The sequence below is a fragment of the Paenibacillus sp. FSL R5-0912 genome, from assembly GCF_000758605.1.
Lineage (GTDB): Bacteria > Bacillota > Bacilli > Paenibacillales > Paenibacillaceae > Paenibacillus_AQ.
Map to the genome: position 1 here is coordinate 115,344 of NZ_CP009282.1, position 57,671 is coordinate 173,014.

Below are 57,671 nucleotides of genomic sequence, written 5' to 3' on the forward strand. Positions count from 1 at the left end.
GTAGCCCGTCTTGCCCTGCTGGGCGCGGCGCGGACGACGATTGCCAACGTCCTGCGTCTGGTTGGTGTTACCGCACCGGACCGGATGTAACCACAGCATGATGCAAAGCGCCGCCCCCGGTAACAGGGGCGGCGCTTTTTAGCATAGGCTTGCTGGCTGAGGCGGCAGCACCGCCGCATGTTAAGCCTTCGCCGCTGCTGCGGCTTTGGCGGTGCTGCTGCCGCTGCTGCGCCGCGCACGGGCGCCTGCGCGCAGCAGGCGCAGCGCATCGGCCGCGCCGCCGCCCAGGGAGGCGCGGCGCTGGCCCTTGCGCAGCCGCACCGGCGAGGCTGTGCGGCGCAGGAGCAGCTTCAGCTCGCGGGGCGACAGCCCCGGCCGCAGCGCGAGCAGAAGGGCCGCGGCACCGGTGACATGCGATGTCGCCATAGAGGTGCCGCTCATTTCTTTATACCCCTCCCGCAGCCAGCAGGAGGGGATGCCCTCGCCCGGACCGTATACGTCGATATACGGTCCGCGGTTGCTGAAGGCGGCGACGCGCTGCCTTCTGTCAAGGGCGCCTACGGCAATAGTCTCCGGATAGCGCGCGGGGTAATCCCCGCCGCGCTTGCCGTCGTTGCCGCTGGAGGCGATGATGGCAATCCCGGCCCGGTAGGCCTTGATCACCACATCATGCAGGGCTTTGCTTCTGTTTTTCATCCCGAAGCTCATATTAATGATATCGATCTTGTTCTGCACGCACCAATCGATGCCCAGGACAATATCAGACACATAGGCGGAGCCGCTGTGGTCAAAAGCCTTGACCGGATAGATCAGCGCCCTGGGGGCTACGCCCATCATGCCGCGCGTTCCTCCGGCTGCAGCCAGGGTGCCGGCAATATGTGTGCCATGGCCATTGTCATCCAGCGGCATCATGCCGCGGTTCAGCAGATTGACCCCGGAAGCGAGGGAATGCTTCAGATCGGGATGGCGGAAGTCCACGCCCGTATCGATGACGCCGATTTTCACATGGACGCCCGTAGATTTAGACCAGGCCTGCGGGGCATGAATCGACTTGACCCCCCAGGGCATCATGGCAGAACCGCTTTTATCCGGTGACAAGGAGTGAACCTGAATCCGGTGATCTTCTTCTATACATAAGGAATCAGCATAACGGTCCATCAGCTTCCCTGCTCCGGCGGCGGGCACGAAGAAAGCCCGGATCAGCGTAGATACCTGAACCTGCCGCAGCCCCGGCGTTTTGGTCTTAAGTGATTTCCACTGGGATAGCGCTGCGGCATACATGCGGGGATCATTGAAGGTCACAATACGCCGCTGGGCATTTGTGGGGGCAGCCTTAATCTCTTCAAGCAGCATCTGCCAAAATCCGTAATAATCCATAAGTTACGCCGTCCCCTCCTCGGTGCCGTGCTGCCATATAGTATGAAAAGAGGCAGACGTCCGAATGGGAACTTGCCCTTTTTTGGTGAAATGGGCTGCCCATCGTGTCAAAAGGCGGAGGAGTACATAAAATGAACAGAAGGGAACCGCAAGACCCCTTTGCAACATCCCGTAAGGAGCCGATCCTTGGCGCGGATACAGTCATGTGCGGAGGGTTTCCCTCCGCCTTTTTAAATTTAGGGGAATCTTTTGGGTTACATAGAAGTTGCGGATAATCAACCCTACTGCGATTTCCCGCAGAAGCAGGTGTATTAGACTTGCAATTTGCCCGCAAATAGGTTTTACTTAGGTTTGTTAATGGATATCATGAATTAAGCATGATTTGTAATGTGAACAATGCGTGAGAGGAAGTGTCCTTTAGTGAGTACGCCACTCAATTTAAAGCTGGACCCTGAGAAAGTTAAAGAAATACCGATGGTCGACCTGGCTTTCCTGGTGCTCAAGGCAGCCAATACGCCTTACTACTACCGTGATCTGATGGTCGAGGTAGCCAAGCTGCGCGGGATGACCGATCAAGAGAGCCAAGATACTATTGCCCAGTTATATACCGAGATTAACATTGACGGGCGTTTTGCCTGTGTCGGAACCAACCTTTGGGGCCTGAAACGCTGGTACCCGCTGGAACGCTCCGATGATCCTGTCGGCAACACCAAACGCGTACGTATCATCAACGATGAGGACGACGATTTGGAAGATGACGACTTTGCTGAAGAAGAAGAGAATTACGCTGCGGAGGAAGAGGATTTCGATGCGATTGATGAAGATCGTGACGACCTCTATTCTGACGACGACAGCGAAGAGGAAGTTGACGAAGATGTTGTCATTGATGAAGATGACATTGACGAAGACGAAGCGGATGAGGAAGATTCCGAAGACGGCGATGAAGACGAAGCCGATGATGAGGAAGAGGACGATAAATTTTAGAATAGTCTTTCCGGCGGTGTAATTCGTCCCTTGACAGGGGCAGGACCGTCAGAGTAAACTATTGCATGGGCTTATAATGAAAGTTAATATGTTTTCTAAAATAAAAAGTGCCCCGGGTCTACGGGTGTCACTTTTTTGTTTTTTTAAAAGATAAGAATTAATCGGCTTCACGCAATAAACGCTCCTTATCTTTCTCGCTGAAACGGTACCGTCCTTTAAAAGGGACGGCAAATCCGTTTCTACTTGAATGCCAAAAAACTGCACTTTTGCTGGCTTTAGGTTTTGGCGGGTGGAAGCAACTTATGGGTTCCCCGGTTTGATGATGGAAAAAAGGGTTACGATAAACAACAAGCGTCCCCTGAATTTCTGGACTTTATTTAGGAGGGTTTTACAGTGACAAAGTATATTTTTGTAACGGGTGGCGTTGTGTCTTCCCTTGGCAAAGGCATCACCGCCGCTTCGCTGGGCAGGCTGCTCAAGAACAGAGGTCTGAAAGTAACGATCCAGAAATTCGATCCTTACATTAACGTAGACCCTGGAACTATGAGTCCTTATCAGCACGGGGAAGTGTTTGTAACCGATGATGGTGCGGAGACTGACCTGGACCTTGGGCATTATGAACGGTTTATTGATATCAATTTGTCGAAGAACAGCAACGTAACCACAGGTAAAATTTATTCCTCGGTTATCAGCAAAGAGCGCCGCGGGGAGTATTTGGGCGGCACCGTTCAGGTTATCCCGCACATTACGAATGAAATCAAGGAACGGGTATTCCGCGCGGGCCGTGAGACCGGTTCGGATGTGGTCATTACGGAGATTGGCGGTACTGTAGGGGACATCGAGAGCTTGCCGTTCATGGAAGCGATCCGCCAGATCAAGAGTGACATCGGCCGTGAGAATGTAATGTACATTCATGTTACCCTGATTCCTTACATCAAGGCTGCAGGCGAAGTGAAGACGAAGCCGACACAGCATAGTGTAAAAGAGCTGCGCAGCATCGGAATTCAGCCGAATGTGATCGTGTGCCGTACGGAGTATCCTTTGACTGATGATATGAAGGCCAAGCTTGCTTTGTTCTGTGACATTGATGCGAATGCCGTGGTGGAATGCCGCGACGCATCAACCCTGTATGAAGTTCCGCTTAATTTGCGCGATGAAGGCTTGGATGAGATTGTAGTCAACCACCTGAAGCTGACTACTCCTGCACCGGATATGCGTGAATGGGAGAGTATGCTGGAGCGGATCCAGAAGCTGGAACGCACCGTTGAAATTGCCATTGTCGGTAAGTACGTAGCGCTTCATGATGCTTATTTAAGTGTTGTAGAGTCACTCTCACATGCCGGATTTGCCTCCAATGCCGAAGTGAAACTCCGGTGGGTGGATGCAGAGCTGGTTACGGATGAGAATGTGGACGAGCTGCTGGGCGGCATCGGCGGCATTCTGGTTCCGGGGGGCTTCGGTGACCGCGGGATCGAAGGCAAGATTTCGGCTATCCGCTATGCGCGTGAGCAGTCTATTCCGTTCTTCGGGATCTGCCTGGGTATGCAGGTGTCTGTGATTGAGTACGGCCGTTCTGTGCTCGGAATGACAGGTGCGAACAGCTCCGAGATCGATCCGGCTACCGCGTACCCGCTGATCGACCTCTTGCCTGAACAGAAGGATATTGAGGATATGGGCGGCACCATGCGCCTTGGACTGTATCCTTGTAAGCTTTCCCCTGGTTCACTGGCAATGTCCTGCTATGATGATGAACTGGTCTATGAACGTCACCGTCACCGGTATGAGTTCAATAACGCTTACCGCGATGAGATGGAGAAGGCAGGTCTGGTCTTTTCCGGAACCTCCCCTGACGGACGTCTGGTTGAGATCGTTGAGCTGCCGGGTCACCCATGGTTCCTGTCCGTGCAATTCCATCCGGAATTCACTTCACGTCCGAACCGTCCGCAGCCGCTGTTCCGTGAATTTGTCAAAGCTTCGCTTACCCATTCCGAACAGCTGTAATAAATATCTTCAAGGCCTTCCGGGCCTGCTGGAGCCTCCTAACGGGGGCTTTCTTTATTGAAGACAAAGGAAATATACATTTTACACTTCACTTTATTCTTATATTTCTCTTGGTATTAGTTCTCATTTATGATATCTCCCAAATTACAAGGGGACTGTACTACCGATTTTTAACTGGGAATACACCTTTATATGGCATAGATTTACGCATTTTAACCAATTAGCAGGATTTTGGCTACAAAGCACGAATAATAGGTTTCGTATAGACTAAGTTGAAGCGGGGCCGTTAGCTGTGAGAGGGCGCGGTATAGACAATCTGCCTTAAATTCTGGGAGGGTATCGTATGGAAAAAAAGAAAGTACTAATTGTCGATGATCAGAATGGAATCCGGATTCTCCTCATGGAAGTGTTTAATAGTGAAGGTTATGCCACCTTTCAGGCAGCTAACGGAAAATTGGCACTGGAGATCGTCAAGAACGAATCGCCGGATATGGTTCTGCTCGATATGAAAATCCCGGGGATGGACGGACTGGAGATCCTCAAGCATTTGAAGGAGCTGAACCCGGCGATTAAAGTCATTATGATGACGGCTTACGGAGAACTGGACATGATCAAGGAAGCGACCAAGCTGGGAGCCCTGATGCATTTCACCAAGCCGTTTGATATCGATGAGATGCGGGTTGCCGTTAATATGCATCTGTACAATAAGTCGGTTGATCAATGCAGCTAGCTTAGAAATGTACAGTTTGGGTAAGTCCTGTTACGGATACGCTAATGAGGGAAAGTCGCACAGGAATATGGGCTGGCTGAATATCGTCCCACCGGGACATTTTTTTGTGTATCCTATTTAGTATTTGACACAGGATGTGCTATAATAGGCCTGTATGTGATGTCGGCTTATATAAGCAACTCAAACATTTTAGGAGGATTGAAACCATGCCATTAGTATCTATGACAGACATGTTAACCAAAGCACTTGAAGGAAAATATGCAGTTGGCCAGTTCAACATCAATAACCTGGAGTGGACTCAAGCGATTCTTGGTGCAGCAGAAGAAGAGAAATCACCAGTAATCCTTGGCGTATCCGAAGGTGCAGCTCGTCACATGGGCGGCTTCTACACTGTAGTTAAGATGGTTGAAGGTCTTATTCATGACATGAAGATCACTGTTCCAGTTGCTATCCACCTGGACCACGGTTCAAGCTTTGACAAATGTAAGGATGCAATCGATGCCGGATTTACTTCCGTAATGATCGACGGCTCCCACCACCCAATCGATGAGAACATTGAAATGACCAAGAAGGTCGTTGAATATGCTCATGCTAAAGGTGTTTCTGTAGAAGCTGAAGTTGGTACTGTAGGCGGACAGGAAGATGACGTTATCGGCGGCATCCAATACGCTGACCTTAACGAATGCGTACGCATTGTTAAAGAAACCGGCATCGACACTTTGGCTCCGGCACTGGGTTCCGTACATGGTCCTTACCTGGGCGAACCGAACCTTGGATTCAAGGAAATGGAAGAAATTCGTGATGCGGTTAACCTTCCGCTCGTACTTCATGGCGGTACTGGTATTCCTGTACATGACATTCAGAAGTCCATCTCCCTGGGTACTTCCAAGATCAACGTAAACACTGAGAACCAAATCGCGTTTGCCAAAGTAGTCCGCGAAGTTCTGGCTGCTAAACCGGATGCTTACGATCCGCGTACATTCATCGCACCAGGTCGCGAAGCCATCAAACAAACCGTTATTGGCAAAATCCGTGAATTCGGATCCAGCAACAAAGCGTAATTTAACTCTGCCGCGTAACGGGACAGGTTATTTTCTGCTGTTCCGCATGCATATCTTTATCAGAAGAGTGCACCGCATAGCCGGTGTCTTTCCGGTAAAGCCATTTCAGATTTCCTCAGAAACGGGTGCCGTCCTTAAGTTAGGGCGGCGCAGCCGTTTCTTCTTCTAATCACCATGCCACCACAAGCCACAGCTGGTATTGCCAGAACAAGCCGCAATACACGTAGGGGGAACCAGATAAATTTATGGAAAAATTAATGATTGGCGGCGGACGTCCGCTAGAGGGCGTTGTAACCATCAGTGGAGCAAAGAATAGCGCAATTGCGCTTATTCCAGCGGCGATTTTGGCGGAATCTGAAGTTGTGCTGGATAACCTGCCTGCTCTTAGTGATGTGGCCGTTTACTCCGAAATTCTGGAGGAGCTGGGCGCGAGTGTATCGTGGACCGGCAGCCAGATGAGAATTAATCCCTCCCGTATCGTATCCATTCCCATGCCTAACGGACCGGTCAAGAAACTCCGGGCTTCTTATTATATGATGGGTGCGCTTCTCGGCAGATTTAAAGAGGCGACGATTGGTCTTCCCGGCGGCTGTAATTTTGAGCCGCGTCCGATTGACCAGCATATCAAAGGCTTTGAGGCGCTTGGTGCGACTGTAACCAACGATCATGGCTCTATTCACTTGTATGCCAAAGAACTGCGTGGTGCCAAGATTTATCTGGATGTATCCAGCGTTGGAGCCACAATAAATATTATGCTGGCGGCCTCACGTGCCAAAGGCTCTACAATTATTGAAAATGCGGCTAAAGAGCCTGAGATTATAGATGTAGCTACCCTATTAAACTCTATGGGCGCAGTTATTAAAGGCGCCGGTACAGAAACGATCCGGATTGAAGGCGTAACTGAAATGCATGGTTGCCGCCATTCCATCATTCCAGACCGAATTCAAGCGGGAACATATATGATTGCCGCTGCGGCAACGCGTGGCAATGTGCTGATAGATAACGTGATTCCCAAGCATCTGGAGGCGCTGACTGCCAAGCTGCTGGAGATGGGAGTAGATATAGAAGAGCTGGATGAGAGTATCCGGGTCATCGGCAGATCCAAATATCAGCATGCTGATGTCAAAGCGTTGATATACCCCGGCTTCGCCACCGATTTGCAATCTCCGATGACAAGTATGCTAACTCAAGCGGAAGGCGTTAGTGTCTTGAGCGATTTCGTATACAGCAACCGGTTCAAGCATGTCCCTGAATTAGTCCGTATGGGCGCCAAGATTCGCGTTGAAGGGCGTTCTGCAATTATTGAGGGCGGCAAGCTCAATGCCGCGAAGGTGAAGGCTGCCGATTTACGGGCAGGGGCGGCTCTGGTCATTGCCGGACTGACCGTTGAGGAAGGGATCACCGAAGTGACAGGCGTGGAGTATATAGACCGCGGTTATGATAACCTCGTAAGCAACCTGCGCAATCTAGGTGCCGAAGTCTGGCGCGAGAACGAATAAGTATGTGCCCGGAACGAGAGGAAGGAGCGAAATTTGCCTACAAACTGCATATCTCCTTCCAATTCGGGTAATCCTATCCTAATAAGCGTTTTCATAGACTCATATTTTGCCCGGCAGAGAACGCCGGAAGAACTCATTATAAAAATTGAATAGGTGGTTATTACACATGGATCTTCAAATTTCCGATCTGGAAGAAATGAAGCTGACCGATCTGTATAAGCTGGCTAAGAAATACCAGATTCCTTATTACGGAACGCTCAAGAAGCGGGAGCTGATCTTCGCGATTCTCCGGGCGCAGGCTGAGCAGAGCGGTCTTATGTTTATGGAAGGCGTGCTAGAGATCCTGCCGGAAGGCTACGGTTTCCTTAGACCGATTAACTACTTGCCGAGTGCGGAGGATATTTATATCTCTGCTTCGCAGATCCGTAAGTTTGATCTTAGAAGCGGCGACCTTGTATCCGGGAAATGCCGGACACCCAAAGAGAATGAACGTTATTTCGGATTGCTTCAAGTCAATGCCGTCAATGGTGAGAATCCTGCAACTGCAGCTGAACGATTACATTTTCCGGCGCTTACACCTCTATATCCGCAAGTCAAGCTGCCGCTTGAAACCTCCTCTGCCCATTTATCTACCCGTATAATGGATTTGCTTGCTCCTGTAGGTTTAGGACAGCGCGGTTTGATTGTAGCACCTCCCAAAGCAGGAAAGACGCTCCTCCTGAAAGAAATTGCCAACAGTATCTCCATTAATAATCCCGAGATTGCACTGTTCGTCCTGCTGATTGATGAACGCCCTGAGGAAGTAACGGATATGCAGCGTTCTGTTAAAGGGGAGGTAGTCGCCTCAACATTTGATGAACTGCCGGAGAACCATATCAAAGTGGCTGAGCTTGTGTTACAGCGGGCGCTTCGTCTGGTCGAGCACAAGAAAGATGTCGTTATTCTGCTGGACAGCATTACCCGGCTGGCCCGTGCCTACAATCTCGTGGTTCCGCCATCCGGCCGGACACTGAGCGGAGGGATTGATCCCGCAGCCTTCCATCGCCCTAAGCGCTTCTTCGGTTCCGCGCGGAACGTAGAAGAAGGAGGAAGCCTGACCATACTGGCAACAGCGCTGATTGATACCGGATCACGCATGGACGATATTATTTACGAAGAATTCAAAGGCACAGGGAACATGGAGCTTCACCTGGACCGCAAGCTGGCCGAACGCCGTATCTTCCCGGCCATCGATATCCGCCGTTCGGGTACACGCCGCGAGGAAGTATTGCTTAGCAAGGAAGAACTGGATACCATCTGGTCAATCCGTAAAAATATGAATGAATCCTACGACTTTGTAGAAGGATTCCTGAAGAAACTGCGTGACACCAAGACGAATGCTGAGTTCCTGGCCTCTTTTGATGTAGCCGGCAACAAGGATTCCTCGTCAGCAAACAGTACCGCCAGCAAAGGCGGAACATCGAACAGCGGTTCGTCAGCCCGACGTACCACGCGGCCTAAGACACCTTCTGTGCCTACAACCTGAGAATTGATAACAAGAGGAGACTAACATGTATTTGGTATATGCCGACGGGCAAGGAAACGTATATGATCATCCCGAGCTGTACGGACTGGCCCGCAGCGGGGATATGATTGTTGAGATACTGGAGGAAGAATTGATCCCGCTGCCTGAAGGCGCTACTCTGGTAGGGCTGCCTAATACGCGGGCAATCGGGATGGATCCCGGGACAGGTGAAATGCTGCCGTTGCCTTTAGGCTCACAGGCTGTTGGAGCGCTATTGCCGCAGGGCTTTACCCGTCTGTGCCTTCCCGGCTATGTCAAGACAGATAAGACGTATAAGCTTCCACTCTTCGGTTATTCCGCTGTAGTATGGAAGGATGGCGGATTCTACGTAGCGGCGGATCCTACAGATGATACGGATCAGTGGAATCCTTTGAATTGTGACCGCGGGGATGTAGAGATTGGCGTCAGTGATTTGACCGCAAAGTACCCGGAGAACCGTCTCTATAATCATCTGTCCAACTGCGCACTGGAATACGAGTGCCTGACCTCGTCCAATACCTTCTTGGGCCGCTGGGAGGGTGCCGTTCCAGTGTCCTACTCGTGCAATGCCGGCTGCTTTGGTTGTATCTCCGAACAGCCGGATGACAGCGGATTTGTATCGCCGCAGACGCGGATGAACTTCCGGCCTACAGTGAGTGAAGTTTCACAAGTCATGCTGGAGCACCTTAAGACGCCGGAGTCGATTGTAAGCTTTGGGCAGGGCTGTGAAGGCGAACCTTCTACCCAGGCGAAGATAATCATTGAGTCCATCCGTGAAGTACGCTCTATTACAGATATGGGTTATATCAATATCAATACGAACGCAGGATTAAGCGATCATATCCGCGGCATTGTGGATGCTGGTCTTGACCTTATGCGGGTCAGCACAATCAGTGCGCTGGATGATCACTATAATGCATACTACAAGCCGCGCGGCTATACGCTGGCTAATGTAGAGAAGTCCCTGAAATATGCAGCTTCACAGGGTGTATATACTTCCATTAACTATCTGATTTTTCCGGGTGTCACGGACCGCGAGGAAGAGATTGAGGCGATGGTTGAGTTCGTCAGACGTACAGACATTAAGCTAATTCAGATGCGGAATCTTAATATTGACCCGGAGAGCTATCTGGAGCTGATTCCTCCGGCTCAAGGTGAGATTCTCGGAATGAAGACGATGCTGGAGATCTTCCGCGAGGAGCTTCCGGATGTTGTGATCGGCTCCTTCACCCATGTTCCGCCTGCCGAACTGGCCCGTGCGAAGCAGCGCAGAGTGCACCAATAACCGCAGGATTGAGTCTTCCCAAACCTCTTGCAGCGCCCTGGGCTTCCATGCTAGAATGTAGCTTGCGTAATCATATAACTCTAAGTCCGCATGAGGCTTAGGGCGTGAGAGGTGAATATTCAAATGCAAACAGCAATTCAACCCAAGTACAATGTAACTAAGGTAACCTGTGCCTGCGGCAACTCCTTTGAAGCTGGCTCTGCCAAGGAAGAGCTGCGCGTCGAAATTTGCTCCAGCTGCCATCCTTTCTTCACCGGCAAGCAGAAGTTCCTGGATGCCGGCGGCCGCGTGGATAAGTTTAAGAAGAAATACGGCATCTAATTGGTTTTCCATTTTAATGTTAGTTGATTTTTGCCCGGCTGTAAGCTATACTTATCTTCGCCGTGCTAGACGGGGAGGTAGCGGTGCCCTGTAACTCGCAATCCGCTGTAGCGAGGTTGAATTCCTGTTAGAGGTGCTGTCGATGTGAGGCCTTGGTTCCTATGGGCTGTGTTGACGGTTGGGTCCTCCGCAATGAGTGCTTATGAACCTGGTCAGGTCCGGAAGGAAGCAGCCATAAGTGAGTTTACTCTTGTGCCGGAGGGTGGCCTAGCCCGAGCAGTTTTGTAGGGTTGCCGCTTGGATCGCAGTCATCAATAACGGGTGCACGGTTTAAATACTATTATGTAGCGTCTTTGCCACAAGCGAAGATGCTTTTTGTTTTTTGAAAGATAAGAAATATATGCTTTATCATACTTTATATCCTAATACTTCCCACTGATGCGGTTACCTGAGAGCGATACGTAGTATCGCTGTATCGGAAGCATAGTCCTCGTTAGAGGATGGCGAAAGCGCTTCTGCTTGGTCAAAGACTGGGGAATATAGTATAATAAATTAGCGACAAATGCCGGAAAGCGGCAGCCTGAGAGAGGGTAATGCATAGTGGAACATATCGCGCTGTACCGTGCTTGGCGGCCGCAGTCGTTTCAGGATATGGTAGGGCAGCAGCATATTATCCAGACGCTGCAGAATGCGATCCGTGAACAGCGGGTATCGCATGCGTATCTGTTCAGCGGCCCGCGGGGGACCGGTAAGACGAGCGCGGCCAAGGTGCTGGCCAAAGCGGTCAATTGCGAGCGGGGCCCGGGTCCGGAGCCGTGCAATGAATGTCCGTCTTGTCTGCGGATCACAGCGGGCAACGTAATGGATGTCCAGGAGATTGATGCGGCCTCCAACCGGGGTGTTGAAGAGATTCGCGATCTGCGGGATAAGGTGAAATATGCACCTACCGAAGTACGCCGTAAAGTGTATATTATTGATGAGGTGCATATGCTGACAACAGAAGCATTCAATGCCCTGCTTAAGACGCTGGAAGAACCGCCGCCGCATGTCATGTTTATTCTTGCTACGACAGAGCCGCACAAACTGCCGGCTACGATCATTTCACGCTGCCAGCGGTTTGACTTCCGCCGGGTTTCTCTGGAGGAGCAGACTGGCCGGCTGAGAGAGATATGCCAGAAGGAAGGCATTACGGCAGATGCGGACGCACTCCAGTACATCGCCCGTCTGTCCGACGGAGGGATGCGTGATGCGCTGAGCATACTTGATCAGATCTCGTCTTTCACAGACGGGAATGTGACGTATCAGCAGGTGCTGGGCATGACCGGAGGAATTCCATCCGAACAGTTTGCCCGTCTGGCTACAGCCATTTTGGAGAGTGATATGGGGCTGCTGCTGGAGCTTGTCGAGCAGTTGATGCACGAGGGCAAAAGTGCCGACAAATGTCTGGAGAATCTTTTGTATTATTTCCGTGATTTACTTATGATCAAGATGGTGCCGGGGGCAGACCAGTTGACCGACCGTGTACTGAATCCGGCGGAATTCCGTGATATGGCAGCAGCCTTTACCCGTGACCGGCTATTCCTGATTGTGGAGACCCTAAGCCGATATCTGGGTGAGATGAAATATGCCACTCATCCGCAGACTTTATTTGAAGTAGCGCTGATGAAGCTGTGCAGTACCCAGCAGGAGGCTCCTTCAGCGGGTGCCCCGTCCTTGAGTGCTGTATCGCCGGAAGCGGGAAGAAGTTCTTCACCAGTGGATTCGGGGGAACTGGATGTACTCAAACGGCAGATTGCCGCGCTGGAGAAGAAGCTTGAGCAGGCAATCCAATCCGGAGGTGTGGCCGGCGGGCGTGAGCAGGCTGCCCCGCAGAGAGCGGCCGCCCCGCCAAGCGCTCCAAGAGTATCCTCTGCAGGCAAGCTTCCGCCGCAGCTCGATAAGTTCATTGCGGGTAAAGACAGCGCTGACTTTGGCAATGTGTATAAGCAGTGGAGCCAGGTTCTGCAGGGCGTGAAGGAAGAGAAAGTAACTGTGCATGCGTGGTTTGTAGATGGAGAGCCAGTGGCAGTTATGGAAGATGCAGTGCTGGTCGCCTTCAAGAATACAATTCACCGGGATACGACTGAGAAGCCGGCCAACCGCCAGGTCATCGAGAACGTGATGTCTGCTAAGCTGGGTAAGCCATACCGGCTGGTGACGATGCTGCTGCGTGACTGGAATGAGGCTGCAACCAAGTCGGCTTCCAAGGCCAGTACAGAAGAACTGCATCTGGAGCATGAGCACGAGACTATAGAAGCCAAACCCGAACCATGGATTGACGAGGCGATCCAGCTCTTTGGAGAAGACCTTGTTGTCATAAAGGAATAGAGCCTCAAGCATACTAGCGCAGATAACGCGCATCCCAAAGGAGAGACGATGTATGAATAATATGAACCAAATGATGAAGCAGGTTAAAAAAATGCAGGAGCAGATGCTCAAAGCCCAGGAAGAACTAGGCGGTAAGACCATTGAAGGCTCATCCGGCGGCGGCGTGGTTACCGTTCAGGTGAACGGCCACAAAAAACTGCTGTCTATTCAGATTAAACCGGAGGTTGTTGATCCGGAAGATATCGAAATGCTGCAGGATCTGGTGATCACTGCTGTTAATGATGCTCTTACCCAGGCTGAAGAGTTGGCTAACAACGATATGGGTAAATTCACCGGCGGAATGAAGATCCCTGGCTTATTCTAGGCTTACTCCACTCCCGACCAAAGGAGAACCATTACTTTGTATTATCCAGAACCGCTAGCCAAGCTGATAGAAGCTTTTACACGTTTACCCGGGATTGGCCCGAAGACAGCGGCCCGGCTGGCCTTTCATGTGCTTAACATGAAGGAGGATGAGGTGATTGATTTCGCCAAAGCTCTGGTCAGTGTCAAACGGAACCTTCATTATTGCTCGGTCTGCTGTAATATTACCGATACTGACCCGTGCAGGATCTGTCAGGACAAAACCCGCGATGCCTCGGTAATCTGTGTGGTTCAGGACTCCAAGGATCTGGTAGCCATAGAGAGAACCAAAGAGTTTGACGGTTACTATCATGTGCTGCAGGGTGCCATCTCGCCTATGGAGGGCATCGGACCTGATGATATACGGCTGAAGGAGCTGCTGACCAGACTCAGTGATGAGCGGGTGAAGGAGCTGATTATGGCGACCAATCCCAACATTGAGGGCGAGGCCACGGCTATGTATATCTCCCGTCTAGTCCGTCCGTTCGAGATCAAGATCACGAGAATCGCCCATGGCTTGCCTGTAGGCGGCGATCTTGAGTATGCGGATGAGGTAACCCTGTCGAAGGCGCTGGAAGGCCGTCGTGAGCTGTTCTGAGTGTTCTGACATTGAATTGTATTTGAAGAGGCCCTTGGGGGCCTCTTTTTTATTAGGTATAGACTCCAGGGGGACGGCCAGCATTCAACAAAAGAGCACTGACTCATGGTTCTAAGTTTGTCCCTATTCCGATATGTATGAGATTAACGGGTGTGCGGCCCCGGCTGCGCCAGTAATCAATCATAGGAGGGGATTGCAATGGGATGGTGGAACACGAAATGGCTGGGCAGAGATGCAGAAGGGGCGAATAATGCCCATATAGAAGATGAGTGGGGTACGGTGTACCATGAGGTCCGCAAAGCGCAGTCGGAGTGGGAACGGGCATATCTGATGTTTGATGAGGCGCTGGGTCAGGACCAGATTGATTATGCCATCTATATACTTGAGGCGGCCGAGCGTAAATACCAGATTCATCTTAAGCATGCCAAGAGACTGGGGCTGAACCGGAGCCGGCTGCCGATGTAACCGGAATAACTATTGAGGAGGATCACAATGCTAAGAACTGTTGCAATGGGTGTGCTGATTCTGTCGGGGCTCCTGCTAATTCTAATTGTATTCAGAAAAAAATTGGGGTGGGCCTGGATAAGCGTATTCGGAACTCATCTTATTCTGGCGGCAATCGGCATCTATATTGTTAACTTCTCCGGTATTCTAACGAATGTACACATCCCGCTGAATCCCACAACCATAGGCGCAGTAACGATTCTTGGGCTGCCCGGGGTACTAATGCTGCTGGGTTTAAAATTAACTTTGTTTTAGTGGTTGACGAGGGTTGTTGATTTATGATACATTAAGTCTCGGCCCTTTGAGCAAGATGTTCTCGGATAACTTGCTGAAAGCTGAAGCGAAAAAAGAAATTAAAAAAACGCTTGACTGAAACAAAGGTGCTGTGATATATTATAAAGGTCGCTGCTGAAACAAACATCGGCGACGAAAGATGAGACATTGATCTTTGAAAACTGAACAACGAGTGAGTGGGAAATCACGAAAGTGACTTCCAAAATAGAGAATGAAAATTCTCGTCAGATGTTTCAAAATGAGCAATCGCTCTTTCTAAAACCAATTTGGAGAGTTTGATCCTGGCTCAGGACGAACGCTGGCGGCATGCCTAATACATGCAAGTCGAGCGGAGTTCATTTGAAAGCTTGCTTTCAAATGAATTTAGCGGCGGACGGGTGAGTAACACGTAGGCAACCTGCCCTCAAGACTGGGATAACTACCGGAAACGGTAGCTAATACCGGATAATTTCTTTCCTCTCCTGAAGAGAGAATGAAAGGCGGAGCAATCTGCCACTTGGGGATGGGCCTGCGGCGCATTAGCTAGTTGGTGGGGTAACGGCCCACCAAGGCGACGATGCGTAGCCGACCTGAGAGGGTGAACGGCCACACTGGGACTGAGACACGGCCCAGACTCCTACGGGAGGCAGCAGTAGGGAATCTTCCGCAATGGGCGAAAGCCTGACGGAGCAATGCCGCGTGAGTGATGAAGGTTTTCGGATCGTAAAGCTCTGTTGCCAGGGAAGAACGTCCGGTAGAGTAACTGCTACCGGAGTGACGGTACCTGAGAAGAAAGCCCCGGCTAACTACGTGCCAGCAGCCGCGGTAATACGTAGGGGGCAAGCGTTGTCCGGAATTATTGGGCGTAAAGCGCGCGCAGGCGGTCATTTAAGTCTGGTGTTTAAACCTTGGGCTCAACCTGGGGTCGCACTGGAAACTGGGTGACTTGAGTACAGAAGAGGAAAGTGGAATTCCACGTGTAGCGGTGAAATGCGTAGATATGTGGAGGAACACCAGTGGCGAAGGCGACTTTCTGGGCTGTAACTGACGCTGAGGCGCGAAAGCGTGGGGAGCAAACAGGATTAGATACCCTGGTAGTCCACGCCGTAAACGATGAGTGCTAGGTGTTAGGGGTTTCGATACCCTTGGTGCCGAAGTTAACACAGTAAGCACTCCGCCTGGGGAGTACGGTCGCAAGACTGAAACTCAAAGGAATTGACGGGGACCCGCACAAGCAGTGGAGTATGTGGTTTAATTCGAAGCAACGCGAAGAACCTTACCAGGTCTTGACATCCCGATGAAAGCATTAGAGATAGTGCCCCTCTTCGGAGCATCGGAGACAGGTGGTGCATGGTTGTCGTCAGCTCGTGTCGTGAGATGTTGGGTTAAGTCCCGCAACGAGCGCAACCCTTGACTTTAGTTGCCAGCAGGTTAAGCTGGGCACTCTAGAGTGACTGCCGGTGACAAACCGGAGGAAGGTGGGGATGACGTCAAATCATCATGCCCCTTATGACCTGGGCTACACACGTACTACAATGGCCGGTACAACGGGAAGCGAAACCGCGAGGTGGAGCCAATCCCAGCAAAGCCGGTCTCAGTTCGGATTGCAGGCTGCAACTCGCCTGCATGAAGTCGGAATTGCTAGTAATCGCGGATCAGCATGCCGCGGTGAATACGTTCCCGGGTCTTGTACACACCGCCCGTCACACCACGAGAGTTTACAACACCCGAAGTCGGTGGGGTAACCCGCAAGGGAGCCAGCCGCCGAAGGTGGGGTAGATGATTGGGGTGAAGTCGTAACAAGGTAGCCGTATCGGAAGGTGCGGCTGGATCACCTCCTTTCTATGGAGAATCGTTTCCTGCAACGGAAACATTCAAATCGGAAGCTAAAGCTTCCACAACGAACCTTAGGGTTCGGACACTCACTCGTGTTCAGTTTTGAAAGAGCAAGTCTCTTTCGTATGCGTTTGGTGGCGATAGCGGAGGGGTTCCACACGTACCCATCCCGAACACGACCGTTAAGCCCTCCAGCGCCGATGGTACTTGGACCGAAGGGTCCTGGGAGAGTAGGACGCCGCCAAGCGAACAATCAATTTATTGGTTGATTCACAATGTTATCTGTTATATGGGCTTTTAGCTCAGTTGGTTAGAGCGCACCTCTGATAAGGGTGAGGTCGGTGGTTCGAGTCCACCAAGGCCCACCATATAACATTTAGAATTGAATACCTTTATGGGGCCATAGCTCAGCTGGGAGAGCGCCTGCCTTGCAAGCAGGAGGTCAGCGGTTCGATCCCGCTTGGCTCCACCAATACTTCTTTACAAGATTATATGCACATTGTCTGTTATTCCGAACATCACAGTCGTGATTGTTTCATAATAACAGCACCTTGATCCTTGAAAACTGGATACCGAAACGAATTTGCGTTTTAGAACATCTTTTAGCTGAAACTTGTGTAAGCAAGTTGAAATAGTTATTAGTCATGCTGAGCGATGGTTTTGGATTATGAGCGACTTTTGGCTTTAAACAGACTAGCGGACGGATTCATCCGGAAGCGCTGTTTAAAACAAGATGAGCGAATGAGCCAATACCGGAGCGATTGGTTAAGCTAATAAGAGCACACGGAGGATGCCTAGGCGCCAGGAGCCGACGAAGGACGTGGCGAACAACGAAACTGCCTCGGGGAGCTGTAAGCAAGCTTTGATCCGGGGGTGTCCGAATGGGGAAACCCAGCTGTGGTAATTCGCAGTTACTCGTATCTGAATACATAGGATACGCAGAGGCAGACCAGGGGAACTGAAACATCTAAGTACCCTGAGGAAGAGAAAACAATAGTGATTCCGTCAGTAGCGGCGAGCGAACGCGGAACAGCCTAAACCAAGGGGCTTGCCCCTTGGGGTTGTGGGACGTCTCACATGGAGTTACAAAGGAATATGGTAGGCGAAGAGGTCTGGAAAGGCCCGCGATAGAGGTAAAAGCCCTGTAGCCTAAACTGTGTTCTCTCCGAGACGGATCCCGAGTAGTGCGGGGCACGTGAAACCCCGTATGAATCCAGCAGGACCATCTGCTAAGGCTAAATACTACCTGGCGACCGATAGTGAAACAGTACCGTGAGGGAAAGGTGAAAAGCACCCCGGAAGGGGAGTGAAATAGAACCTGAAACCGTGTGCTTACAAAAAGTCAGAGCCCTATTACTGGGTGATGGCGTGCCTTTTGTAGAATGAACCGGCGAGTTACGTTTAACATGCAAGGTTAAGTCGAGAAGACGGAGCCGCAGCGAAAGCGAGTCTGAATAGGGCGAATGAGTATGTGGACGTAGACCCGAAACCGTGTGATCTACCCCTGTCCAGGGTGAAGGTGCGGTAACACGCACTGGAGGCCCGAACCCACGCATGTTGAAAAATGCGGGGATGAGGTGGGGGTAGCGGAGAAATTCCAATCGAACTCGGAGATAGCTGGTTCTCCCCGAAATAGCTTTAGGGCTAGCCTCGGTGAATGGAGTGGTGGAGGTAGAGCACTGATTGGGTGCGGGGCCCGCAAGGGTTACCAAGCTCAGTCAAACTCCGAATGCCATTAACTTCTTGCCGGGAGTCAGACAGTGAGTGCTAAGATCCATTGTCAAAAGGGAAACAGCCCAGACCATCAGCTAAGGTCCCCAAGTGTGTGTTAAGTGGGAAAGGATGTGGAGTTGCACAGACAACCAGGATGTTGGCTTAGAAGCAGCCACCATTGAAAGAGTGCGTAATAGCTCACTGGTCGAGTGACTCTGCGCCGAAAATGTAACGGGGCTAAACACACCACCGAAGCTATGGCTAGATACTTTGTATCTGGGGTAGGGGAGCGTTGTATGTGGGTTGAAGGTGTACCGTAAGGAGCGCTGGACAGCATACAAGTGAGAATGCCGGTATGAGTAACGAAAAGATCAGTGAGAATCTGATCCGCCGAAAGCCCAAGGTTTCCTGAGGAAGGCTCGTCCGCTCAGGGTAAGTCGGGACCTAAGGCGAGGCCGAAAGGCGTAGTCGAAGGACAACAGTTTGAAATTACTGTACCACCGTAATCCGCTATGAGCGATGGGGTGACGCAGGAGGGTAGTGACGCGGACTGATGGATATGTCCGTCTAAGCAGTGAGGCTGATGTGTAGGCAAATCCGCACATCAATAAGGCTGGGCTGTGATGGGGAGCGAAAATTGTAGTAGCGAAGGTCATGATCTCACACTGCCAAGAAAAGCCTCTAGCCAGGAGAAGGTGCCCGTACCGCAAACCGACACAGGTAGGCGAGAAGAGAATTCTAAGGCGCGCGGAAGAACTCTCGTTAAGGAACTCGGCAAAATGACCTCGTAACTTCGGGAGAAGAGGTGCCTCGGTAGGGTGAATAGCCCGAGGGGGCCGCAGTGAAAAGGCCCAAGCGACTGTTTAGCAAAAACACAGGTCTGTGCGAAGCCGCAAGGCGAAGTATACGGGCTGACGCCTGCCCGGTGCTGGAAGGTTAAGGGGAGTGGTTAGGGGCAACCCGAAGCTGTGAACCGAAGCCCCAGTAAACGGCGGCCGTAACTATAACGGTCCTAAGGTAGCGAAATTCCTTGTCAGGTAAATTCTGACCCGCACGAATGGCGTAACGACTTGGGCGCTGTCTCAACGAGAGATCCGGTGAAATTTTAATACCTGTGAAGATGCAGGTTACCCGCGACAAGACGGAAAGACCCCATGGAGCTTTACTGCAGCTTGATATTGAATTTGGGTACGATCTGTACAGGATAGGTGGGAGCCGTAGAGGCAGGAGCGCAAGCTTCTGCGGAGGCGCCGTTGGGATACCACCCTGATCGTATCTAGGTTCTAACCTAGTACCCTAAGCGGGTACGGGGACCGTGTCAGGCGGGCAGTTTGACTGGGGCGGTCGCCTCCTAAAGAGTAACGGAGGCGTTCAAAGGTTCCCTCAGAATGGTTGGAAATCATTCGCAGAGTGCAAAGGCATAAGGGAGCTTGACTGCGAGACCTACAAGTCGAGCAGGGACGAAAGTCGGACTTAGTGATCCGGTGGTACCGCATGGAAGGGCCATCGCTCAACGGATAAAAGCTACCCTGGGGATAACAGGCTTATCTCCCCCAAGAGTCCACATCGACGGGGAGGTTTGGCACCTCGATGTCGGCTCATCGCATCCTGGGGCTGAAGTAGGTCCCAAGGGTTGGGCTGTTCGCCCATTAAAGCGGTACGCGAGCTGGGTTCAGAACGTCGTGAGACAGTTCGGTCCCTATCTGTCGTGGGCGCAGGAAATTTGAGAGGAGCTGTCCTTAGTACGAGAGGACCGGGATGGACGTACCGCTGGTGCATCAGTTGTTCCGCCAGGAGCATGGCTGAGTAGCTACGTACGGACGGGATAAGCGCTGAAAGCATCTAAGCGTGAAGCCCCCCTCAAGATGAGATTTCCCAACTAGTAAGACCCCTTGAAGACGACGAGGTAGATAGGTTGGAGGTGGAAGTGCAGCAATGCATGGAGCTGACCAATACTAATCGGTCGAGGGCTTATCCAAATTTCTTAGAGCGCAGATTCGTTTCGGATTCAGTTTTCAGGAATTAATTTCCTGTGCGGATTTACATGGCTACCATTTATTTGGAGAGATACCCAAGTGGCTATAAGGGGACCCTCTGCTAAGGGGTTAGACTGCGTAAGCGGTGCGAGGGTTCGAATCCCTCTCTCTCCGCCATTATAAATCCAATACTTGTAGTGTGGCGGCGTAGCTCAGCTGGCTAGAGCGTACGGTTCATACCCGTGAGGTCGGGGGTTCGATCCCCTCTGCCGCTACCATACATACCCGGAGGCTTAGCTCAGCTGGGAGAGCATCTGCCTTACAAGCAGAGGGTCGGGGGTTCGAACCCCTCAGCCTCCACCATTTTTAAATTTTAGATCCGCCTTACACCGTGCCGGTGTAGCTCAACTGGTAGAGCAACTGACTTGTAATCAGTAGGTTGGGGGTTCAAGTCCTCTCGCCGGCACCATTTTTACAACAAATTGTGGAACCGTGGTGTAGTTGGCCTAACATGCCTGCCTGTCACGCAGGAGATCGCGGGTTCGAATCCCGTCGGTTCCGCCATTTTTTTTGTTTTAAGGCTTATTTTATGGCTCGGTAGCTCAGTCGGTAGAGCAAAGGACTGAAAATCCTTGTGTCGGGGGTTCGATTCCCTCCCGCGCCACCATTATGGAGGCTTAGCGAAGTGGCCAAACGCATCAGACTGTAAATCTGCTCACGTACGTGTTCGGTGGTTCGAATCCATCAGCCTCCATCCCTTTTTATGAGCCATTAGCTCAGTTGGTAGAGCACCTGACTTTTAATCAGGGTGTCGAAGGTTCGAGTCCTTCATGGCTCATCCTAATTCAGAAGTCATCACTTTCATGTGATGGCTTTTTTTATGTTTTCAGGAGGTCTGAATAATAAAAAGTATATAAATTACCCGGAATTCGTTTAAAATAGCTCCCCTCGTTTAATTATAAGTCTATAATGCTGTAGAAATGAGGGAATGACAATTGATATATGATGGATTATAGTGGGCGGCGGTTTTGCGGGGCTTCAGGCGGCTATTCAATTGGGACGTTACTCGGTCCATCAGGTGCTTGTAATTGATGCAGGAGGCGGAAGATCAAGCATATGCCGGAATTATCATAATATATTGGGCTGGCCTGACGGTGTGCCGGGTGAGGAACTGCGGGCCAGGGGGAGGCTTCAGGCGGAAAGGGCAGGTGTAACGTTTCAGAAGGATAGAATAGTTAAGGCCGAGAAGCCCGATGAATTATTCATACTTCACGGAACCGGGGGGCAGCAATATGTAGGCCGGACTCTGTTGCTTGCTACTGGAGTAATGGACCGGTTTCCTGAGCTGCCGGGCTTACTGCCTGCCCTTGGTATGACAATCTATGTTTGCCCGGACTGTGATGGCTTTGAAATTCAGAACCGGCAGACCGTATTGATAGGCTCTGGTGATGTAGGCGCTAATATGGCTTTTGTTTTAAGGGAACGCACAGGTGATTTGACCTACATTAATCATGAACTTACACCCGTTTCGGCGGAAAATCGTAACCGGCTGCAGGATGAGGATATACAGTATATCGAAGAACCGGTTGCCCGCATTGAGGAAGAGAACGGAAGAATTAAGGCGGTAGCCATGGAGAACGGTGAGGTGCTGTCGGCAGAGCGCGGGTTTATTGCTTTTGGACAGAATCCGGTACATTCTGAGCTAGCCGTACAGCTGGGAGTAACGCTCCATAAGAATAAGCATGTGGAGGCGAATAAACGCTCATTAATGACTAATATCGAGCATGTATGGGTGGCAGGAGATGTTGCAGTGCATGCGGAGCAGGCGACGGTCGCTATGGGTGAGGGAGCCATTGCCGGGATCTGGATGCATAAGACTTTGAAAAAGATGAATCCGGTAATTCTGCCTCCTGCGAAGAAGCAATATGCAGCAAAATAGACTTTTGATACACTGCTGATCAAATGTCACTCAGGGTTCAGAAGAGCTATTCCGCAATTTGCAGCAAAATATGATAAAATAGGCGAAAAGAGCAAAAGTGGTGGAGAATGGTGACGATGGATAGTGAGGTTTTGCGTCAAAAATTGGAGCAACTCACCGGAAAGAGAACCGGAATCAAGCAGCTCGGGAGGCAGCATTCAGCTTCTCTTTTTGGCATGGGTACGGAGAAGGATCAAGAGCAGGCGGTCTTTCATGAGGGATATTTGTGGATTCCTCTATATGAGAATGACGGGCGTATAACCGCGGTGTGGGTGGAGACAGAAGGGCTGTCGCCTCTGGAACTGCAGCTGGTCAATTATGCGGGCCGTAATTTTGCGGTAGCCCTCAAGGCTACCGGGCTTAAGGAAGAAGGAGAGATGGAGGCCCGTCAGCTTAGCGGCTGGTTGAACTCGCAGCTCGAGCAAGAGAAGGATGATACGGAAATTCCGGATGATATTACGCTAAAAGGCCGGCTGTTCGGGGATATGATTCCTTTTTTGCTGGTTAGTGAGAATGTCCATAATCCGCAGATGACGTATCGTTCTTTAATGAAGCTGCTGCGCAGTTATTTCGAGAACGAAGTCCTGTTAATTCCCTTGTTGGATAAGGAATGGTTAATTTTAGCCCGTAAGGAACTGCTCACCGGCGGAGATGATAAGGAAGATGAGGAAGAAAGTGCTGAGGATCTGCTGTCTCAGACCTCTATGGGTCTGCATGAACTGATCGCCAGTGAATGGGTTGGCGTCTTCCATCTGGCGGTTTCCCCGGCCATCATTCCGGTTAAGGGCCTGACAGGCTCCGTGGCTCTGCTGCGCGAGACGATTATTCTGGGTCGGATCTTCCAGGTAGGCGATTATATCCATCTGCCTTGGGAGCTTCATATGGAGCGTCTGGTGAACAGTATCCCCGATGACCGCCGCAGACAGCTGCTGGGTCAGATCGGGGATTATACGGCGGTGCTGGCGGATAAGGAAATGCTGCTGACGCTGGAAACTTTTTTTGAAATGGACTGCAATGTCAGCGAAACCGCGAAGAAGCTGTATATCCACCGGAATACGCTCTTGTACAGACTCGACAAGATCAAACAGGAAACGGGAGCCGATGTCCGGAGTTTCGGGGATGCTGCGATTGTGAAGTTAGCCATGTTATTGTATAAAGTGACGAAAAGAAAATAGGATTTTTGTGAACCTTACAAATAGCCAGGAGGCCAGGTCTGGGGTAAGATAAGTGTACAAGAAAGCGTTTGATTTTCTAATCCAATAATTGACTCGAGGGGGAAATACAATGGCAGGCGTACGTTTAGAGCATATTTTCAAAAAATACCCGGGTTCTGATAAAGCAACAGTAATCGATATCAATCTTGATATTAAAGATAAGGAATTTCTCGTACTGGTTGGTCCTTCCGGTTGCGGTAAATCCACAACACTTCGTATGATCGCAGGTCTTGAAGAAATTTCTGAAGGTAAAATGTACATTGGTGACCGTGTAGTGAATGACGTGGCTCCTAAAGACCGCGATATCGCGATGGTATTCCAATCCTACGCCCTGTACCCGCATATGAGCGTGTATCAGAACATGGCTTTCGGTCTGAAACTGCGTAAAGTGAAGAAAGAAGAAATCGACAAGAAAGTACGCGAAGCAGCAAGAATTCTCGATATCGAGCATTTGCTGGAACGCAAACCTAAGGCACTGTCCGGTGGTCAACGCCAACGTGTCGCTCTAGGCCGCGCTATTGTCCGTGATCCGCAAGTCTTCCTGATGGATGAGCCTCTTTCCAACTTGGATGCTAAACTTCGTGGTCAAATGCGTGCTGAAATCACTAAGCTGGTTAAACGCCTTGAAACTACTTGTATCTATGTAACGCATGACCAGACAGAAGCTATGACAATGGGTGACCGTATCGTAGTTATGTACGATGGTATCATTCAACAAGCAGCTTCTCCTGAAGAATTGTACAATGAGCCTACAAACCTGTTCGTTGCAGGATTCATCGGATCCCCAACAATGAACTTTATCAATGGTACACTCTCCGATGTTGGCGGCGCTGTCCGTTTCCGCGCAGATAACCTTGATGTTGAAGTTCCAGGCGGCAAAGCTACAATGCTGCGTAACAAAGGTTATATCGGCAAGGATGTAATCATGGGCGTTCGTCCAGAAGATATTCATGAAGAGCCAGTATTCCTGGAAGCTTCTCCGAATACAATCTTCACTTCGCTCGTTGATGTTACTGAAAACCTTGGTCATGAAATGCTCCTCTACTTGAGCGGCCTTGGCGCTAACACTGTAATTGCCCGTGTAGATGGACGTTCCACTACCCGTGAAGGCAGCAAGCCTAAATTGGCAATCGACATGAACAAAATTCACCTCTTTGATAAAGAATCCGAACTGAACATTCTGCTGGGATAAGACAAAGCACAGTGGGATACAGGTTATAATAGAAGAAAGCCGCCCTCACAGGCGGCTTTTTCTTGTATTGGGCATGTGGAGCCGGAGATAAAACCTATTGGTCCAAAGACCCGGAAAGCAGGGTGTTCCGTCAGGACAGGCTTAGCAATACCATAGGTAATAAGATTGCATTCATAGGCGTTATCAATTAAGATAGCAGGAGAATTACCTGTAGCTGGAATGGGAAAAGTTGTGAACCCGGGTGCAGGAAGCGGACACAACCGCAGGTGACGAAAGGACGGACATACATGGCTAAGAAGGTAAAGGTATCGGAACTGGTACAGCATTTTCAATTAGAGGTTGTTTCCGGACAGGAGGGTCTGAAAAGACCGATTACAGTGGATGATTTGAATCGTCCGGGACTGGAAATGGCCGGTTATTTCGAATATTATCCGGAAGAACGTGTTCAGCTGCTGGGCAAAACAGAGCTGGCCTTTTTCTCAATGCTTCCTGAGGAAGAACGCAAAAGCCGGATTCGCGGAATTTGCAACGATAATACCCCTTGTATTGTAATTACCCGTGCGCTGGATGTTCCGCAGGAGCTTATTGAAATTAGTAACGAAAAGGGACTGCCTGTGCTGCGCAGCTCGATGGCGACTACTATTTTCTCGAGCAGACTGACAAGCTTCCTGGAAGGCAGACTGGCCCCTACGGCAACAATCCACGGTGTTCTCTGTGATGTATATGGTGTAGGTATGCTGATTACAGGCAGCAGCGGTATCGGTAAAAGTGAAACGGCGCTTGAACTGGTTAAACGCGGGCACCGCCTGATCGCCGATGATGCAGTAGAGATCCGTCAGACCTCGGATAACCAGCTGCATGGTACAGCTCCGGAGCTCATTCGTCACTTGCTCGAAATCCGCGGGGTAGGGATTATTAATGTAATGACTCTCTTCGGTGCCGGGGCTATCCGTAATCATAAGCGGATCACACTGGTCGTTAGACTTGAGGCCTGGCAGCAGGATAAACAATATGACCGGCTCGGACTGGACGAGGAGACTACAAGGATCATTGACACCGATGTGCCGCTTGTAACGATCCCCGTACGTCCGGGACGTAACCTTGCGGTAATTATCGAGGTTGCAGCGATGAACTACCGGTTGAAACAAATGGGCTTTAACGCAGCTCTACAATTTACGAATAAACTTACAGCCACCATCTCTGAAGACATGGATGATCTGGACTAGGAGTGTGAGAGCATGTTTTTTTCATTAGCGATTAATCCGATTGTCTTCTCCATCGGTTCGCTGCCTGTTCATTGGTATGGTTTGATACTGGGTCTTGGTGCATTAGCCGGATTATTCCTTGCTATTCAAGAAGGCAAACGCTACAACATTCCGCAGGAGTTCTTCATGGACATGCTGCTGCTCGGAGTCCCTTCGGCGATCATTGGTGCGCGGATTTATTTTGTAGCGTTCAAGTGGGAAGATTACAAGGACAACTTGCTGGATATATTCAAAGTCTGGAATGGCGGTATTGCTATTTATGGCGCGCTGATTGGGGCGATCATCTGCGGAATTATATATTTCCGTTACAAGGGATATCCGTTCTGGCGTATCGTGGACATCTGTGCACCTGGACTGCTTGCCGGTCAGATGATTGGCCGTTGGGGTAATTTCATCAATCAGGAAGCCTACGGCGGCGTTGTAGAGGAATCCTTCCTGCGTGACAAGCTGCATCTGCCGGACTTTATTGTGAATCAAATGTACATAGGGGATGCGTTTCACCATCCGACCTTCCTGTATGAATCGCTCTGGAGCCTGCTGGGGATTCTGCTCCTGATGGTACTGCGCCGCCAGAAATTTGTCCGTGCAGGCGAAATCTTCATGTCCTATTTCATCTGGTATTCGATCGGCCGTTTCTTTATTGAAGCTTTGCGTACGGACAGCCTAGGATTTAACGGCAGCAGCGGTTTGGCATCCTTCATTAACGGTCTATGGAGTCCGATGAAATGGCTGGGATTTGAGCAGGGGTATTTCGATCCGGCATACGGGAATGTTCGTATCTCACAGCTTCTGGCACTACTAATCATTCTCGTTGCAGTTGTATTGATCATTGTACGGCGTGTCAGCGGTCAGCCGAAGGATCATTATTCTGATCCGATTGTCAGCACTAAAGCGGCAGCGGCAGATGCTGTAGTTCCCGAGAGTGCAGTGAATACACCGCAGAAGGCTCCTCAGCCTATCCAGCCGGTGGAGGACTCATCTGAAGATAAGGAAACAAAGGAGTAGTAAAACTAATGATAGAATGCGTGTTATTTGACTTGGACGGAACGATTGTGAATACTAATGAGCTGATCATCAGCTCGTTCATGCATGCGCTGAAGGAGAATAACCTCCCGGCTCTAACCCGGGAAGAAATTATTCCCCATATGGGAACTACGCTCCAGCAGCAGATGAGCGCGTTCTCCGGTCTGCAGGACACAAGCGTGCTGGAGCTTTCTTACCGTTCATATAATTATGCGCATCATGATGAGCTAATTCGTTCTTTTCCACATGTGAATGAGACAATGGAAGGGCTGTTAAGCCGGGGAATAAAGCTCGGGATTGTGACAACGAAGATTCGTCCAACTACACTTAAAGCGCTGGAAATGTTCGATCTGCTGAAGTATATGGAGACAATTGTGACGGTCAATGATGTCAGTCAGGCGAAGCCGCATCCGGAGCCTGTTCTAACCGCGGTTGCTAATCTGGGTGTTGATCCGGCCAGAACCCTCATGGTAGGTGACAGTGCGGTCGATATTCAATCTGCCAAGGCCGCGGGTGTGCGTGTAGCTGCGGTTGCCTGGTCTCTTAAAGGTGAGGACACGTTACGTAAGTACGGCCCCGATTACATCATCCATGACATGAAAGACTTGTATACAATAGTGGAGCAGGAGACGAAACAGCCGTGAGAAAGTTAACCCGCTATCCAGTAGAGGGCCATAATTCGCTCTGGTATATTTACCGTACGGTGAGCCCGTGGAAGGGCGTACGCAATTTTATTTTTATCCAGATTGCCCGCTACTGTCCGGTCTTGCCGCTCAAGAACTGGATTTACCGCAGGGTACTCGGCATGAAGGTGGGCAAGCATACTGCGTTTGGGCTAATGGCGATGGTGGATGTGTTTTTTCCGGAGAAAATTTCCGTCGGTGAGAACTCGGTCATCGGCTATAATACGACCATTCTTGCCCATGAATACCTCATCAAAGAATACAGGCTGGGTGAAGTCATTATCGGGGAGAACGTCCTGATTGGAGCTAACACAACGATATTGCCCGGCGTAACAATTGGAGATTGGGCGGTTGTCGCCGCGGGTTCTGTCGTGCATAAGGATGTAGCTGCGGGCTCGTTCGTCGGGGGCAATCCGCTGCGTGAGCTGCGTCCGCCGGGATCAGCGGAGAAGGCTGTAGAAGAATAATCACCAGGTAACCTCTTACCCTGCAGTTTCATATTGCGTGTATCTGCGCAGGAGCTGCAGGGTTTCTTGTGTAAACTTCGCAGCCTGAGGCAATTAAGAAATCTTAAGCAAGCATAAGCAACCTTTAAGTGTTCGGCGAGTATATATTGGCGATATACTTGTAAGTGCAGGAGCGGATCCTTCCGCATACGGACGCGCAGCACATATCAGAATGAAATAATCAGCAGGGGCAGACTTCCTGATAGGTATCACTTCCGCTTGGCGTCTATGAACAGCCATCATAGCAGAGAAGAGGAATCTTAAAGTGAATGCAGCAAAACAGGAACGTCTGCCCCAGCTGGATATTTACCGTGCTCTGGCGATATTGGGCGTAATGCATGTCCACTCATCATCTTTTGCGGCCGGAGAAATGGCACTCCAGTCACCCTATTATTACTGGCTGAACTGGATCAACATTTTTTTTAAATTCGGTACACCGTCGTTTATTTTTCTAAGCAGCTTTGTGCTGTTCTATAATTATTACGGGCGGCCCGTGACGCGGAGCCTGATCGGAAGCTTTTACCGCCGCAGGCTGAAGTACATTCTGCTTCCCTATATGCTTGTATCCATCGGCTATTACGGATTGACCCTGTACGTGAATGGTATGCTGACACAGCCTCTGGCACAGAGCATCTCCGGCTTCCTGGGTGCCTTATTTACGGGTTCGGCGTATGCACATTTGTATTTCGTATTCATCAGTATCCAGTTCTACCTGCTGTTTCCGTTGCTGCTTAAGCTGCTGCAGAGCTCACGGCTGTGGGTGCGCTGGGCTTTTCCGATTGGACTTGCGCTGCAGTGGGTATTCATTATCTGGAACAAGTATCAGCTGCATATTGTGGAAAAAGGAAGCTTGTCGATCTCGTATCTGGCATACTATATGCTGGGCGCCTATATCGCCATTAATTTCGAAGCGATCAAGCTGTGGCTGATGAAGCCTTGGCGTGAACTGGCTGCCAGGCATAAAGTGCTTATCCTGCTGCTTGTTACATTGTGGCTCGTAGCAGCCTTCACGCATGTACAGTTATGGTATAGAGCCCGCCACTTCGGGATATGGACGGACTCGCTGTGGTACGAACTGCTCTGGAATATACATACGATGCTGTCAGCGCTGGTGCTGCTGTATGCCACCTTTCTTATCTACCGCAGGGCACCGAAGGTGGTCGTTGCTATTTTGACCCGGCTAGGTGAGATTTCATTTGCGGTGTATCTGATCCATCCTCTGCTGCTTGCAGTGTATAGAAGATTCGGAACGGGAATTCCTACAGATTCATTAACCTATGTATTCTATATTTACGGAGGATTGGCTGTGGCGCTGGCAGGTAGCTGGATGCTTGTGCAGTTTGCGTTCCGCCGCATCCGCCTGTCCTGGGTGGTATTCGGGAACATACCGCGTTCACTTGCCCCTCCGGTGAAGGACAAGCCTGTGCGCGGGAGCACATATAGAGTGCTCGAAGGTAAAGATATCAGTAAGTCATGAGAGTTCAACAGAACCCTAATCAGGCATCAGGGATGAGGGTCTAGGCAGGAGGAAAGATAATGGCTCAAAAGGAAAGAATACCACAGCTTGATGTATTCCGGGCGATAGCGATTATTGCTGTCATAGCGATTCATGCTACTTCGCGGACACTGGCGGAAACATTGGATACCTCTTTGTTTCATCCGTTTCTGTTCCTAAACAAGTTCAGTCAGTTCGCTGTACCTTCGTTTGTATTCCTAAGCGGGTTCGTGCTGTTCTACAACTATATTGACCGTCCGCTGGGCGGGAAGACACTCGCGAAATTCTATAGCCGAAGGCTGATTTATATTATTGTGCCTTATCTTATTTTTTCGGTGCTGTACTTTATATTGAAAATGACTGCCGGGCATACATGGGGTATGCCTCTTAATGAGCAGGTGGTCAAATTCGGCAAATATCTGTGGACGGGTACGGCGTATACCCATCTGTACTATATTATTATCATTATCCAGTTCTATGTTCTGTTCCCGCTCATGCTCTGGTGTCTGCAAAAGGCCCGCCGTCTGGCGGCGTGGGCACCGCTCATCGGACTTGCCTTGCAGTGGGGATTCGTGCTGCTGAACAAATATATGGCTAATCACGGATACTGGCAGCTGTCCAAGGGCAGTCTTGCAATAACGTACTTCTCTTATTTCCTGCTCGGTGCGGCGATTGCTGTATATTACAGCTCTCTGAAAAAGTGGCTGATTCCTACCCGCGAAGGGTGGCGCTCCGGTAAGGGTGCAAGCTGGATTGTGCTGTGGTTCTTATGGATCGCTGCAGGAATCGTTCATGTGGAGCTGTGGTTCAACAATTATACGAAGAAGACGGTCATCAACAGTCTATGGTATGAAGGCTTCTCCAATCTTCATGCGCTGCTCTCTTGTCTTGTGCTGTTCCAGCTGTCCTTCCTGCTGTATGGAGCGGGCCGCAGCCTGCTGACAAGATTGCTGATCTCTGCCGGAGCCTGCTCGTTCGGGATTTATCTGCTGCATCCGGCGCTGCTCTTCTTCTATAGAAAGCTGCCGCTGCACGGCGGATCGCTTGCCTACGCTGCTGCCATTGCCGGGGGCTGGCTGGTGGCCTTCGCCGGCTCCTGGCTGGTCGTTGCCCTCGTCTTCCGTTATGTGAAGCCGGCCTGGGTACTGTTTGGTTCTGGGCCGCAGAAGGTTAAGCGGGCGCCAAAAGCAACATTGTGACCGTGCGCCTCAATGCTAAGATGCTGGATTAAATGAGATTTCAAATCAGGAATGATAAAAGCGCCGACTGGCCGCAGATGCGGGCTGTCTGGCGCTTTTATTCATATATTATCAGGCTGCGGGTTTATTCGCCGGCTTGTTCACGCTGGAATTCGGCAATTGCTTCATACTGGTCTTCCAGGCTGCGGTAGACGGAGATATAGATCGGTAGCAGTTGTTTGTAGACTTTGGCATGGGCCGGGACCGGTTCATGGCGGTGAGTAGAGCCGATCATCCCGAAAACGGCATCGAAGGAATCTATTCGGCTTATGGCATACAGCCCAAGTACCACGGCGCCAAGGCAGGAACTCTCGAAGCTCTCGGGAACTACAACCTCCTGGTCAAATATATCCGCCATCATCTGCCGCCATAGAGCGGAGCGGGCGAAACCGCCGGTAGCCAGAATTCTGCCCGGCTGGCCGATAATTTCCTCCATAGCGAGCAGTACGGTATACATATTGAAGATTACACCCTCCAGCACAGAGCGGATCATATGCTCTTTGCGGTGATTCATGCTCAGTCCGAAGAAGGAGCCGCGCGCATCGGGGTTCCACAGCGGGGCACGCTCACCGGTCAGATACGGATGAAAGAGCAGGCCATTGCTGCCTGGCGGTACCTGCTCGGCGATCCGGGTCAGGACCTCATAAGGATCAATACCGAGGCGCTTCGCGGTCTCTACCTCAGAGGCGGCGAACTCATCACGCACCCAGCGGAACAGCATGCCGCCATTATTCACGGGGCCGCCAATAACCCAGTGCTTGTCCGTTAGTGCATAGCAGAAGGTCCGCCCTTTCGGGTCGGTCAGCGGCCGGTCGACCACGGTGCGGATGGCTCCGCTGGTCCCAATAGTGGCGGCAATAACTCCCGGCTCTATGGCACCGACCCCCAGATTGGATAGGACACCGTCACTGGCGCCTACGACAAACGGTGTGGCGGCCAGAAGTCCAAGCTCTTCGGGTAGCCCCGGAAGCAGCCCCTGCAGGATTTGCGTGGTGGGCACCGGTCTTGATAGACGTTCTGGAGTGATCCCGGCGATACGGAGCGCCTCAGCATCCCAGTCAAGCTTCTCCAGATTGAACATGCCTGTAGAAGAGGCAATGGAGTGATCAATTACATATTTGCCGAACAGCTTGAAGAAGATATATTCTTTAATGGAGATGAATTTATGGGTCTGGCTGAACAGCTCCGGGTACTCCTCACCAAGCCACATCAGCTTGGTGATCGGAGACATAGGATGAATGGGCGTTCCTGTGCGCATGTACAGCTCATGCCCGTTCAGTTCATTCTTCAGCCGCCGGGCATAGGCGCTGCTCCGGTTATCGGCCCATGTGATGCAGGCGGTCAGCGGTTTGCCGGAAGAATCTACAGCAATGACGCTATGCATGGCCGAGCTGAAGGAGACAAGCAGAACCAGTCCAGGAGGGACTTGGCTGTCCTGCATGACTGAAGAGATAGTGTGCAGTACAGCCTTCAGAATCTGATCAGGGTCTTGTTCTGCGACAGAAGGGGAAGGCTGATGCAGCGGATAGCCTTGGTTGCTCTGTGTGACGATTGTTCCGTTCTCCTCGAAGAGGACAGCCTTGGTGCTGGTAGTTCCAATATCAACGCCGATCATATAGGATGTACTCAAGCCGTCAGTCCTTCTTTCTGCTCTGAAATAGATACCGGGAATACTTAATGCAGGAAATAAAGTACAATTATATTATATACAGCTTATTATATTCGCAGGTAAGCACGGTGGCAAAGAGAGGGTTGGTAGGCGCTCCTTAACATATAGCCTAAGCTTCCGAAACCGGCGGGTATAGAAGGCGAATGTTGACGCAAAAGGATAGTCCGTGATACGATATTACCACTGCTTTAGTTTACTACCACTTTACCATATTAAAGTGATTAAAGGTACTTCTTATGATATCTGATGAGGTGAAAAGTGAAGATGTCCAAACCAAAGGGATTCGAAAAGCCTGCCGGCGTACGGGATTATCTCCCACGGGCGGTAACGAAGCTGCGCAAGATTGAGAACGATGTGCTGCACTGCATGAGCCGCTGGGGCTACCGCCAGATGATTACTCCCACCCTTGAATATTACGATACGGTCGGTGTGGCCAGTTCCACGTCAGACCAGAAGTTGTATAAATTACTGAATAACCGCGGTCAGGCACTCGTGCTGCGTTCGGAAATGACAGCGCCCGTTGCCCGCGTAGTCTCCTCATTATTGAAGGACGAACCGCTGCCGCTGCGTCTGTCCTATCATGCCAATGTCTTCCGTGCTATCGAAGAGGAGGCCGGCCGGGAAGCAGAATTCTTCCAGACCGGAGTGGAGCTTGTCGGAGATGATTCACCAGAGGCGGATGCTGAGGTCGTTGCACTGGCAATTGCCTCGCTGGAGGCCGCGGGAGTGAAGTCTTTTAAAATTGCGATAGGGCATGTAGGCTTCCTCGACGGTCTGTTCCAGGAAGCGGTGTCCGGCCTCCCGCAGGCCCAGGAGGAGCTGAAGAGTCATCTGCTGGGCCGTGATTATGTCGCTTTCCGGGAGACGCTGCGCCGCCTGGAACTGCCTGAAGCCCAGAAGAAGGAACTGGACGGACTGCTGCGTCTGCGGGGAGGCAAGGAAATTTGCGGACAGGCGCTGGAGCTCAGCAGCCATCCACTGGCACGAGCTTCCATTGAGCATTTATGCAAGGTATGGGAGGTGCTTGTCGCATACGGCGTCTCTCAGCATGTGCTGATTGATCTGACGATGATCGGTGATTTCTCCTATTATACGGGCATGACGTTTGAAGGTTATGCTTCTGAGCTGGGCTTCCCGGTATGCAGCGGCGGAAGGTACGACAATCTGCTTCAGCAGTTTGGACGCCCGATTCCGTCGACAGGCTTCTCGCTGAAGACCAACCGTATTCTGGATGGTGTATCCGGAGTACCCGAAGAGGAAGAACTTCCGGTACTGGTCCAGTATGATGCCCTGCGGCGTCAGGAAGGTCTTGCTGAGGCGGCCCGACTGCGGAATGAGGGCCACGCTGTGGTAACCCGGCTGGCGGCAGGCCCGGAAGAGCTGAAGGTCGTGAAGCGCCTGGATACGGATACCGTAGAGGCAGAGGGCGAACGTTACGGAGAGATTTATACATTCGTGTCTTTTATCAGCGAGCATGGCTGAGCGGAGCAGGTTGATTGGCTGATCTCATAAATGTGGAATGAAGCAATAGGTGACAATACGTGAAATGAAGGAACATGTGAACCCAAGTAATCTCTGCATGTATATATGGTAGCGGAAATAGAAACGGAGGCGGGTATGAATGGCACAGATTCTTAAGGTAGCCATGCCGAAAGGCCGGATTTACAACAAAGCGGCAGAACTGTTCCGCAAGGCGGGACTGCCGATTCCTCCGGACGGGGAAGAATCACGCAAGCTGGTGATTTCACTGCCGGAAGCCGGAATGGAGTTTATTCTCGCCAAGCCGGTAGATGTGCCTACATATGTAGAGTATGGTGTAGCGGATATCGGTATCGTCGGCAAAGATGTACTGCTGGAAGAAAACCGTGATGTGTACGAGCTGCTTGATCTGGGGATTGCCCGCTGCCGGATGTCGATTATCGGACTCCCGAACTGGCAGCCTGGCATCCAGCAGCGGGTAGCGACCAAATATCCAAATGTGGCCTCACGGTACTTCCGCGAGCAGGGCCAGCAGGTTGAGGTTGTGAAGCTGAACGGCTCGATCGAGCTGGCGCCGCTGATTGGACTGGCTGACCGGATCGTGGATATGGTGGAGACTGGCCAGACCCTGAAGGATAACGGGCTGGTGGAAATGACCAGTATCTTCGAAATTACCAGCCGCCTGGTGGCTAACCGGGTAAGCTACCGGATGAAGAATGAGGAAATCCAGCAGCTGTGTGACCGCCTGCAGGCCGTGATTGCAGGACCGGAGCTGCAGATTAAGTAAGCTGTAAGATTGAACTGTAATAAATGAAAAAAGGATAGAAGTGACGAAGGGAAGGTTTGGAACTGTAGGAGCGGAGTCCAAACATTGTCCGTAGTTACGGCTGAGCCAAGCTAGTAAATAGAAAGTTCAGGGGGGAAGCAGCGGTGAAGGTCCAGTCCAGTAAGGAGTTTAAGCTGCAGCGTGAAGTAGAATACGGCACGCCGGAGCAGAACAAGGCCGTACGTGAAATCGTGGCCGGTATCAAACAGGAAGGTGACGCGGCATTGCTTCGGTATACGGAGCGATTCGACGGCGCAGTGCTGACGCCTGCGGAGCTGCGGGTTACGCAGGAGGAGCTAGAGGCAGCCTATGGCCGGGTAGAGGAGTCCTTCGTGACGGCAATCCGGGCAGCTGCCGTCAATATCCGTGCGTTCCATGCGCGGCAGAAGCGCAATTCCTGGATGGATCTGCAGCCGGACGGCACGATCCTCGGACAGATCATCCGCCCGCTGAAGCGGGTGGGCGTCTATGTTCCCGGGGGTAAGGCAGCGTATCCGTCCTCAGTGCTGATGAACGTTATTCCGGCACAGATCGCCGGCGTGCCGGAGATCGTGATGGTTACACCGCCTTCGACGGGCGGCGGGGGCGGCATCGATCCCTATATTCTCGTTGCCGCCGCTGAAGCGGGCGTAAACGAGATATACCGCGTAGGCGGCGCGCAGGCGATCGCCGCCCTGGCCTTCGGCACGGAATCCATCGTGCCGGTTGACAAGATCTGCGGGCCAGGGAACATCTACGTGGCCCTGGCCAAACGCGAGGTCTACGGCGCTGTCGATATCGACAGCATCGCCGGACCGAGCGAGATCGTCGTGCTCGCCGACGATACCGCCGAGGCCGCCTACGTCGCGGCCGACCTGCTCTCGCAGGCCGAGCACGACGAGATGGCCTCGGCAATCCTTGTGACGCCGTCGCAGCGTCTCGCGGAGGCCGTTGCTGCCGAAGTAGAACGGCAGCTGCAGACGTTGCCGCGCGAAGCTATCGCGCGGGCCTCGGTAGAGAACTACGGCGCGATTATCGTTGTGGAATCGCTCGAAGAGGGCATCTCCATTGTGAACCGGCTGGCGCCGGAGCATCTGGAGATTGTAGTGGCGGACCCGATGGCACTGACCGGCGCGATTGAGAACGCCGGGGCAATCTTCCTGGGTCCGTACAGCTCGGAGCCGGTCGGCGATTACTTCGCCGGACCGAACCATATTATACCGACCAACGGCACAGCAAGGTTCTCCTCGCCTGTGGACGTGGATGATTTCATTAAGAAATCCAGCCTGATCTATTACAGCAAGGAAGCACTGCTGCGGGACGGGGCGGCGATTATGGAGCTCGCCCGGCGTGAGGGCCTGGAAGGCCATGCCCGCGCAATAGAAATCCGGCTGGAGAACGAAGCGAAAGGTGGAGACGGAAATGGAGAACAATAATAAGGAAGCGGCGCTGCGCAAGGCCGGACTTAGCCGTACAACTAACGAAACGGACATCGCGTTGACCTTTGGCGTGGACGGCAGCGGAGTTTCCGAACTGGAGACCGATGTGCCTTTTCTGAATCATATGCTGGATCTATTCACCAAGCATGGACAGTTTGATCTGAGCGTGCAGGCGCGGGGCGACATCGATATCGATGATCACCACACAGTCGAGGATATCGGTATCTGTCTGGGACAGGCGCTGCGGGAAGCGCTTGGCGACAAAAAAGGCATCAAGCGTTATGCGAGTGTCTTCGTCCCTATGGATGAGGCACTGGCTCAGGTAGTGATTGATATCAGCAACCGGCCGCATTTTGAATACCGGGCAACGTATCCTTCACAACAGGTAGGCAGCTTCTCTACGGAGCTGGTTCACGAATTCCTCTGGAAGTTTGCGCTGGAAGCAAGAATTACGCTGCATGTCATTGTACATTACGGCTCCAATACCCATCACATGATTGAAGCGGTCTTCAAGGCACTGGGACGGGCGCTGGATGAAGCGACACAAGTGGACCCCCGGGTGAAGGGTGTGCCTTCGACGAAGGGAGTGCTGTAGCATGACCGTTGCAATCGTCGATTACGGCATGGGCAACCTGCACAGTGTCAGCAAGGCGGTGGAACGCCTGGGGTATACGAGTCTGGTGACAGCAGATGCCGGTGAGATTCTGGCGGCAGACAGCGTGATCCTGCCGGGTGTCGGTGCATTCGGCGATGCGATGGAGCATCTGCGGGCGAGCGGAATGGATGTTGTAGTTAAGGCTGCAGCTGAAGCGGGACAGCCGCTGCTGGGCATATGCCTCGGTATGCAGCTGCTGTTCAGCAGCAGCGAGGAGCATGGCGAGCATAAGGGGCTGGATCTTCTGCCGGGCTCGGTGGTACGCTTCGCACCCCGTGACGGCTACAAGGTGCCGCATATGGGCTGGAACAAGCTGGGCTTCCTCCAGCCGGCGAGTCCGCTTCTGACCGGCCTTGAAGAAGGGCATGTCTACTTCGTCCATTCCTATCATGTGCAGGCCGCTGCCGACAGCGACCTGCTGGCGGTCACGGATTATGGTCATCCGGTTACGGCGGTGGTAGGACGGAACAATGTGTATGGTATGCAGTTTCACCCGGAGAAAAGCGGCGAGCTTGGCATCAAGCTGCTGGGGAATTTCCTGCGGCTTGGAAGAGAGCAGGCGTGAAGCCTGAATAACTATATTGCAAATTGTAATGAAAGCGGGGAACGCTACATGTCTTCTTTTATCGTATATCCGGCGATTGATATCCGGGACGGCAAATGTGTCCGGTTGCAGCAGGGGGATTACAGCCAGGAAACCATTTATAACGACAGTCCCGTTCAGGTGGCTAAGTCTTGGGAAGAGCAGGGCGGACGGTTTATCCATCTTGTCGATCTGGACGGCGCCAAGGCAGGGCATCCTGTTAATGATGCCATCATCGGAGCCATTGCCAAGAATGCCAATGTTCCGGTTCAGGTCGGCGGCGGTCTCCGCACGCTTGCGGATGTGGAGAAGCTGCTGGGTCTTGGCATCAGCCGGGTCATTATTGGAACGGCGGCGATCAATGATTATGCTTTTACAGAGGCGGTTCTCGCGAAGTATGGTGATAAGGTAGCGATCGGTATTGACGCCCGTAACGGCTATGTGGCTACGCATGGGTGGTTGAATACCTCCGAGGTGCGCGCCGAGGATCTGGCTAAGGAGCTGGCAGCCAAGGGTGCAGAGACCTTCATCTACACGGACATCTCCCGTGATGGGATGATGCAGGGGCCGAATGTGGAGGGTATACTGTCCATGGCCGGGGCGAGCGGCAAAACCGTAATCGCCTCCGGTGGTGTAACCAGTCTGGATGATCTGCTGCGTCTGAGCGTACATAGCGGTAGCGGGATCGGTGGAGCGATTGTCGGCAAGGCGCTCTACACCGGCAATATTGATCTGCCTGAAGCCCTGCAGGCGCTGGGTAAGGCGTAGGGTTACAGGCTTAGTAATTACTTTTGTTAGCCTGTGAAGGAGGGGTCTTGGATGTTAGCCAAACGGATTATCCCCTGTCTGGATGTGAAGGACGGGCGGGTGGTAAAAGGCGTTAATTTTGTAAATCTGCGCGATGCCGGAGATCCGGTGGAGCTGGCGGCTTTATATGATAGCGAAGGTGCAGATGAGCTGGTATTTCTGGATATCTCCGCGTCGGTGGAAGGCCGGGCGACTATGGTCGAGGTCGTGCGGCAGACTGCCGGGGAGATTGCTATTCCATTCACGGTGGGCGGCGGGATTTCGACACCTGAGGACATGAAGCGGATCCTGCGTGCTGGTGCAGACAAGATCGGCATTAATACGGCAGCTGTCAATAATCCGCAGCTGATTCTTGAAGGCGCCCGCCACTTCGGCTCCCAATGCATTGTGGTGGCGATGGATGCCAAATATAATGAGGCTTGGGGCGAGTGGGAAGTGTACACTCACGGTGGACGTACGCCAACCGGTATCCGGGCGCTTACCTGGGCCAAGGAAGCTGAACGGCTGGGAGCGGGCGAAATCCTGCTTACGAGCATGGACGCCGACGGCACGAAGGACGGCTTCGATCTGAAGCTGACGGCAGCAGTCAGCGATCTGCTGAGCATTCCTGTAATTGCCTCCGGCGGTGCGGGAAGAATGGATCATTTCTATGATGTATTTACCGCAGGCAAGGCAGATGCCGGACTTGCGGCAACGATTTTTCACTATAAAGAGATTGCTATTCATGATTTGAAGGCTGATCTGAAGCAAAGAGGGGTAGAGATCCGATGAGCGAGGACAAGAAAGACATAGCGCAGATCCAGCAGGAGGCTTTGTCAGGTATCCGCTGGAATGAAGCCGGCCTGCTGCCGGCAGTGGTACAGGATGCCCGTACCCTGGAAGTATTAATGTTCGCCTATATGAATCCGGAGTCACTACGGCTGTCACTCGAGAGCGGCCAGACCTGGTTCTGGAGCCGTTCGCGTAGTGAGCTCTGGCATAAGGGCGGAACCTCCGGCAATACCCAGGCCATCACCTCGATCCATTACGATTGTGACAGCGATACGCTACTGGTGAAAGTTGTGCCGGAAGGACCGGCCTGCCATACGGGTGAGAACAGCTGCTTCTTCCGCGAGATTCCCCTCGATTCACCGGCAACAGCTGAAGCAGCTGGAGGTACAGTTAACTCCGCAGCAGCAGGCGATGACCGCTTTGCTGTACTGGGTGAGCTGGAGCGCGTAATTGCTGAGCGGGAAGTGAACCGTCCGGAAGGAGCGTACACTACTTATCTGTTCGATAAGGGCGTCGACAAGATTCTCAAGAAGGTCGGTGAAGAAGCCTCCGAAACCATTATCGCCGCCAAAAATAAAGATAATGCCGAGCTTCGCCTTGAAGTCAGCGATCTGATCTATCATTTACTGGTCCTGCTGCAGGAACGGAAGCTTCCGCTGGATGAGATTCTGGAAGAGCTGAGTGCCCGCCATGAACGGCCTCGCCGGGACTAGGAGGAAGGTTCAGCATGCGTATTGATTACCATACCCACCATGAGCGCTGCGGCCATGCCGTAGGGAAGCTTGAAGAGTATGTGCAGCGCGGCATAGCGCTCGGGCTGCAGCAGCTTGGACTGTCCGATCATCTGCCGCTTATCCATGTAGATCCGGAGCACTATTATCCCGAGATGGCTATGCCGCTTGCGGAGCTTCCGCGTTATGTAGAGGAATGTCTTACGCTGAAGGAGCGCTACCGCGGAACGATTGAGCTGCGGGTGGGGCTTGAAGCGGATTATATCGAGGGATATGAAGAGCAGATCCGCGAGCTTTTAGCACCTTATCCGTGGGACTATCTGATCGGGTCGGTGCATTTTCTCGGGGAATGGGATATTACGGACCACCGGCAGACCCATGGCTGGGAAGGCCAGGACGTGTTGAGCGTCTACCGCCGATATTATGATGCAGTACAGAAGTCGGCGTTATCGGGATTATATGATATTATAGGACATATGGATGTCATCAAAAGGTTCGGTTACGGGCCGCAGACTCCGGAAGGAAGAGACGAGGCCAGAGCACTGGAGCTGGAGACGCTTAAGGTTATATCCGGCAGCGGAATCGCGATGGAGCTGAATGCTTCGGGGCTCACTAAGCCTTGTGCCGAGATGTTCCCGGCGGAGCATGTGCTTCAGCAGGCGCTTGCGCTCGGCATTCCGCTCACCGTGGGCTCAGACGCCCATGACCCTCTGAAGCTGGGAGACGGCTTACAGGAGGCGCGGGAAATGCTGTGGCGCACGGGCTTCCGTGAACTGGCTGTGTTCGAAGGACGCCGCCGCACATCCGTTCCGTTCGAAGTATAAATTATAATCCCAGGAGGGTACTATGCATCATCAATTACGTATTTTTTCCGGTTCGTCGAATCCGAAGCTGGCCGCTGATATTGCGGAGCGCCTTGGCGCACCGCTGGGCCTGATTAAGCTGACACGTTTCAAGAGCGGCGAGATTTATGTGCATTATGAAGAGAGCATCCGGAACTGCGACGTATTTTTGGTGCAATCCCTGGCTCATCCGATTAACGAGCTGTTTGTAGAGCTGCTGGTCATGATCGACGCGGCCAAACGCGCATCGGCAAGAACAGTAAATATTATCGTTCCTTATTACGGGTATGCCCGGCAGGAGCGCAAATCTGCACCGCGTGAGCCAATCTCGGCCAAAATGGTTGCCGATGTGCTGACCACTGCAGGAGCTACCCGCGTGATAACTATTGACCTGCATGCAGCGGCTATCCAGGGATTCTTCAACATTCCCGTGGATCATCTGACTGCGCTTGATCTGATCAGCGGTTATTTGAAGATCAAAGGCCTCTCCGACCTGGTAGTCGTATCACCCGACGCGGGCCGCGCCTCCATGGCTGAGAAGCTGGCCAGCCGGCTGGACTCTCCGTTTGCCATCATGATCAAGAAACGTCCGGCCCATAACGAATCGGTAATTACCCATGTCATCGGAGATGTTGAGGGAAGAACGCCGATTATTATTGAGGATCTTATTGATACGGGGACCACGATCGTCAATGTGGTAGAAGGGCTGAAGGAGCGCGGGGCCCGGAACAGCATCGTCTGTGCCACGCACGGGCTGTTCTCCGGAGACGCGCTGGAGCGGATGGATCATCCCAATATCGACGAAATTGTCGTCACGGATTCTATTGCGCTGCCGGATGAGCATTCCAGCAGATTCTCGGTGCTCTCTGTTGCACCTATGCTGGCAGAGGCCACACGCATTATCATCGAAGGCGGTTCCATAGACAAGCTATTTAGAGACGCGGGGATATAGTCCCTGCGTTTCTTTTTTACAGTTATGCTGCAGCAGCAACTTTTCAAGCTTTTACCTCCCCTTAACTCTCCTCTCAGGTTGAGAATCTCACTTCCACATGTGGTATACTGTGTGAAGAAGACAGCCAAGTCCATAAATGGAAACGAAAAGAACACTTAAGACAGGGAGTATGGGTATATATTTGATACCGCTCTCCTATTTTTCGTTAGGCTAGGGAAGCTTACAAAGGGAGGTGCCTTGCTTCCATGATTGAGAAAACTTCAGAGAATGATACGGACAGCGGTAATGTGATTCCGGTCACTCTGGATGCCAATTTTTTCTTTGAAAGAGCCGTACGGTCGCTTGACCGCTTTCAATATGATAAGGCATTAAAGAATTTTCGCAAAGCTGTTGAATATGAGCCGGATAATCCGGTGAATCATTGCAACATGGCGGGTATATTATCTGAGATGGGTAATTACACAGCATCTAATGAGATTCTGACCCATGTACTGGAGAAGATTGATCCCGCAATGACCGAATGCCATTTCTATATGGCTAATAATTACGCCAATATGGAAAGCTTTGAAGAGGCGGAGCGTTCGCTGGTCACGTATCTGGAGGAGGATGCCAGCGGCGAGTTCATGGCTGAATCCGAAGAGCTGATGGAGCTGCTGCAATATGAGCTGAACCGTCCTGCTCCGCTTGTGCGGATCCGCAGCCGTGAGGGTGTGGTCGAGCATGACCGGGCCCGCAGTCTGCTGGAGGAGGGCAAGTTTCCCCAGGCCGTAGAGCTGCTGGAAGAGATCATTGCGGCCTCACCGGACTTTCTGGCTGCGCACAATAACCTGGCCCTCGCTTATTTCTATATGGGCCGGTTTGCCAAAGCGAAGGAATGCCTGAACGAGGTGCTGAAGCAGGACCCCGGCAATCTGCATGCGCTATGCAATATGGCGATTTTCCTGCAGTATGCAGGTGACAAGGAGCAGCTGGATTCTCTGCTGGGCATGCTTGAGGCCACTGTGCCTTTTCATCAGGAGCATGTATTCAAAATGGCCACCACGATGGGTATCCTGGGCAGGCATACCGCAGCGTACAGCCACTTCCGGCGTCTGCTGAAGGATGAAGAGGTCGCCGGGGACGCCGGCCTCTATCATTACTGCGCAGCAGCGGCCAGCAACAGCGGCCTCTACACTGAAGCGCTGCGCTGCTGGAGACAGGCTGCGAAGCTGGACCCTGAGTCGGCCGTGCCGGCATTCTTCCTGTCCCAGCTCCAGCAAGCCCGTGGAGAAGACAGACCCATGCCTGCGGTCAGCTATAATTACCAATTGCCTTTCCAGGAGCAGCTCAAGCAGTGGAAGGGGAATACAGGCAAGTTCACCGAAGAAGTACGGAACAATCCGCTGCTGCGCGCCTCGTTCTTCTGGGCGCTGCGCTACGGTGATTCCTCCACGAAGCTGCAGGTGACCGAAGCGTTGCGCTGGATTGAGGATGAGGAGATGTCCGAGGTACTGCGCGGAGTTCTGGAGCATCAGCCGCTCCAGGAGGACCGGCTGCAGGAGGCGGCGCTGTTCAGCCTGCAGCGGCTGATTGGAGAGAATCTGGAAGCAGCAGCTCCTGAAGAAGAGCAGGTGCAAGCGGCTTCCAGCCCCAAGGGCCCTGCTGAATGGAAGGAAGACTGGCAGCGGATTATCGATCATACGGTGGCCATGATGGACCGGAGGTATGATGCTGCGCAGAAGAAGGATGCAGAGTTTATCTGGAAGCAGTTCATCGGCAGCCTGTATCCGGATGTACCGTTATTCCGCAATGACGGCGGCTGGTGTGCGGCACTGGAGTACCTGACTGCCAGGCTGCACGGGCGTCCGGTCACCTTCCGCGAGGCGGCACAGCGTTACGGCGTCTCGGTCTCCATGGTAAGCCGCTATGCACGGCGGATCGATAATGAATGCGACACCCAGGGCATGCTGCCGGGAACGGACGGCTTGTCGCCGTCCACCAATAATATTTGAATCCTTTTTTCAAATATAAGAATCTATATGTTTCTCACACCTACTTGTAAGGAGGCCAATGTAATGTACAAAACGATTGTAATCGGAACAGGCCCGGCCGGGCTGACTGCCGCGATTTATCTGGCGCGTGCGAACCTGAGCCCGCTCGTAATTGAAGGCTTGCAGCCGGGAGGACAGCTGACAACGACGACAGAAGTGGAGAACTTTCCAGGCTTCCCTGAAGGAATTCTGGGTCCTGATCTGATGGACAACATGCGTAAGCAGGCCGAACGCTTCGGCGCTGAATTCAAGAATGGCTGGGTAGAGTCGGTGGACTTCTCGCAGCGTCCGTTCAAGGTGACTGTAGACGGAATGGGTGTGCTGGAAGCGGAGTCGGTCATTATTTCGACCGGCGCCTCCGCCAGATACCTGGGTATCCCGGGTGAGCAGGAGAATGTAGGACGCGGGGTCAGCACCTGTGCGACCTGTGATGGATTCTTTTTCCGTAACAAAAAAATTGTCGTGGTCGGCGGCGGCGACTCTGCGATGGAGGAAGCCAGCTTCCTGACCCGCTTTGCTTCCAGCGTAACGCTGGTTCACCGCCGTCCGGAGCTGCGTGCTTCGAAGATCATGCAGGACCGCGCGCGCGACAACAGCAAGGTGTCATGGGCACTGAACCGCACGCCGCTGGAGGTAACCGTTGGTGATACCGGGGTTAAGGGCATCACCGTCCTTAACAATGAGACGGGACTTACGGAGCTGGTGGAAGCGGATGGTGTATTTGTCGCTATCGGACATACACCGAATACCGCTTTCTTAGGCGGGCAGATTAACACCGATGCCAATGGCTATATAGTGGTTAATCCGGGCACCACAGAGACGAATATTCCCGGTGTATTCGCTTGCGGCGACGTGCAGGATACGCGTTACCGTCAAGCTATATCGGCAGCCGGAACCGGCTGTATGGCCGCCATGGATGCCGAGAAGTTCCTGGAAGGCACGATGGTGCATGACTGGAGCGAATCGCTCGATAAATAACCGGAGAAGGTTCTTGTTATTGACGGGTTTACAAAAAAAACCTATACCAGTAGAATGTATTTAATTAGATAAGATACCCACTAGGGGAGCCTGAATAGGCTGAGACGGGAAAAGTGAATTTCCGGACCCTTGAACCTGATCTGGATCATACCAGCGTAGGAAAGTGGAGTCGGACCTTTTTTGAATACAGTCTTATTGGGCTGTTCCTTTGATAAAGCCGCTCCAGGTGGAGCGGCTTTTTGACTTGCAAGAATTCGTATGCCTTGTGCTATACATGATTCTTCGGCTCAGTCTGCTGCGTGAAATCTTATCTGATTGGCTCATAGAGCGAAGAGGAGGAGATTAGAATGCCAGAAATGATGAAGAACGAAGAGGTGGACCTTTCCCGATTTCCTGCAAGCCGCAAAGTGTATGTAGAGGGCTCGCGCCTGGATATTCAGGTTCCGATGCGGGAGATCAGCCTCAGCAGAACGGAGGGCGTTGCCGGGGAAGAGGAGAACGAACCGCTTCGTGTCTATGACACCAGCGGAATTTACACCGATGCTGCGCAAGAAGCTGACATTCGGAGGGGGCTGCCGCCGCACCGTTTAGGCTGGATTGCGGAGCGTGGCGATTCGGAGGAATACACCGGAAGAGCTGTGCAGCCGGAGGATAATGGAATCCGCAGGGGTGGGCCACCCGAAGAAGCTTATCCAGGGCTGCAGCGGAGCCCCCTGCGGGCACGTGCGGGCCGCAATGTTACCCAGCTGTATTATGCGCGTCAAGGGATCATTACACCGGAGATGGAGTATATCGCGATCCGCGAGAATACCCGGCCGGAATTCGTAAGGGATGAGGTAGCCGCCGGACGGGCCATTATTCCGGCCAACATCAATCACCCCGAGAGCGAGCCGATGATTATTGGCCGTAACTTCCTGGTGAAGATCAATGCGAACATCGGAAATTCTGCGGTGTCTTCTTCTATTGAGGAGGAAGTGGAGAAGATGCGGTGGGCGACCCGCTGGGGGGCAGACACTATCATGGACCTCTCCACCGGCTCTAAGATTCATACCACCCGTGAATGGATTATACGCAATTCTCCTGTGCCTGTCGGCACGGTGCCCTTATACCAGGCGCTCGAAAAGGTGAACGGCATAGCCGAGGATTTAACCTGGGAGCTCTATCGCGACACGCTGATTGAGCAGGCGGAGCAGGGTGTGGATTACTTCACCATTCATGCCGGAGTCTTGAAGAGCTATATTCCGTTAACAGCCGGAAGAATGACAGGAATCGTATCACGGGGCGGCTCGATTATGGCCGCTTGGTGCCTTGCCCATCAGCAGGAGAACTTTCTATACACACACTTTGAAGCTATATGTGAGATTATGAAGACGTATGATGTGGCCTTCTCTCTGGGGGACGGATTGCGTCCGGGTTCTATTGCAGATGCCAATGACGAAGCACAATTCGCTGAGCTGGAGACGCTGGGAGAGCTGACAGCCTTGGCATGGAAGCATGACGTTCAGGTAATGGTTGAGGGTCCGGGGCATGTGCCGATGCACAAGATTAAGGAAAATATGGACAAGCAGCTCGAGATTTGCCGGGAAGCCCCATTTTATACTCTTGGCCCGTTGACTACCGATATTGCACCCGGTTATGATCATATCACTTCAGCCATCGGGGCGGCGATGATCGGCTGGTTCGGGACGGCTATGCTGTGTTACGTTACACCCAAGGAGCATTTAGGTCTGCCTAACAAGAATGACGTGCGCGAGGGAGTCATTACCTACAAGATTGCTGCACATGCCGCAGACCTCGCCAAGGGGCATCCGGGTGCACAGGACAGGGATAATGCGCTGTCCAAGGCGCGGTTCGAGTTTCGCTGGCGAGACCAGTTCCATCTCTCTCTGGACCCGGAAAGGGCGCTGGAGTATCATGATGAGACGCTTCCTGCGGAGGGGGCGAAGCAAGCTCATTTCTGCTCTATGTGCGGTCCTAAATTCTGCAGCATGCGGATTTCGCATGATATCCGTAATTCCTACAGATTGAGCAGGTCGCTGTAAAAAAGGCAAGTCTCGTATAGCTATTTCCCTGCTGTCCCATGCTGTAAAAGGCGTGAGGGCAGCTTTTCTTATGCTCGAATAGCACAAGATTCATTCTCCCTATTATGTGAAACCAAGCACAAGCGTTGGCGTAAATAGCATTATCCAAGGATAGGGAGTGAATCAAATGAGGAACAAGGACTGGCTCAAGGAAAGCGAACGTTTCAATGAAGCGGCTGAATACTATGATAGGTATAGACCCAGTTATCCATTCGCCCTGATTGAGCAGATTGTACAAGAAGCCTCTCTGACTACGGAGTCCAGAATTCTTGAGATCGGTGCCGGGAGCGGTAAAGCCTCCGAATTATTCCTGGACCGCGGGTATGAGCTGCTATGTATTGAACCGGGCCCGCAATTGGCGGAATTGGGAAGACAGAAGCATAAGGATAAAAACGTGCGATTCGTAACCTCCAGATTCGAGCACTGGTCTGGGCCGGAGAAGGATTTCGACCTGATCTTCTCCGCTCAAGCCTTTCATTGGGTGCCGCAGCCGGAAGGCTATGCGAAATGCGGAAGGCTGCTGAAGCCGGGAGGGCGGCTCGCGCTCTTTTGGAATTTTTATCTGCAGGGAGACAGTGAGATGGAGCAAGAGATTGCCAAGGTCTGTGCGGAGTATGAGGTATTCTGGTTTAATAAGCGGGATGTAATTGAACAGAGAGTGGAACGGACAGTAGCCGAGCTAACCGGCAGCGGAGATTTCAGGGCACCGGATGTCTACCGGTATCCTTGGGACAGCAGGGATGACGCGGATAGCTTCGTTAATTTCCTGCGGACCTGCAACGGGTTCATCGGGCTGAAGGAAGCGGAGCAGATTGAATTAAGCGCCAGGTTACATAAGCTGATCGGCCGGAATGGCGGCACCCTGCAAAGGAATTATATATGTACGCTTTTCATAGCTGAAGCCTTGAATTCTGTGAATTCTTAACATACATAGCTGTCCCTATGCTGTAACAGGCGTACGGGCAGCTTTTTCCTTAAAAGCTAATATGTTGTGGGGTTATTTTATACTTAGTGACTGCAATCACAATTTACCCCCTTGCCCTATGCTAAGCTGTTGCTGAGAAGAATTCTCAATTGTGAGGTGTGCAGAATCATGAGCAAAGTGTTGAAGCTAGATGAGTCTATATTGGAGCTGGTAACCAGGCACCCGGAAGCCGTAGATATTATGGCCGGTCTGGGTTTCCATGATATAACGAAGCCTGGAATGCTGCAGACGGCAGGCAGGTTCATGACATTATCCAAGGGCATGAAATTAAAGAGAATAGAGCTGGAAACCGTTCGCCTGGCCTTTGAGCAGCACGGCTTCGAGATTATTGAATAGAAGGAGAGAATATAATGAGCGAACTGATTAATAACCGTGAAGTGGATGTACCGGAGCAGACACGCCGTCAGGCTATGCTGAGAGAAATCATCAAGGAGCTGCATGCGGGTAAAAGTGTAGAGGAAGTGAAGGCGCGTTTTGCAGAAGCGGTAGGCGATGTGACTGTAGCCGAAATATCCGCCATGGAGCATTCCCTGATGACCGAAGAGGGCATTCCCGTAGAGGAGGTGCAGCGTTTATGCTCCGTGCATACAGCCATCTTCAAAGGCTCAATTGAGCAGATTCACCGCTCCTCGAAGGCTGAAGAGCAGCCGGGACATCCGGTGCATACCTTTAAGCTGGAGAACCGTGAGATTGAACGGCTGGTTAACTTCCGGCTGGAGCTGCATACAGCTAAGTTCAAGAAGAACGCCAGCGAAGAGATCATTTTCAAGCTGCTGGAAGACCTGAGTCTGCTGCTTGATCTCGACAAGCATTACAGCCGCAAGGAGAATCTGCTGTTTCCTTACTTAGAGAAGTACGGCATTTATGGCCCAACCAAGGTAATGTGGGGCGTGGATGACGGGATCCGCAATATGATTAAGGAAGCTAAGAAAGGACTCAGCGCTTATAACGGAGAGTCTGGGCAAATTGCAGCTTCACTGGATGAGATTATCAAAGAAGTCAACGAGATGATCTTTAAAGAAGAGAATATTCTGCTGCCGATGGCGCTCGATAAGCTGACTGAGGATGAATGGGTCAAAATCGCCCGCGAAAGTGACGAGATCGGCTTCTGCCTGACCGCGCCGGAGCAGGAATGGATTCCGGCGCGTGCCGCTGAACCGGAAGGTGCCCAGAGTCAGGACGAAGGGGAAGGGGAAGGCGCATCGCCGCAGGGCTTCATCCGTTTTGAGACCGGACTGCTGTCGCTCCATCAACTCGAGACGATGATGAATCATCTGCCGGTGGATTTGACTTTTATCGATGAGAACGATGTGGTCCGCTACTTCTCGCATGGCAAGGAACGGATCTTCGCCCGGACCAAGGCGGTTATCGGCCGTACGGTGCAGAACTGTCATCCGCCGCAAAGCGTACATGTGGTGGAGAAGCTGCTGGCGGATTTCAAGGCAGGCGTTAAGGATGCTGAGGATTTCTGGATTGCCATCAAAGATAAATTCATCTATATCCGCTACTTCGCAGTACGTGATGAGACCGGCCGCTATATGGGGACGCTGGAATTCACACAGAATATTGCTCCGATCCGTGCCTTAGAGGGGCAAAAGCGTATTTTGTCGGAATAATGGCAGATTTACAGGGACCAGGGCAATAGAAGATTACTTTCAGACTTTCTTGCCTGCCCGGTGAGAAGGTCTTTTTGTTAGGCGGGTTGTCCGCAGATGAAGCATGTAAAAACATCCCATACCGCTTCCCGAAGAACATTCCCCCGGGTGTATCGCCTTTCCTTGACCGCAGGGGAGGCTTCTATTATAGTGGGTACGTAGGATTAACTATTTTAGCATAGAAAAAGGTGGCTTGTAACATGTCTGAACATATCTACGTTGGCGTGGATTTAGGTGGAACCACGATTAAGGTTGGAATCTGCAATGCCGAGGGAAGCCTGCTGCACACTTACGAAGGTCCAACGGGGACCGCAGACGGCGTCGATGCCGTTATCGATAATATCGAGAAGTATGTGCGCCTGATTGTGGAGGACTCTCCGTATTCCTGGGAACAGCTTGCCGGTGTGGGAGCCGGGCTTGCCGGGTTTACGAATATTCGTGAAGGAATCATCATCCTTGCGCCCAACATAGGATTTAGAGATGTGCCGATCCGTTCCATTCTGGAAGGTCGTTTGAACAAGCCTGTCAAAATAGACAATGACGCCAATGTCGCTGCGCTGGGCGAGGCTTGGAGCGGTGCAGGACGCGGCATTGAGAATTGCGTCTGCTATACGCTGGGTACAGGGGTAGGTGGCGGAATTATTATCAATGGCAAGGTGTATCAAGGCTTTGCCGGTCTGGCCGGAGAGCTTGGCCATATCACAGTAGTTCCCGATCTGGAAGCTATCCAGTGCGGCTGCGGGAACATGGGCTGTTTGGAAACCGTTTCCTCTGCGACTGGCATTATCCGCATGGCGAATGATGCAGTGGCCCGCGGGGACCGCACCACTCTGTCCACGGTGGAGAAGATTGCGGCCAAGGAAGTCTTTGACGCTGCCAAGGCAGGCGATGAAGTCGCTCTGCGTATTGTGAACCGCGCAGCATTCTACCTGGGCAAATCGATGGCTGCGGTGGCTGCTGTACTGAATCCGGAAGTGTTTATCGTAGGCGGCGGCGTATCCAAAGCCGGCGATATTCTGTTTGACGAAGTCCGCCGTGTCTTCGCCAAGCTGACACCTGCGCCTCTGCAGACGGGTGTTACTATTGTGCCTGCGGAGCTTGGCAATGATGCCGGTATTATTGGTGCGGCAGGTCTTTTGCTGCGTTCTTAAGGAGCAGGAATTATTCATATACTAACCTTAGGGAGGGGACGCTGTAATGACCGAACTTGAGCAACTTTCGCCCGGTCGTGCCACCCTGATTATCATTACAGGCATGTCGGGAGCAGGCAAGACGATTGCAGTGCAGAGCCTGGAGGATCTCGGCTTCTTCTGCGTCGATAATCTTCCGCCAGTGCTGATCCCGAAGTTCGCCGAACTGATTGAGCAGTCCAAAGGCAAAATCGCCAAAGTGGCGCTCGTGATCGACCTCAGGGGACGGGAATTCTTCACCGCTCTATCGGAGTCTTTAGCCTATATCAAGGATGAGTCGACCATAGGCTTTGAGATTCTCTTCCTGGATGCAACAGATTCAGTGCTTGTACAACGCTACAAAGAGAGCCGGCGTCACCACCCGCTTGCTCCCAAGGGCATGCCGCTTGACGGTATCCGGATGGAGCGCCAAATGCTGGAGGAGCTCAAGAATTCAGCTACCCTGTGTCTGGATACCAGCAGCATGAAGCCGGCACAGCTTAAAGAAAAAATTGTATCACGGTTTTCCCATCTCGGAAAAAGCACCCTCTCCGTTAATATTACTTCGTTTGGGTTCAAGTATGGTATTCCGATTGATGCTGACCTGGTGTTCGATGTCCGCTTCCTGCCTAATCCGCATTATGTGGATCAGCTGCGGCCCAAGACAGGCCAAGACAACGATGTGTATGACTATGTGATGAAATGGCCTGAAACGCAGACGTTCCTGACCAAGCTGCTTGACATGCTTCAATTTCTTATTCCGCAATACCGCAAGGAAGGCAAATCCCAGATTATTATTGGCATCGGCTGTACAGGCGGCAAACACCGTTCTGTAGCCATTGCGGAATATCTGGGCAAAATGCTGGGGGTAAGCGAGACGGAATCGGTAGCAATCAGCCATCGGGATTCCGAACGTGATCGGCATTGACGAGAGAAGGGATGAGTAGTGACTGAAGAACAAGGGCAGCGTCCGAAGATCGTCGTCATGGGCGGCGGTACCGGGCTGTCTGTTATGCTTCGGGGGTTGAAGGAGAAGCCGCTGGATATTACGGCTATCGTAACCGTGGCAGATGACGGGGGGAGCTCCGGGATTCTGCGCAGCGAGCTACAAATGCCGCCTCCGGGAGATATCCGTAACGTACTGACGGCTATGGCCGATGTAGAGCCTCTGATGGCGCAGATCATGCGCTACCGTTTCAGTACCGGAGAGGGTCTCGCCGGGCACAGCCTGGGCAATCTAATTCTGGCAGCGCTGACAGACATCTCCGGTGATTTCGTTACTGCGGTCAGAGAGCTAAGCCGCCTTTTCGCCGTCCGTGGCCGGGTGCTGCCCGCTGCTGGCGAAGCGGTGGTACTGCACGCCGAGATGTCGGATGGAACCCTGATTACCGGCGAATCCAAAATACCGGAGGCCGGCGGTATAATCAAACGTGTGTTTCTGGAGCCCGCCGATGTGGAGCCTCTGCCGGAGGCACTGGAAGCGATCCGGAATGCGGATGCCATTCTGCTCGGTCCGGGCAGTCTGTATACAAGCATTCTGCCGAATCTGCTGGTGCCGAAGCTGGCTGAAGCCGTTGTGGCCTCGGATGCGATCAAAATATTCGTATGCAATGTAATGACCCAGCCAGGTGAAACGGATAATTATACGGTCAGTGATCATCTTCAAGCGGTATATGACCATATCGGACTGCATCTGTTCGATTATGTAATTGTGAACGATGGAGAGATCCCGGAGCAGGTACAGATCAAATATGCCGAGAAAGGCGCACGTCCGGTGCAGCTTGACCGCGATGTCGTTGACGGCAACGGATATAAGGTGATTGCCGACAAACTGGTATTATTTAAAACTTATTTGCGGCATGATACAGATAAGCTTAGCCACCATATTTTCCAGCTGGTTCAGGATTGGATTGACAGAAAGAGTTAACATGAAAGAGGTGAGCCCCTTGTCTTTTGCGGCCCTTACCAAAAAAGAGCTGACGATGGTCGAGAGCCAGCCCTGCTGTGAGAAAGCGGAAATGTCAGCGCTGATCCGGATGAATGGTTCGGTGCAGCTTTCGAGCAAAAAGGTTGTTCTCGACATTTCGACGGAGAACGCCGCGATTGCAAGGCGGGTATATTCTTTACTTAAGAAATATTACCAGGTCCATATCGAGCTGCTCGTGCGTAAAAAAATGCGTTTGAAGAAGAATAACGTCTATATCGTAAGAATCCCAAACCGGGTTCAGGAGATCCTGAAGGATCTGCGGATTGTCTCGGAAGGCTTCATCTTCACCGATGGGATCGATGATGAAATCGTCGGCAAGAACTGCTGCAAGCGTGCTTACTTGCGCGGGGCCTTCATGGCTGGCGGTTCGGTGAATAATCCGGAGGGTTCCTCGTACCATCTGGAAATTGCTTCGATGTATGAGGAGCACTGTAAGGCGCTCGTGGAGCTGGCTGGTGAATTTCACCTGAATGCCCGCTGCATAGAACGCAAGAAAGGCTTCATCCTATACATCAAGGAAGGCGAGAAGATTATTGAATTCTTAAGTTTGATCGGAGCCCATCAGGCGCTGTTCAAATTTGAGGATGTGCGGATCATGCGCGATATGCGCAATTCGGTCAACCGGATCGTCAACTGCGAAACGGCCAATCTTAACAAAACGATCAGCGCTGCGGTACGCCAGATCGAGAATATCAAGCTGCTGCAGCGTGAGGTGGGACTGGAAAGCTTGCCGGATAAGCTGCGCGAGGTTGCAGAAATCAGACTTGCACACCCGGATATCAACCTGAAGGAAGTCGGCGATATGCTGGGCGGCACCGTCAGTAAATCAGGCGTAAACCACCGTTTGCGCAAAATTGATGAGCTGGCTGACAAGGTGCGGGGCAGTTGATTATTTTTTTTCTAGTGCGGTAGAGGTTATAATGATATAATATTATAAAATTAATGTGAAATTTTTGGGCAGATCTCAAATAGGGGGTAAGCGTTTCATGACAAAGCACCCGGTAGTTGTTCGGTTGAAGACGGGGCTCCATGCTCGGCCGGCAGCATTGTTTGTGCAAGAAGCTAATAAGTTTTCGTCGGAGATTTTCGTGGAAAAAGACGATAAAAAAGTTAACGCCAAAAGTATCATGGGCATTATGAGCCTTGCAATCAGTTCCGGTACGGAGATTTATATCAGCGCAGATGGCGCAGATGCGGAACAAGCTGTAACCGCTTTGACAAGTCTTGTAAGTAAGGAAGAACTCGAGAATCAATAAATGCTACAACGTCTTACCGAAAGCCCTTAGGGGCTTTTTTTCATATTATTTATGTACAAGGGGAGATACACAGATGAAGATCCAAGGCAGCGAGGTAACCTTAGTGGCGCCTACAGAAGCTCTCAGAGAGCCCTATCTGGCATTTTATGAAGAGTGGAAGGCCAGCGGAGAATCATTCGTTCCCTGGGTAGTCGAGATCGATCCTGCTGACTTTGCCGGTATGCTTCAGTCTCTGCGTGAGCATGCCGGTGGTGTGAATATCAAAGACGGATGGGTGAGCAGTTCAACCTTCTGGCTGGTGACAACGGATCAGCGGGTGGTAGGTGCCGTGAACATCAGACACCGGCTGACGGAAACTTTACTTCGTACAGGCGGGCATATCGGCTATGGCGTGGTCCCTTCGGAGCGCAGACGGGGCTATGCCAGTGAACTTCTGAGGCAGGCTCTCCTGAAGGCTGGGGAACTGGGTATAAAGAAGGCGCTCGTGGTCTGCGACGCCGTCAATACAGCTTCAGAGCGGACGATCCGCAAGAATGGCGGAATAGAGGATAGCGAATATATCGAGGAGGACGGGAATGTCATCCGGCGTTTTTGGATAGAGACGGAATAAATTATTAAATAACGTACATAGGATATGCAACTTTTGCCATGCTGGTCCGTCTAGAGGGTACCAACACTTAAAGAAGCGAAAGGGGATGGCAGGCATGATGAAATTTGGCAAATCAATCGGAGCAGTGCTGCTGGCAGGAAGCTTGATTATAGGAGGAATGGGGCTGAGCGGGGTGCTAAAAGGTCCTGAAAAGGCTTACGCTGCCGACGAGGTGCAGAAGAATATTGTGAGCGTGGTGGGCAAGGGTGAACTTGCGATCAAACCGGATATCGTCTATCTTTCGATTGGGGTAAGTACCACTGCCGATACTGCGCAAGAGGCGCAGAAGGGTACCGCAGCAAAGATTGCGAAGCTGACTGCATTATTCAAAACAACCTGGGGAATTGCCGACAAGGATATTCAGAGCACCCAGTTCTATGTACAGCCTAATTACGTCTATAGCGAAAAGGAAGGCCAGCAGGTTAAAGGCTATAATGCCCAGCATACGCTGAAGATTTCCTACCGTGATCTGACTAAGGTCGGACAATTGCTGGATGCAGCATCTACGGCAGGCGCGAACAATATCGGCAATGCAAGCTTTGCGATCGAAGATCCATCAGCCTTTGAAGCACAGGTCATCGAAAAAGCAATGCTGAACGCAGATGTAAAAGCGGCAGCGATTGCTAAAGCGGCGAAACGTGGACTGGGCCAGGTGGTAACGGTCATTCAGAGCGATGACGGGAATAACCCGGTTGTCTTCGTTGAACAGGCCGCTATGTCCAAAGCAGCGAATGATTCAGCTGCCGGAAGTTCCGTTGAACCCGGAGAGGTTAAAGTAACCACTCAGCTGAGCGTGACCTATGAATTGAAATAAAGTGACCGCAAAGAGGCGCTTGCTCTGCTGTTTATGGCAGGGCAGGCGCCTTTTTTAGAAGAAATTTTCTTTGAAATCTCTCAAATTGTTTAAATTAATGTAATAAGGTTGATAGAAAGACTCTTCAATCCTTAAGAAACTGTAAAGCGCATTGTAACATCCGCGAACCTTCTTATCCTTATAATAGGAAGAGTGAAGCTGAGGGAACACATCACGTAAACTATCATCGTACCAGCGGAAGGGGAAGAACAACAATGAAAATGAATGATACTTCGAAGAAATACGCCCGTAAGTGGGGCGCAGGAATGATTGCAGCAGGAATGCTAATCGGTGGAGGTGTACTCCCGGCAGGCATTACCCAGGCTGCTCCAGCGGCGGCTCAGGTGAAAGCTGCCTCCTCCCCGGTCGTGCTGAAGGTAAACGGTAAGATTACAGCGCAGACAGGGCTTTTCCAAGACGGGAAGGTATGGATTCCGGTAACGTTTATGCGCGATGCGCTGGGGATGCCGCTATCTTATGATAAAGCTGAGAAGACGTATACCATCGGTACAGGTACTACACAAACTAAATTGACGGTTACTGAATACTATACTACGATTAAAGTGAATAATTATTTTATCGGTGAATATGAAGTGAAGAATCTGAATAACCGCTTCTATGTTTCGTTTGACCTGCTCAGTGATTACTTAGGCTACAAGGGCGACTGGAGTGCCACTACGGGACGGCTCAATGTGATGAAGAGAACGCAAAATGCGGTAACTATAAAGACTGAGAGCTATGTTAAGGACCATAAAGATGCACCGATTAAGCTGGATTATCCACAGGTCAGCGGTCTTGCTAGTAGCGAGGCTGAGAAGGCGATCAATGATACAATCAAACAGACGATTCAGAAATATGCGGCTTACGCTGAAGATCAAATCTCCCTTAAATCCGAGGACGACCGTCCGTATGAATTCGAAGGCGGTTATGTGGTCACTTATAATCAAGACGGCGTGCTCAGTCTGATCACGAATCAATACGGGTACACCGGCGGCGCACATGGATCGACTATCCGTAATGCCTTTACCTTCTCACTTAAGGACGGCAAACGCCTGCTGCTGGGGGATTTGTTCAAGGCTAATCCTAACTATAAGAAACAGCTGAATGCCAAAGTATCTACTGAAATCAAAGCAAACGGAGGTTATCTGGGAGGATTCACAGGCCTGAATACAGAGAAAAACTTCTATCTGAAAGAGGGCAAAGCCGTGCTCTTCTTCCAGCAATATGAGTATACTGCATACGCTACAGGCTTCCCGGAGGTAATCTTCAGCTTCAAGGAGCTGCTGCCTGATGGAAGCAGTCCGTTCGCTGCACTGAAATAACGTATAGGCTTCACTATTCCAGTACCGGTAGCTTCATCTATCCTGCCCTTGCATTTCCTCCGGGAGACATAAGGGCAGGATTTTTTTTGCGGGCCTAATAAGGCCGCCCTGCCGTTACCACATCCCCTGGGCAGTCATAAGCTAAAGAAAGCAAGCAGCTTATAGCAGGGAGGGAAGGCTATGGTCTATCAGTATACGGCCATTGGAGATTCATTAACGACCGGGTTCGGGGCACTGCCCGGGAACGGATTTGTTCCCGTCTACCGCCGGATGGCAGAAGGGCGGCTGCAGACTCCGGTGGCTTCAGCGAATCTTGGAGTGAACGGTCTGACAACAGCAGGGCTGGAGCAGCGTCTCAAGACTGATGGCGGCTTTCGTTCTGCGGTTAAGGATGCGGAGATCATCACCGTCTCTATCGGCGGTAATGATCTGATTAAGGCCGCTAAAGCCGCGGCGGGGAGGCCAGGTGAGCTGAATGGATATCTGCAAAAAGCGCTCCGGGAATGCAAACGGAATTTCAGTGATATTATGAGTACTCTGGCACAGCTGAAGGCAGGAACGCGAAGTCCTTACATTATCCGGATTGTAGGTCTCTATAATCCGTATCCTCAGGTGGATGCGGCCACAGATTGGGTGCGGCAGTTCAACTCCTATGCTGCCGGCTACAGCAGTTATGTTGTGAGGTTTGCTTCCATTTATCATGAATTTGCCGGCAATGAGCGGGGGCTGCTGTTCCTGGATCATATCCATCCGAACGGCAGGGGCTACCGGGTGATCGCCGGCAAGCTGGATGCCCTGGGATATGGAAACTTGAGGTGAAACATCTGTATATATGCCACATAAAGAGGCTGCCGCAGACCTGTAGGTCCGCGGCAGCCTCTTTATGTGTTGGTGAAGTATAGAAATTAA

General features: G+C 51.7%; 51 protein-coding genes, 10 tRNA genes, 3 rRNA genes, 1 other RNA gene and 1 riboswitch (2 of these 66 cut by a window edge). Of the genes, 62 read left to right on the top strand and 3 right to left on the bottom strand.

Annotation, left to right across the window (positions count from 1 at the left end):
• Nucleotides 1-90, top strand: partial view of an arginine--tRNA ligase gene (gene argS / locus R50912_RS00545; protein WP_042231524.1) — the 3' end only. The gene continues 1,596 nt to the left of window position 1, outside the view; only the last 90 of its 1,686 coding nucleotides appear in the window; the start codon falls outside the window, past its left edge; it ends in the stop codon at nucleotides 88-90.
• A gap of 90 nt (nucleotides 91-180) precedes the next feature.
• Here argS and R50912_RS00550 read toward each other — a convergent pair whose 3' ends face one another.
• Nucleotides 181-1,377 (bottom strand): S8 family peptidase, encoded by a 1,197-nt coding sequence (locus R50912_RS00550; RefSeq protein WP_042231527.1) that lies wholly within the window; start codon nucleotides 1,375-1,377, stop codon nucleotides 181-183.
• Nucleotides 1,378-1,797: 420 nt separating this feature from the next.
• Between R50912_RS00550 and rpoE the strand changes: the two genes are divergently transcribed.
• The 36 genes from rpoE to R50912_RS00725 all read left to right on the top strand — a co-directional run bounded on the left by rpoE (nucleotide 1,798) and on the right by R50912_RS00725 (nucleotide 31,025).
• The gene (gene rpoE, locus R50912_RS00555) at nucleotides 1,798-2,361 is read left to right on the top strand and encodes a DNA-directed RNA polymerase subunit delta (protein WP_042231529.1); all 564 of its coding nucleotides are present in this window, start codon (nucleotides 1,798-1,800) and stop codon (nucleotides 2,359-2,361) included.
• Between the two features lie 393 nt (nucleotides 2,362-2,754).
• Complete coding sequence (locus R50912_RS00560; protein WP_042231532.1) at nucleotides 2,755-4,362, top strand: CTP synthase; 1,608 nt, start codon at nucleotides 2,755-2,757, stop codon at nucleotides 4,360-4,362.
• Between the two features lie 343 nt (nucleotides 4,363-4,705).
• The gene (locus R50912_RS00565) at nucleotides 4,706-5,092 is read left to right on the top strand and encodes a response regulator (protein ID WP_039309632.1); all 387 of its coding nucleotides are present in this window, start codon (nucleotides 4,706-4,708) and stop codon (nucleotides 5,090-5,092) included.
• Nucleotides 5,093-5,298: 206 nt separating this feature from the next.
• Entirely contained in the window at nucleotides 5,299-6,153 is an 855-nt protein-coding gene (fba, locus tag R50912_RS00570) for a class II fructose-1,6-bisphosphate aldolase (RefSeq protein ID WP_039309634.1), read from the top strand.
• A gap of 245 nt (nucleotides 6,154-6,398) precedes the next feature.
• On the top strand, nucleotides 6,399-7,652 hold the full coding sequence (locus tag R50912_RS00575) for a UDP-N-acetylglucosamine 1-carboxyvinyltransferase (protein ID WP_042231533.1): 1,254 nt from the start codon (nucleotides 6,399-6,401) through the stop codon (nucleotides 7,650-7,652).
• Nucleotides 7,653-7,818: 166 nt separating this feature from the next.
• Nucleotides 7,819-9,177 (top strand): transcription termination factor Rho, encoded by a 1,359-nt coding sequence (rho, locus tag R50912_RS00580; RefSeq protein ID WP_042231535.1) that lies wholly within the window; start codon nucleotides 7,819-7,821, stop codon nucleotides 9,175-9,177.
• Between the two features lie 25 nt (nucleotides 9,178-9,202).
• Nucleotides 9,203-10,480 (top strand): radical SAM family protein, encoded by a 1,278-nt coding sequence (locus R50912_RS00585; RefSeq protein WP_042231536.1) that lies wholly within the window; start codon nucleotides 9,203-9,205, stop codon nucleotides 10,478-10,480.
• Between the two features lie 123 nt (nucleotides 10,481-10,603).
• Nucleotides 10,604-10,801, top strand: a complete 198-nt coding sequence (gene rpmE / locus R50912_RS00590) for a 50S ribosomal protein L31 (protein WP_039309646.1) — start codon at nucleotides 10,604-10,606, stop codon at nucleotides 10,799-10,801.
• 60 nt (nucleotides 10,802-10,861) lie between these two features.
• Nucleotides 10,862-11,130, top strand: an RNA gene (ffs, locus tag R50912_RS33790) — signal recognition particle sRNA large type.
• A gap of 271 nt (nucleotides 11,131-11,401) precedes the next feature.
• Nucleotides 11,402-13,168, top strand: a complete 1,767-nt coding sequence (gene dnaX, locus R50912_RS00595) for a DNA polymerase III subunit gamma/tau (RefSeq protein ID WP_042231539.1) — start codon at nucleotides 11,402-11,404, stop codon at nucleotides 13,166-13,168.
• A gap of 52 nt (nucleotides 13,169-13,220) precedes the next feature.
• Nucleotides 13,221-13,532 carry a YbaB/EbfC family nucleoid-associated protein gene (locus R50912_RS00600; RefSeq protein ID WP_039309650.1) on the top strand — a complete coding sequence of 104 codons (312 nt, stop codon included), beginning with the start codon at nucleotides 13,221-13,223 and terminating at the stop codon, nucleotides 13,530-13,532.
• Between the two features lie 36 nt (nucleotides 13,533-13,568).
• A complete protein-coding gene (gene recR, locus R50912_RS00605; RefSeq protein WP_036698882.1) occupies nucleotides 13,569-14,168 on the top strand; it encodes a recombination mediator RecR in 600 nt (199 codons plus the stop codon).
• 198 nt (nucleotides 14,169-14,366) lie between these two features.
• Nucleotides 14,367-14,633, top strand: a complete 267-nt coding sequence (locus R50912_RS00610) for a DUF2508 family protein (RefSeq protein WP_052415842.1) — start codon at nucleotides 14,367-14,369, stop codon at nucleotides 14,631-14,633.
• A gap of 27 nt (nucleotides 14,634-14,660) precedes the next feature.
• Nucleotides 14,661-14,927: a pro-sigmaK processing inhibitor BofA family protein gene (locus tag R50912_RS00615; RefSeq protein WP_042231541.1), complete on the top strand. Its 267-nt coding sequence runs from the start codon at nucleotides 14,661-14,663 to the stop codon at nucleotides 14,925-14,927.
• A gap of 302 nt (nucleotides 14,928-15,229) precedes the next feature.
• A 16S ribosomal RNA gene (locus tag R50912_RS00620) occupies nucleotides 15,230-16,787 on the top strand.
• A 124-nt stretch (nucleotides 16,788-16,911) separates the two neighbouring features.
• Nucleotides 16,912-17,028: ribosomal RNA gene (rrf, locus tag R50912_RS00625) — 5S ribosomal RNA — on the top strand.
• Nucleotides 17,029-17,072: 44 nt separating this feature from the next.
• Nucleotides 17,073-17,149: transfer RNA gene (locus tag R50912_RS00630), tRNA-Ile, on the top strand.
• 28 nt (nucleotides 17,150-17,177) lie between these two features.
• A tRNA-Ala gene (locus R50912_RS00635) sits at nucleotides 17,178-17,253 on the top strand.
• Between the two features lie 291 nt (nucleotides 17,254-17,544).
• Nucleotides 17,545-20,473: ribosomal RNA gene (locus R50912_RS00640) — 23S ribosomal RNA — on the top strand.
• Together the 16S, 23S and 5S rRNA genes with 10 tRNA genes alongside form the textbook arrangement of a ribosomal RNA operon.
• A gap of 82 nt (nucleotides 20,474-20,555) precedes the next feature.
• Nucleotides 20,556-20,647: transfer RNA gene (locus R50912_RS00645), tRNA-Ser, on the top strand.
• Between the two features lie 24 nt (nucleotides 20,648-20,671).
• A tRNA-Met gene (locus R50912_RS00650) sits at nucleotides 20,672-20,748 on the top strand.
• Between the two features lie 9 nt (nucleotides 20,749-20,757).
• Nucleotides 20,758-20,833: transfer RNA gene (locus R50912_RS00655), tRNA-Val, on the top strand.
• Nucleotides 20,834-20,863: 30 nt separating this feature from the next.
• Nucleotides 20,864-20,939 (top strand) — tRNA-Thr (locus R50912_RS00660).
• Between the two features lie 17 nt (nucleotides 20,940-20,956).
• A tRNA-Asp gene (locus R50912_RS00665) sits at nucleotides 20,957-21,034 on the top strand.
• Nucleotides 21,035-21,061: 27 nt separating this feature from the next.
• Nucleotides 21,062-21,137: transfer RNA gene (locus R50912_RS00670), tRNA-Phe, on the top strand.
• Nucleotides 21,138-21,141: 4 nt separating this feature from the next.
• Nucleotides 21,142-21,224 (top strand) — tRNA-Tyr (locus tag R50912_RS00675).
• An 11-nt stretch (nucleotides 21,225-21,235) separates the two neighbouring features.
• Nucleotides 21,236-21,308 (top strand) — tRNA-Lys (locus R50912_RS00680).
• Nucleotides 21,309-21,479: 171 nt separating this feature from the next.
• On the top strand, nucleotides 21,480-22,409 hold the full coding sequence (locus R50912_RS00685) for an NAD(P)/FAD-dependent oxidoreductase (RefSeq protein ID WP_156122893.1): 930 nt from the start codon (nucleotides 21,480-21,482) through the stop codon (nucleotides 22,407-22,409).
• Between the two features lie 116 nt (nucleotides 22,410-22,525).
• Nucleotides 22,526-23,623: a PucR family transcriptional regulator gene (locus R50912_RS00690; RefSeq protein ID WP_052415844.1), complete on the top strand. Its 1,098-nt coding sequence runs from the start codon at nucleotides 22,526-22,528 to the stop codon at nucleotides 23,621-23,623.
• A gap of 109 nt (nucleotides 23,624-23,732) precedes the next feature.
• Nucleotides 23,733-24,854: an ABC transporter ATP-binding protein gene (locus R50912_RS00695; protein WP_042231545.1), complete on the top strand. Its 1,122-nt coding sequence runs from the start codon at nucleotides 23,733-23,735 to the stop codon at nucleotides 24,852-24,854.
• Nucleotides 24,855-25,141: 287 nt separating this feature from the next.
• Complete coding sequence (hprK, locus tag R50912_RS00700) at nucleotides 25,142-26,080, top strand: HPr(Ser) kinase/phosphatase (RefSeq protein ID WP_042132736.1); 939 nt, start codon at nucleotides 25,142-25,144, stop codon at nucleotides 26,078-26,080.
• Nucleotides 26,081-26,092: 12 nt separating this feature from the next.
• Complete coding sequence (gene lgt, locus R50912_RS00705; RefSeq protein ID WP_042231547.1) at nucleotides 26,093-27,124, top strand: prolipoprotein diacylglyceryl transferase; 1,032 nt, start codon at nucleotides 26,093-26,095, stop codon at nucleotides 27,122-27,124.
• 8 nt (nucleotides 27,125-27,132) lie between these two features.
• A complete protein-coding gene (gene ppaX, locus R50912_RS00710) occupies nucleotides 27,133-27,786 on the top strand; it encodes a pyrophosphatase PpaX (protein ID WP_042231549.1) in 654 nt (217 codons plus the stop codon).
• Nucleotides 27,783-28,292, top strand: coding sequence for an acyltransferase (locus R50912_RS00715; protein ID WP_039302348.1), 510 nt, complete (start codon nucleotides 27,783-27,785; stop codon nucleotides 28,290-28,292). Before ppaX ends, R50912_RS00715 begins: the two co-directional genes overlap by 4 nt.
• 304 nt (nucleotides 28,293-28,596) lie before the next feature.
• Entirely contained in the window at nucleotides 28,597-29,808 is a 1,212-nt protein-coding gene (locus R50912_RS00720; RefSeq protein WP_042231550.1) for an acyltransferase, read from the top strand.
• Nucleotides 29,809-29,867: 59 nt separating this feature from the next.
• Nucleotides 29,868-31,025, top strand: coding sequence for an acyltransferase (locus R50912_RS00725; protein ID WP_042231558.1), 1,158 nt, complete (start codon nucleotides 29,868-29,870; stop codon nucleotides 31,023-31,025).
• A 124-nt stretch (nucleotides 31,026-31,149) separates the two neighbouring features.
• Here the strand turns inward: R50912_RS00725 and gntK are convergent, their stop codons facing one another.
• Complete coding sequence (gene gntK, locus R50912_RS00730) at nucleotides 31,150-32,679, bottom strand: gluconokinase (RefSeq protein WP_042241258.1); 1,530 nt, start codon at nucleotides 32,677-32,679, stop codon at nucleotides 31,150-31,152.
• Between the two features lie 318 nt (nucleotides 32,680-32,997).
• Here gntK and R50912_RS00735 point away from each other — a divergent pair, with 318 nt between their 5' ends.
• From R50912_RS00735 to R50912_RS00855, 25 genes are all read left to right on the top strand, one after another.
• Nucleotides 32,998-34,215: an ATP phosphoribosyltransferase regulatory subunit gene (locus tag R50912_RS00735; protein ID WP_042231560.1), complete on the top strand. Its 1,218-nt coding sequence runs from the start codon at nucleotides 32,998-33,000 to the stop codon at nucleotides 34,213-34,215.
• 139 nt (nucleotides 34,216-34,354) lie between these two features.
• Nucleotides 34,355-34,999, top strand: a complete 645-nt coding sequence (gene hisG / locus R50912_RS00740; protein ID WP_039302355.1) for an ATP phosphoribosyltransferase — start codon at nucleotides 34,355-34,357, stop codon at nucleotides 34,997-34,999.
• 143 nt (nucleotides 35,000-35,142) lie between these two features.
• A complete protein-coding gene (hisD, locus tag R50912_RS00745; protein WP_042231562.1) occupies nucleotides 35,143-36,453 on the top strand; it encodes a histidinol dehydrogenase in 1,311 nt (436 codons plus the stop codon).
• A complete protein-coding gene (hisB, locus tag R50912_RS00750; RefSeq protein WP_042231563.1) occupies nucleotides 36,440-37,051 on the top strand; it encodes an imidazoleglycerol-phosphate dehydratase HisB in 612 nt (203 codons plus the stop codon). Before hisD ends, hisB begins: the two co-directional genes overlap by 14 nt.
• Nucleotide 37,052: 1 nt before the next feature.
• On the top strand, nucleotides 37,053-37,676 hold the full coding sequence (gene hisH, locus R50912_RS00755; protein WP_042231564.1) for an imidazole glycerol phosphate synthase subunit HisH: 624 nt from the start codon (nucleotides 37,053-37,055) through the stop codon (nucleotides 37,674-37,676).
• Between the two features lie 48 nt (nucleotides 37,677-37,724).
• Nucleotides 37,725-38,462 carry a 1-(5-phosphoribosyl)-5-[(5-phosphoribosylamino)methylideneamino]imidazole-4-carboxamide isomerase gene (hisA, locus tag R50912_RS00760; RefSeq protein WP_042231565.1) on the top strand — a complete coding sequence of 246 codons (738 nt, stop codon included), beginning with the start codon at nucleotides 37,725-37,727 and terminating at the stop codon, nucleotides 38,460-38,462.
• A gap of 51 nt (nucleotides 38,463-38,513) precedes the next feature.
• Nucleotides 38,514-39,272, top strand: coding sequence for an imidazole glycerol phosphate synthase subunit HisF (hisF, locus tag R50912_RS00765; RefSeq protein WP_042231568.1), 759 nt, complete (start codon nucleotides 38,514-38,516; stop codon nucleotides 39,270-39,272).
• The gene (gene hisIE, locus R50912_RS00770) at nucleotides 39,269-39,985 is read left to right on the top strand and encodes a bifunctional phosphoribosyl-AMP cyclohydrolase/phosphoribosyl-ATP diphosphatase HisIE (protein WP_042231571.1); all 717 of its coding nucleotides are present in this window, start codon (nucleotides 39,269-39,271) and stop codon (nucleotides 39,983-39,985) included. The genes hisF and hisIE overlap by 4 nt, the downstream gene beginning before the upstream one ends.
• Before the next feature lie 14 nt (nucleotides 39,986-39,999).
• Nucleotides 40,000-40,827, top strand: a complete 828-nt coding sequence (hisJ, locus tag R50912_RS00775) for a histidinol-phosphatase HisJ (protein ID WP_042231573.1) — start codon at nucleotides 40,000-40,002, stop codon at nucleotides 40,825-40,827.
• A gap of 22 nt (nucleotides 40,828-40,849) precedes the next feature.
• Nucleotides 40,850-41,797, top strand: coding sequence for a ribose-phosphate diphosphokinase (locus R50912_RS00780; protein ID WP_039302378.1), 948 nt, complete (start codon nucleotides 40,850-40,852; stop codon nucleotides 41,795-41,797).
• A gap of 245 nt (nucleotides 41,798-42,042) precedes the next feature.
• Complete coding sequence (locus R50912_RS00785; RefSeq protein WP_042231575.1) at nucleotides 42,043-43,788, top strand: tetratricopeptide repeat protein; 1,746 nt, start codon at nucleotides 42,043-42,045, stop codon at nucleotides 43,786-43,788.
• A gap of 63 nt (nucleotides 43,789-43,851) precedes the next feature.
• Nucleotides 43,852-44,805, top strand: coding sequence for a thioredoxin-disulfide reductase (gene trxB, locus R50912_RS00790; RefSeq protein WP_039302384.1), 954 nt, complete (start codon nucleotides 43,852-43,854; stop codon nucleotides 44,803-44,805).
• 72 nt (nucleotides 44,806-44,877) lie between these two features.
• Nucleotides 44,878-44,984, top strand: a riboswitch (TPP riboswitch).
• A 168-nt stretch (nucleotides 44,985-45,152) separates the two neighbouring features.
• Nucleotides 45,153-46,847 carry a phosphomethylpyrimidine synthase ThiC gene (gene thiC, locus R50912_RS00795; RefSeq protein ID WP_156122894.1) on the top strand — a complete coding sequence of 565 codons (1,695 nt, stop codon included), beginning with the start codon at nucleotides 45,153-45,155 and terminating at the stop codon, nucleotides 46,845-46,847.
• A gap of 166 nt (nucleotides 46,848-47,013) precedes the next feature.
• Nucleotides 47,014-47,811 (top strand): class I SAM-dependent methyltransferase, encoded by a 798-nt coding sequence (locus R50912_RS32945; protein ID WP_052415846.1) that lies wholly within the window; start codon nucleotides 47,014-47,016, stop codon nucleotides 47,809-47,811.
• Nucleotides 47,812-47,979: 168 nt separating this feature from the next.
• Complete coding sequence (locus R50912_RS00805) at nucleotides 47,980-48,207, top strand: DUF1858 domain-containing protein (RefSeq protein WP_042231578.1); 228 nt, start codon at nucleotides 47,980-47,982, stop codon at nucleotides 48,205-48,207.
• A gap of 14 nt (nucleotides 48,208-48,221) precedes the next feature.
• The gene (locus tag R50912_RS00810) at nucleotides 48,222-49,487 is read left to right on the top strand and encodes a DUF438 domain-containing protein (protein WP_042231581.1); all 1,266 of its coding nucleotides are present in this window, start codon (nucleotides 48,222-48,224) and stop codon (nucleotides 49,485-49,487) included.
• Nucleotides 49,488-49,726: 239 nt separating this feature from the next.
• Nucleotides 49,727-50,677, top strand: a complete 951-nt coding sequence (locus tag R50912_RS00815) for an ROK family glucokinase (RefSeq protein ID WP_042231583.1) — start codon at nucleotides 49,727-49,729, stop codon at nucleotides 50,675-50,677.
• A 46-nt stretch (nucleotides 50,678-50,723) separates the two neighbouring features.
• Nucleotides 50,724-51,623, top strand: coding sequence for an RNase adapter RapZ (gene rapZ, locus R50912_RS00820; protein WP_042231584.1), 900 nt, complete (start codon nucleotides 50,724-50,726; stop codon nucleotides 51,621-51,623).
• A gap of 57 nt (nucleotides 51,624-51,680) precedes the next feature.
• Complete coding sequence (locus R50912_RS00825) at nucleotides 51,681-52,622, top strand: gluconeogenesis factor YvcK family protein (RefSeq protein WP_042140618.1); 942 nt, start codon at nucleotides 51,681-51,683, stop codon at nucleotides 52,620-52,622.
• A gap of 19 nt (nucleotides 52,623-52,641) precedes the next feature.
• The gene (gene whiA / locus R50912_RS00830) at nucleotides 52,642-53,571 is read left to right on the top strand and encodes a DNA-binding protein WhiA (protein WP_039302402.1); all 930 of its coding nucleotides are present in this window, start codon (nucleotides 52,642-52,644) and stop codon (nucleotides 53,569-53,571) included.
• 97 nt (nucleotides 53,572-53,668) lie between these two features.
• Nucleotides 53,669-53,938, top strand: coding sequence for an HPr family phosphocarrier protein (locus R50912_RS00835; protein WP_036651317.1), 270 nt, complete (start codon nucleotides 53,669-53,671; stop codon nucleotides 53,936-53,938).
• Nucleotides 53,939-54,011: 73 nt separating this feature from the next.
• Nucleotides 54,012-54,548, top strand: coding sequence for a GNAT family N-acetyltransferase (locus R50912_RS00840; RefSeq protein ID WP_042231586.1), 537 nt, complete (start codon nucleotides 54,012-54,014; stop codon nucleotides 54,546-54,548).
• A 94-nt stretch (nucleotides 54,549-54,642) separates the two neighbouring features.
• Nucleotides 54,643-55,401: an SIMPL domain-containing protein gene (locus tag R50912_RS00845; RefSeq protein ID WP_042231588.1), complete on the top strand. Its 759-nt coding sequence runs from the start codon at nucleotides 54,643-54,645 to the stop codon at nucleotides 55,399-55,401.
• Nucleotides 55,402-55,655: 254 nt separating this feature from the next.
• Nucleotides 55,656-56,762: a PdaC/SigV domain-containing protein gene (locus R50912_RS00850; RefSeq protein WP_052415847.1), complete on the top strand. Its 1,107-nt coding sequence runs from the start codon at nucleotides 55,656-55,658 to the stop codon at nucleotides 56,760-56,762.
• Nucleotides 56,763-56,942: 180 nt separating this feature from the next.
• On the top strand, nucleotides 56,943-57,581 hold the full coding sequence (locus tag R50912_RS00855; protein ID WP_042231590.1) for a GDSL-type esterase/lipase family protein: 639 nt from the start codon (nucleotides 56,943-56,945) through the stop codon (nucleotides 57,579-57,581).
• Nucleotides 57,582-57,667: 86 nt separating this feature from the next.
• Here the strand turns inward: R50912_RS00855 and clpP are convergent, their stop codons facing one another.
• Nucleotides 57,668-57,671 carry the final stretch of an ATP-dependent Clp endopeptidase proteolytic subunit ClpP gene (gene clpP / locus R50912_RS00860; protein WP_042132753.1) on the bottom strand. It continues 593 nt past the right edge of the window, so only the last 4 of its 597 coding nucleotides appear in the window; its start codon lies off the right edge, out of view; its stop codon occupies nucleotides 57,668-57,670.

Excerpts from the sequence above, each read along its gene's own strand:
- R50912_RS00550 (WP_042231527.1), bottom strand. The coding sequence starts at position 1,377 with ATGGATTATTACGGATTTTGGCAGATGCTGCTTGAAGAGATTAAGGCT.
- R50912_RS00565 (WP_039309632.1), top strand. The coding sequence starts at position 4,706 with ATGGAAAAAAAGAAAGTACTAATTGTCGATGATCAGAATGGAATCCGG.
- fba (WP_039309634.1), top strand. The coding sequence starts at position 5,299 with ATGCCATTAGTATCTATGACAGACATGTTAACCAAAGCACTTGAAGGA.
- R50912_RS00575 (WP_042231533.1), top strand. The coding sequence starts at position 6,399 with ATGGAAAAATTAATGATTGGCGGCGGACGTCCGCTAGAGGGCGTTGTA.
- rho (WP_042231535.1), top strand. The coding sequence starts at position 7,819 with ATGGATCTTCAAATTTCCGATCTGGAAGAAATGAAGCTGACCGATCTG.
- R50912_RS00585 (WP_042231536.1), top strand. The coding sequence starts at position 9,203 with ATGTATTTGGTATATGCCGACGGGCAAGGAAACGTATATGATCATCCC.
- rpmE (WP_039309646.1), top strand. The coding sequence starts at position 10,604 with ATGCAAACAGCAATTCAACCCAAGTACAATGTAACTAAGGTAACCTGT.
- R50912_RS00600 (WP_039309650.1), top strand. The coding sequence starts at position 13,221 with ATGAATAATATGAACCAAATGATGAAGCAGGTTAAAAAAATGCAGGAG.
- R50912_RS00610 (WP_052415842.1), top strand. The coding sequence starts at position 14,367 with ATGGGATGGTGGAACACGAAATGGCTGGGCAGAGATGCAGAAGGGGCG.
- R50912_RS00615 (WP_042231541.1), top strand. The coding sequence starts at position 14,661 with ATGCTAAGAACTGTTGCAATGGGTGTGCTGATTCTGTCGGGGCTCCTG.
- R50912_RS00690 (WP_052415844.1), top strand. The coding sequence starts at position 22,526 with ATGGATAGTGAGGTTTTGCGTCAAAAATTGGAGCAACTCACCGGAAAG.
- R50912_RS00695 (WP_042231545.1), top strand. The coding sequence starts at position 23,733 with ATGGCAGGCGTACGTTTAGAGCATATTTTCAAAAAATACCCGGGTTCT.
- hprK (WP_042132736.1), top strand. The coding sequence starts at position 25,142 with ATGGCTAAGAAGGTAAAGGTATCGGAACTGGTACAGCATTTTCAATTA.
- lgt (WP_042231547.1), top strand. The coding sequence starts at position 26,093 with ATGTTTTTTTCATTAGCGATTAATCCGATTGTCTTCTCCATCGGTTCG.
- ppaX (WP_042231549.1), top strand. The coding sequence starts at position 27,133 with ATGATAGAATGCGTGTTATTTGACTTGGACGGAACGATTGTGAATACT.
- R50912_RS00725 (WP_042231558.1), top strand. The coding sequence starts at position 29,868 with ATGGCTCAAAAGGAAAGAATACCACAGCTTGATGTATTCCGGGCGATA.
- gntK (WP_042241258.1), bottom strand. The coding sequence starts at position 32,679 with ATGATCGGCGTTGATATTGGAACTACCAGCACCAAGGCTGTCCTCTTC.
- R50912_RS00735 (WP_042231560.1), top strand. The coding sequence starts at position 32,998 with ATGTCCAAACCAAAGGGATTCGAAAAGCCTGCCGGCGTACGGGATTAT.
- hisG (WP_039302355.1), top strand. The coding sequence starts at position 34,355 with ATGGCACAGATTCTTAAGGTAGCCATGCCGAAAGGCCGGATTTACAAC.
- hisB (WP_042231563.1), top strand. The coding sequence starts at position 36,440 with ATGGAGAACAATAATAAGGAAGCGGCGCTGCGCAAGGCCGGACTTAGC.
- hisH (WP_042231564.1), top strand. The coding sequence starts at position 37,053 with ATGACCGTTGCAATCGTCGATTACGGCATGGGCAACCTGCACAGTGTC.
- hisA (WP_042231565.1), top strand. The coding sequence starts at position 37,725 with ATGTCTTCTTTTATCGTATATCCGGCGATTGATATCCGGGACGGCAAA.
- hisF (WP_042231568.1), top strand. The coding sequence starts at position 38,514 with ATGTTAGCCAAACGGATTATCCCCTGTCTGGATGTGAAGGACGGGCGG.
- hisIE (WP_042231571.1), top strand. The coding sequence starts at position 39,269 with ATGAGCGAGGACAAGAAAGACATAGCGCAGATCCAGCAGGAGGCTTTG.
- hisJ (WP_042231573.1), top strand. The coding sequence starts at position 40,000 with ATGCGTATTGATTACCATACCCACCATGAGCGCTGCGGCCATGCCGTA.
- R50912_RS00780 (WP_039302378.1), top strand. The coding sequence starts at position 40,850 with ATGCATCATCAATTACGTATTTTTTCCGGTTCGTCGAATCCGAAGCTG.
- R50912_RS00785 (WP_042231575.1), top strand. The coding sequence starts at position 42,043 with ATGATTGAGAAAACTTCAGAGAATGATACGGACAGCGGTAATGTGATT.
- trxB (WP_039302384.1), top strand. The coding sequence starts at position 43,852 with ATGTACAAAACGATTGTAATCGGAACAGGCCCGGCCGGGCTGACTGCC.
- thiC (WP_156122894.1), top strand. The coding sequence starts at position 45,153 with ATGCCAGAAATGATGAAGAACGAAGAGGTGGACCTTTCCCGATTTCCT.
- R50912_RS32945 (WP_052415846.1), top strand. The coding sequence starts at position 47,014 with ATGAGGAACAAGGACTGGCTCAAGGAAAGCGAACGTTTCAATGAAGCG.
- R50912_RS00805 (WP_042231578.1), top strand. The coding sequence starts at position 47,980 with ATGAGCAAAGTGTTGAAGCTAGATGAGTCTATATTGGAGCTGGTAACC.
- R50912_RS00810 (WP_042231581.1), top strand. The coding sequence starts at position 48,222 with ATGAGCGAACTGATTAATAACCGTGAAGTGGATGTACCGGAGCAGACA.
- R50912_RS00815 (WP_042231583.1), top strand. The coding sequence starts at position 49,727 with ATGTCTGAACATATCTACGTTGGCGTGGATTTAGGTGGAACCACGATT.
- rapZ (WP_042231584.1), top strand. The coding sequence starts at position 50,724 with ATGACCGAACTTGAGCAACTTTCGCCCGGTCGTGCCACCCTGATTATC.
- R50912_RS00825 (WP_042140618.1), top strand. The coding sequence starts at position 51,681 with ATGGGCGGCGGTACCGGGCTGTCTGTTATGCTTCGGGGGTTGAAGGAG.
- R50912_RS00835 (WP_036651317.1), top strand. The coding sequence starts at position 53,669 with ATGACAAAGCACCCGGTAGTTGTTCGGTTGAAGACGGGGCTCCATGCT.
- R50912_RS00840 (WP_042231586.1), top strand. The coding sequence starts at position 54,012 with ATGAAGATCCAAGGCAGCGAGGTAACCTTAGTGGCGCCTACAGAAGCT.
- R50912_RS00845 (WP_042231588.1), top strand. The coding sequence starts at position 54,643 with ATGATGAAATTTGGCAAATCAATCGGAGCAGTGCTGCTGGCAGGAAGC.
- R50912_RS00850 (WP_052415847.1), top strand. The coding sequence starts at position 55,656 with ATGAAAATGAATGATACTTCGAAGAAATACGCCCGTAAGTGGGGCGCA.
- R50912_RS00855 (WP_042231590.1), top strand. The coding sequence starts at position 56,943 with ATGGTCTATCAGTATACGGCCATTGGAGATTCATTAACGACCGGGTTC.